The organism is Pseudoalteromonas sp. CO109Y (genome assembly GCF_004208935.1).
GTDB classification, from domain to species: domain Bacteria; phylum Pseudomonadota; class Gammaproteobacteria; order Enterobacterales; family Alteromonadaceae; genus Pseudoalteromonas; species Pseudoalteromonas shioyasakiensis.
The window spans coordinates 230,687-288,357 of sequence record NZ_SGPD01000017.1 but is presented as its reverse complement, the minus strand read 5'-3'; the positions used below and the strand labels follow the sequence as shown (position 1 = coordinate 288,357).

Here is a 57,671-nt window from a genome sequence, read left to right as displayed (position 1 = left end):
ACAATCGTGATGTAATAGCTAACATCAACATCAGCGGTATCAAAATAAAAAACACTGTAATGCTCAGAAAACACATGCTCTTTTTTATCTCTGGCTAAAATATACGATTGCTGTGCTTCTTCACTGAGCACATCTGTGCTGAGCTCTTTACCATCAAGGCCTCTGTAACAACCGACACTAGTAAGAACTTTTGGGTGTTTATCAACGTGCTTTTCATTGCCAACGCATAATACGCCGCCTCCCTTAGATAGATGCAAAATTTTACCTATTTCATCTAGCACCGCATGAGAAAATGCACGTATGTCGTGTTTACTATTAATGCTTCTTGCCGCATCAAGTACTAACTGCAGTCCTTGTTTGGCATTTGAGATTTGCGAAATATATTGATACGTACGAAGATGGCTACTAACGATAGATTTAAGCTTATCTACCGTCATATCTGACTTATTCCAATATTCGTCAATATCAAGCGATTGCATTACTTGCGGTTCAGGGGCAAAGCTTGGCTGCCCTGTTAAAAGCACTATGCGTATATCATTGTTGCCTAATACGTGGCGAATAGTATTCACAAGTCGTAGGCCTGAATCATCTTCTTCCATTACCACATCAAGAAATACAATAGCGATGTCTTTGTGACGCGATAACACAGACGATGCCTCTGACACTGAATTTGCCGTTAATACCTCAAGAGACTCATTGTTATCTAGAGATATGGCATTAAAACTGTTTAGTAATGCTTGTTGGTAGTTTAAGTCATCTTCAACCGTTAAAACTTTCCATGTTTTTTGGGCATACGATTGTTCAGAAGCATCTTCTTTAAACTCGAAAGGCACATTAGAATCACGCATGACTTCTCCTTTTAACAACTTATGATTCTATTTTACGAATGTTAATAGCAACCTAGGTCAAAGGTAGTGCAAGATTTTAAAAGGTACAAATTATTTACTAAAACAATAAATGAATAAGTATTAGAAAAGTAATGAAAATTAGTTAATTTGAATAGGGGTAAAACCCACTAAATTTGGCAAGATAAATGAACTAGAGCGCCAAACAGGCGCTCTGATTTAATATATTATGCAGGCACACCGCTGTGAAATTTAAAGTCTTCATCTGGGGTTGAAATAAGCTCAGCTTCAAGTTGACCAAAAAATTCAACACGCTCAGTAATATCAAACTCACTGATTTCTTGCGCAAGAGTTAAATAATCTTGGTAATGACGCGCTTCAGAGCGCAGTAGTGAGATATAAAAATCACCTAAGCGTTTATCAACATGTGGGGCTAATTTAGCAAAGCGCTCACATGAACGAGCTTCGATGTAAGCACCGATAATTAACTTATCTACCAAGGCATCTGGCTCGTAAGTTTTTACGTGGCGCAGCATCCCTTTGGCATAACGACATGGGGTAATGCTTTTATATTCAATGCCGTATTCATCCATGATCTCAAGAACTTGATAAAAGTGATGTAGTTCTTCTTTAATAAGCATCACCATTTTATCGATAAGGTCTTGCCCATAAGGTGAGTTCGATTTTGGGATCATTGATTTAGTCAGCTTGTTTTTATCTGCAAGCTCACGCCAATCCCCTTCTCGCTTATAAATAAGTGTTTCAAATGGTTTTAACCACTCAAGCAACGCATCACTGCTTTCTTTATCAACCGCGTACTTACGAATTAAAAACATGGCAGACTGAGCTGCTTTTAATTCACAGATAAGATGGTCGATTAAAACCACATCTAAGTTTTCTTTTTTGGTTGCCGCAGCAATCCACTCATCAGGCGTTTCGCACTTTAAAAAAGAATGAATGGGCGCTAATAAATCAGAATAAGGCACTGAATAACTTCTCATCAAAAATCTTAATTGGATTTTATCACATAAATTAGCCCACGTTCCATGACCCACATCAGTGCAAAGTAATTTTCTATATGCACTAAAGAGTTACATTTAATCGGCTATAACGATTATTTCAGCTTCTTGACAAGACTTAATTACTGAACCATAACTTAATCAAAGCTGTACAAAAATAAAACAGCTCATATTCCTTTTTTACAGGGGCAATGATTATGATTCTAAACCACTTATGGGGCTTATACGCTCACCCACTCGAAGAATGGCAAACAATTGATAACCGTCACGAAAGCTTGCGCTATAGCTTATCGCACATTTTATTAATCGCCTGTATTCCTTCATTAATGGGCTACTATTCATCAGTTTATTTGGGCTGGAGTATTGGCGCAGGTGAGGCTGTATATTTAACCCATGATAGTGCATTACTTATCGCGGTTGCGATGTACTTTGCACTAATTGCGGGCGTTTTTGCACTGGCATACTTAGCTCATTGGATGGCAGTGACCTTTGGTGCAAAACCCACCTTTACACAAACCCTAGAGCTTGCAGCTTACACAGCAACGCCAGTATTTATGTCTTCATTTGCGGCATTTTTACCTGAGCTGTGGTTTGTGGTGTGCGTAGGCCTTGTAGCACTAGCCTACTCAGTTTACTTACTCTACACAGGGGTGCCAATTTTAATGCACATTCCTGAAGAGCGAGGTTTTATCTATGCCAGTTCAGTAGTCACTTGTGGGCTGATCTTACTGGTAATTATTTTAGCTGCGACAGCTATTTTATGGACTAACGGAATTGTCCACCCTATGTTTACTTAAGTTCATTGTTATTTTCCTTTCTTTCCATAAACAAAAAAGGAGCTGTGAAGCTCCTTTTTTATACCAATCAAATCAAGGCTGATTAATCAGCGCTGTTTTCTTCTTGGTTATGTAACTCTAAACTTGCTGACATCGCATTTTCACGAGTTGATTTCGCTGAATCATTACGTAAACGGTCAATGTGGTTTAGGTAATCTTGGTCGATATCACCTGTGATGTATTGACCATCAAATACTGATGTTTCAAAACGGGTGATTTCTGGGTTTTCTTGGCTTACTGCTGAGATTAAGTCATCTAGCGATTGATAGATAAGACCATCTGCACCAATACTTGCGTTGATATCTTCAACTTCACGGCCATGCGCAATTAGCTCAGCTGCCGATGGCATATCAATACCGTAAACGTTCGGGAAGCGAATCTCAGGCGCTGCTGATGCGAAGTAAACGTTCTTCGCACCTGACTCACGAGCCATTTCTACGATTTGCGCTGACGTTGTACCACGCACAATTGAGTCATCAACAAGTAATACGTTTTTACCTTTGAACTCACGGTCAATGGCATTCAGTTTTTGACGAACTGACTTCTTACGCATTTCTTGACCTGGCATGATAAACGTACGGCCAATGTAGCGGTTTTTAACAAAACCTTGGCGGTATGGCAGGTTAAGGGCTGATGCAATCTCTAGTGCTACGTCACATGATGTTTCTGGGATTGGAATAACCACGTCGATGTCTTTGTCAGCCCATTCACGTGCGATTTTCTCACCTAACTTAGTACCCATGTTTACACGTGTTGCATAAACAGACATACGGTCAATTGTTGAGTCTGGGCGCGCAAAGTAAACAAACTCAAAGATACACGGCGAGTAAGTTGCTTTTTCAGCACACGCTTGCGAGAAAAGTTGACCATCTTCAGTTACGTAAATTGCTTCACCTGGTGCAACGTCACGAACAAACTCAAAGCCATCTGTTTTTAAAGCAACGCTTTCTGATGCAAACATGTACTCAGTACCATTTGCAGTTTCACGCTTACCAAATACTAATGGGCGAATACCGTTCGGATCACGAAACGCAACAATACCGTGACCAATGATCATTGCAATTGTTGCATAACCACCGGTTACTTTATTATTCACTTCAGTTACCGCTGTGAAGATATCTTCAGCATCAAGTTTTAGCTTGTTCGATTTACTTAATTCATGCGCCATGATGTTAAGTAAAATTTCAGAGTCAGATGTTGTATTAACATGACGGCGAGCTTCTGAAAATAATTGCTGCTTTAATGCTTCTGCGTTTGTTAAGTTACCATTGTGCGCAAGTGCGATACCAAATGGCGAGTTAACATAGAAAGGTTGCGCTTCAGACGAGCTAGAAGAACCAGCTGTCGGGTAGCGAACATGGCCAATACCAATTGTACCTTGCAGACGTTTCATATGACGGGTATGAAATACATCTTTTACAAGGCCATTGGCTTTACGTAAGCTAAACGTGTTGTTTTCAATGGTAATGATGCCAGCTGCATCTTGACCGCGGTGTTGCAAAACAGTTAAGCCGTCATATAACGCCTGATTAACAGGAGAAGTTCCGACTATGCCAACGATACCACACATTAAATTTATCCTCGCCGATTAACGGTTTACAGAATTTAAAAAGCTCGAGTTGTTTTCGAGGTACGAGAAGAACCACTCAACAACAAAGCCAAATTCTGGAATCAAAATAGAGTTGCCCCACCAATGCGTATTAGGTGCACCGGTAAAAGCATCAAGAAAGAAGAGTAACGCGCTTACGACCAACACGCCACGAAGAGCACCAAACACTATGCCGAAAACACGGTCTGTGCCAGATAAACCAGTACGTTGTACAAGTTCACCTAAAATATAGTTTAGTAACCCACCCAACAGGAGTGTCGCAAAAAATAATATGGCTATTGCGGCTGCATTTCTTAAAAGGGGTTCTGAAATACTTGTTAGGAAGGATGCTAAATATTGGTAAAACAAACTAGAGATGATAAATGCGCCAGCCCATACAGCTAATGACATTGCTTCTTTTACAAAGCCACGTATTAAGCCGATGATAGTGGATAGTGCAATAATGCCAAGTATGGCGTAATCAACCCAGATCATAAGAACCAACTAGTCGTTAATTTGGGGCGCATTCTATACCCAAACCACCTGTGGATGCAAGAATTCAGCATGAGATAAAACGCATTTAGGCAAGGCATTGATTGTAGGGAATGGTGTCCCCTTGTCAAAATCAATAACGCAGAATAAATGCGTTTTAGCCATGCCCTTCGGGCGCTTCACGGGGCTTCCACTACTGTGTTGTGGCAATTTGAAAGGTACCTACATTCCTGCATCGCCACGCCTTGTATTGAAAACCCTGTGATAGCGCTGAATCATGGATCTACAGGTGGTTTGGGTATTTGGAATTGCCAGATCATTTTGTAATTTCAAACTGAGTAACTTTGCCGTTTAACTTGGTTAACTGCTTTAACTCAGGAAGCTTACTTTCTAACTCTTTCTTGCTAAGTGAAGGACCTACAAAGACTTTTGTCAGTGTGCCGTTCGGGGTTTTGATTGGGCGAGTGAAGGTTTTGAAACCATTCGCTTTTAATTTTTCTTGTAGTGATTTCACATTAGGTGCGTGAGAAAAACTGCCCAGTTGAATAACATAAGCCATTTGTGTGAGGTTCTCTTCTGGCTTACGGGTTGGCTCAGGCGTTTTAGCAGCTGGCTTGGCTGGCTCTTGCACTGCAACTTTCGGCTCAGCTTTGTTAATTACTGGCTCATCAGTTGAAGCTTCAACCATTTGCGGTGCAGTATCAATTTGCTGGGTTTCATTTGCGACAAGATCAGCATCGTTTGCTTGCGTATCTTCAACCGGGATTTGCGAAGGTTGCTCGGCAGAGGCGACTTTATTATCAATCACCTCTTGCAAGTCTATCGTAGTGAACTCAGGGCGTTCAGGAATAGCTTTAAAGCCTTCTTTATAATGAACCTTCTCACCATCCAAAATGTTTGGAATGAAGACAATAGCCGCCACAACCACAATCGTGGTGCCTACTAAGCGATTAATAAACCCTGCGTTCACCGATTTCCTCTCTATTTTTTAAAGTAATTGATGGCTGCAGCCACAGTTATAAACGAACCGAACACAATCACTAACGTGTTTTCATCAACATTTGGTAATAACGTATCTAGCGCAGTTTCAACACTCTCATAGTGCGTACTAGGCGCTGTTGATGTGGTTTCGGCTAGTGCTTTAGCAAGATTCTCAACTTTGTCGCCACGAAAACAATCTAAGCTTGCTAACGACCACTGGTCAACAACATTTGCCACGGCAGACATTGCAGCCACTTTATCTTTATCTGCAAGCATAGCGACTAATGCATGAATTTTAAACCCTTGATCTTTATACACGCTTAATTTGCGTGCCAAATATCGAGCTGACTCAGGATTATGTGCAACATCGGTAAAAACAAGCGGCTGCTGACTTAACTGCTGAAAGCGCCCTTCTACAGTTAGATTCGCCAAGCAATCACGCACTTGTTGCTCGCTTGGCAATAGCTCAAGCTTTGCAAGTAAGGTCAACGCGGTTGCTGCATTTTGACAAGGGATAGCAGGCTTAGCTAAGCGCCAATCGTTATCTTGGTACTGCCAGTTAAAGCCTTCACTGTCTTCTGTGAATATGAAGTCTTGGCCTGATAGCACCATATCAGCGTTAATTTCATTACCATAATCAGTCACTGTATGCGGAATAGCTAAATCGCCAACAATAGCCGGTGTATTGGTACGGAAAATACCGGCTTTATCATACCCAACAAGTTCACGAGTATCACCTAGGTATTCTTTATGGTCTAAATCTATGGTGGTGATCACACAAGCATGCGGATTCACGATATTAGTCGCATCAAAACGGCCACCCAGCCCCACTTCTAGCAGCACATAATCAACGGCGTGACGTTTGAAAATAGCCAGTGCGCCTAAGGTACCGTACTCAAAATAAGTAAGCTGCGTGTCACCACGGCCTTTTTCAAGCATATCGAAAGCATCAACATGGAATTGATCGTCAAGCTCTTGGCCATTAATACGTACGCGCTCGTTATAACGAATAAGATGCGGCGAAGCATAAGTACCCACACTGTAACCCTGTGCAAGTAATAAACTTTCTAGGCAACGGGCTGTAGTCCCTTTACCGTTGGTGCCTGCAATTAGGATTATTTTGCTTGATGTATCGAGTAAGCCGACTTGGTTTGCCACGCGTTCTACGCGCTCTAAACCCATTTCGATATTAGCAGGATGGACACTTTCTAAATAACAAAGCCAATCATCAAGGCTTGATGATTGGCTAGGAAGGATTTCTGTCATAGCGTTTAATCAGTTAAGCTGAAATTTACGCTACTCTATGCTCTTGTTCAGTAGAAGGCAAGTTCATAAATTTCGCTAAGATACGTGCAAGGGTGTCACGCATTTCACGACGGTCTACAATCATGTCGATTGCACCATGCTCTAGCAAGAATTCACTGCGTTGGAAACCTTCAGGAAGCGTTTCACGTACTGTTTGCTCAATTACGCGAGGACCTGCAAAACCGATAAGCGCTTTAGGTTCAGCAACGTTTACATCACCAAGCATTGCCAGTGATGCAGATACACCACCCATTGTTGGATCAGTTAATACTGAAATAAACGGTAAGCCTTTTTCGCTCATTTTTGCAAGTGCAGCACTTGTTTTAGCCATTTGCATTAATGACATAAGTGCTTCTTGCATACGTGCACCACCTGATGCAGAGAAACAAATAAGTGGCATGTCGTGCTCTAAACATTGATCTACAGCTTCAACAAAACGAGCACCTACTACTGACGCCATTGAACCACCCATAAACGAGAACTCAAAAGCAACAGCAGCAACAGGAATGCCTTTTAGGCGGCCTTTCATTGCTACAAGTGCGTCTTTCTCGCCACTTGCTTTTTGTGCTTGGGTAATACGGTCAGAGTATTTTTTAGAATCTTTAAACTTTAATACGTCTTTTGGTTCGTGCTCTGCACCAATTTCTTGGCGGTCAGCATCATCTAAAAAGTTTTCAAGACGTTTACGGCCACTTAAACGCATGTGGTGATCACACTTAGGACACACGTTGAGTGCTTTTTCTAATTCTGCTTTATATAAAATTGAATCACAGTCTGTACACTTAGCCCAAACCCCTTCAGGGATTTCTTTACGACCTGACGATTTAGTCGTTTTAGGTAAGATTTTTTCTAACCAACTCATTTGCAACTCTCTTAATGCTGTTCTGTGTCGCAGTCTGTTTAATTGGAAACACTCACTTGTGTTTCTGATAACAAATAAACAGACAGATTTTTTCAATTAAAACATGAATTACCCGCAGACGATATAAAAAACTGGTCTTAGTAGTCGTGGACTTAAGACTAACTGTCTGAATCAGGTAAAAACAAAGGCCCTAATGGTGTTTTAGGAATGCCAAAATGTTCTGGGTAATCCACGTCAACTAAGTAAAGGCCAGCGGCTTTTGCTGTTGCACTTGCCTTAGCGCGCTCTTTTAAATCGAGTAATTCTTTTAACCACACAGGTTCATGCTTATGAAGACCAATGTCCATCAAACACCCGGTGATGTTTCGTACCATGTGATGTAAAAACGCATTGGCTTTAATATCAATGATCACATAATCACCTTGGCGTTTTACCGATAAATGGTGAATAGTACGATTTGCTGTATTTGCTTGGCAGTGTAGTGCTCTAAACGAAGTAAAATCATGCTCACCTATTAAATACTGACAGGCTTCTTGCATTTTAGTTTCGTCTAATGGGTGATGAAAATGGGTCACCCCTTCACTCATGATAGCGCCGCGATAGGTGTAATTATAAATCACATAACGATAGCGACGTGCTGTGGCACTAAAACGAGCATGAAAGTCTTCGCTTACAGGCTTGGCAAAACGAATAGCAATATCTTTTGGCAGTAAGGTATTCATACCCATCGTAAACGCGACCATTTCACGCTCAGCGTGAGTATCAAAATGGATCACCTGCCCGGTGCCATGTACACCCGCATCGGTGCGGCCTGCACAAACTATTTCGACTGGATGATTACAAATACGCGACAACGCCGTTTCTACTTCTTGTTGTACGCTATTGACGTGTGATTGACGTTGCCAACCACTGTAACGCGCGCCGTTGTACTCTACTCCAAGTGCTACTCGCATAATGCTCTATTTACCTACTGTACTAAATGACGGGGCATTTTATGCGATCTACGAGCGCAATAAAAGCCACAGTAGTAGATCACATTGTTCTGGTTACTCAGATATCACACCAATTCGCTTAACTATTATTGCGAGAAGGTATTAATCTTCTTCGATGTTATCGAGGCCCTTAGTGCCATCTTTAGCACGAAGCTTGTGGTGGATGGCTGATTTGATCAGCATATAGCCGCTAATAGGTGCGGTGATCAGTAAGAAAATCGAAATCAAAATTTCTTTCACACTGATGCCATCGTGGGTGTAGCTAAAATACACCATGGCAGCAATTAACAATGATGCCATGCCAAGCGTTGTTGCTTTAGTTGGACCGTGCAGGCGCATAAAAAAGTCAGGCATTTTCACAAGTCCGATTGAACCTATAAGAATAAAGCAACCACCAATTAATAATAAGATTGATACAATCCATTCACTCATCATTCGTTACCTTATTCAATAATATCGCCACGCAGCAGATATTTACATACAGCTACAGTGCTCACAAAGCCAAGCATGGCGATTAATAATGCGGCTTCAAAATATAAATCGGTGCCCATGCTCATGCCATACAGAATAATTAAAGCAATGGTATTTATGAACATAGTATCTAAAGCCAATATACGATCAGGTACCGACGGCCCAACAATTAAACGCCATAGGTTTAACAATAAAGATATGGCTATCATTGCAAAAACAATTAGAAAAACGGTATCTAGCATCGAAAAATCTCCTTAAGCGGTGCTTCGTAGCGCTGCTTAATAGTATTAATTAACGCTTGTTCATCAGCTAAATCGAGTACATGGATCAATAAGTAGCGCTGCTGAATTTCTTCGTCCTCTTCGAGTGACTCAGGAATAGGATAAACCTCTGCGCTCACTGTACCCGGTGTTAAAGATACTGTGCTGGCCAAAATAGTGATTGGCATTTCATGACTTAAATCCAATGGTACTTTGATAAAACCTGGGCGTAACTTTTTCGTTGGCCCAAGGATCAACAGGGCAACTTGTAAGTTGGCAGTGACAATATCGTACAGCACTAACAATAAGTGCCTAAACGCAAGACCCGGCCTTACAATAAGAGGCTGTGGATCACGAAATGGGAATGTAATCCACGGAATAGTAATAGCAAAAAATGCAGCTAAAAATAGGTGTCCTGGCGACACACTATTATTTAACAACAGCCATACAATGAATAATAAAACACTGCGAAATGGTGTTGGCAACCAACGAAAGCGAGCTTCTAAACGCATTATTGGCCTCCTTGTAATACAGCGTTGATGCTAGTGTTGATATCAAACAACTGCTCTGACGTTGCTAACATATAGTCTGAAATCGGTCCTGCAAATACAACCATTAATGGTGAACACGCAAGTAATGCAACTACAGCTATCACTTTAACAGGGTGTGCTTTAGTGCCTTCAATTGCTTCACTGTCTTTATGGGTGTGATCCCAAAATAAGCTGGTACCAGCTCGTGAAACAGCCACTAATAACGCTAAACTCGAAACTAGATAGATTGGCCAAAACAACATGGCTTTTTCGCTATCTAGCGTGCTCTTTAAAATCCATACTTTGCCGACAAAGCCAGATAACGGTGGCATACCAACAACAGCAAGCGCAGCCACTACAAAAAAAGTACCAAGTAAATATGGCTGTGCAACGGCGCGTCCTGCGACTAATCGGTCGGCAACTTTACCACGTTGCTGAGCAATTAAATCCGCAATTAAGAATAGTGCAGCGCAAATAATGGTTGAATGCACTAAGTAGTAAAGTAATGCCGCGGTTGCAGCAACATTTTGAATCGCAACCAATGCCACTAAAGTACCTACAGAAACAACCACCAGATTCGCAATAAGCTTTCTAAAATCTTGGCTTGCTAACACACCAATACCACCCATCACTATGGTCGCTAGTGCTAAGCCCCATAACCAAGGCTGTGCCATGTGAGCGAGTTCGCCAGCATTATCACCAAATATTACGGTATACACGCGCAACATGGCATACACACCGACCTTGGTCATAATCGCGAATAATGCAGCAACTAATGGCATTGCACTGGCGTAGGTATTCGGTAGCCATAAATGTAACGGTAATAACGCGCCTTTTAACGCAAATACCACGATTAACAGCAAGCCACCAATTTTAGCAAGGTAAACATCATCACCCGTCAGCTGTGGTACTTTTTGCGCTAAATCAGCAATGTTCAATGTGCCTAACACACCATAAAGTACACCCAGCGCAATTAAAAATACGCTTGAACCAATCAGGTTTAAAATGACGTACTGCAGTGCAGCTCGGGTACTATGTTTGTTGCCGGCATGCATCAATAATGAATACGAAGCAATCAACAGCACTTCAAAAAATACGAACAGGTTAAATACATCGCCAGTTAAAAATGCGCCATTTACACCTAACACTAAAAAGTGCACTAACGGATGGAAAAAGCTCCCTTTTTTATCATCGCCTGCACAGCTATAAAGCACCACAACTGCACCAAGGAAACTGGTAAGTAGCACCAGTAGCGTTGCTAGCCTATCGGCAACCAGCACAATACCAAATGGTGCAGACCAATCACCAATTGCGTAAACAAGCGGTGCGGTACTATTTACGTAAAATAATAAATAAGCACTGACCAATAGTGTGACAATCGACAAAATAACCGACGAAACACGACGAATATGTAAGTTTTTTCCACATGGCGGCATGAGTAAAATAACCCCTGCCAACATCGGAATTAAAATTGGTAAAGAAGCTAAATGCTGAATCATTTTTGCTCCTTCGATGACTTAACAAGATGGCCATCAACATGGTCATTACCCAAGTCAGCACGACCACGAATCGCTAAAATAACCACAAAAGCGGTCATCGCAAAGCCAATTACAATGGCTGTTAAAACCAGCGCTTGAGGGAGTGGATCGGCATACTCACTGCCTGTACCAAGTACAGCCGCTTTGTTAATAGTTAAACGACCTGAAGAGAATAAAAACAGGTTAACTGCATACGACAACATAGTCAGGCCGAGTACCACCGGGAAGGTACGAGCCCGCAATATTAAGTAAATTCCGCATGCAACCAGCACGCCGACGCATGATGCGTACAATACTTCCATTAAATATTTACCTCTTGCTTGGGTGTATCAGCAGTTAATTTACCTAAACTTGCTAAAATCATCAGCGTTGCACCTACAACAGTTAAATACACACCTAAATCAAATACGATAGCACTAGCAAGTTCTGTCTTGCCGACTAGCGGAATATCAAAATAATCAAACCAGGTTGTTAGGAATGGACGTTCGAAGAACCAACTTCCAAGACCTGTAAACAAAGCAATAGCAATACCTGACGCAATAATCTTACGATAATTCACGTCAAATCTGTCTGCAATCCAGTGCGAACCATTAGCCATATATTGCAAAATAAATGCAATCGCGGTAACTAGTCCTGCAATAAAACCACCACCTGGTAAGTTATGACCACGTAAGAAAATATACGCAGACACAAGTAATGCCAGTGGTAACAAGCTTTGTGAAATACTCGATAATAGAATTGGGTAACGCTCTCTTGCCCATGGGCGTCCTTCACTATCACTTGCTGGCATAAACAGCGGCAAGTTAATAAGAAGCTTATAAATACCTAATGCAGCAATACCTAGTACGGTAATTTCACCTAAGGTATCAAAACCCCTAAAGTCAACGAGGATAACGTTTACAACGTTAGTACCACCACCGCCAGTTTTTGCATTAGCAACAAAGAAGTCAGAAATTGACTCAAGTGGTCTTGTCAGAAGCGCATAACAAATACTTGCCACAACCACACCTATTGCCGATGAGATACCCAAGTCACGCAGAATACGCAGTGAGCTTGATTCTTTCGGAGTACGCTGTGGTAAAAAGAACAGTGCAAGCATCAGTAGCATTACGGTAACAACTTCAACGGTTAACTGAGTCAGCGCTAAATCTGGCGCAGAGAATCGAGTAAATGCAACAGATACCATCAGGCCTACGATTGAAATCATAATCAAAGATATCATTCGTGAGCGGTGCCAAATAACCGTTGCCAGCGCACCAATTATTAGTAAGCCAGCACCAATAGCATTATGGAAATCAATTGGGGTTAACTCACTTGCTCCTGCTAACTGGCGCATTTCAAATAAAGGCCAGCCCGCACACATAAGCACCACAGCAATCATTACAAAGGCATAGCGCTGTAACGAGCCATTTTCGATTCGTTTAATCTTTTCTTGTGACCATTTAATTAAGCTATATAAGCCACGCTCAAAGCCTTTTTTAGCATTTAAAGTTGGCAATGACGCTTGGAAGTGGAACAGGTGCTTACGCTGCACATAAATCATCACACCCACGCTTGTTGCAATAAAGCTCATTAACAGAGGTAAGTTAAAGCCATGCCATACAGATAGCTTATAATCTGGGGCTGCATCGCCAAGCACTGCATAAGACGCCGAAGCTAAAATATCACTTACTGCAAAGTGCGGGAACATACCGACGAGTAAACACAGCACAACCAAAATTTCGATTGGTACACGCATATAGCGTGGTGGCTCATGAGGCTGTTTTGGCAAATCGATTGGGTCGCCGTTAAAAAACACGTCGTGAATAAAGCGTGCTGAATACGCGACAGAGAGTGCACCAGCAATAGTCGCTAACACTGGAATTAACCAAGACATAGAGCCAAGCACTTGCTGATGCAGTGTTTCGGCAAAGAACATTTCTTTCGACAAGAAACCATTTAACAGTGGCACGCCCGCCATGGCTGCCGCTGCTACCATAGCAAGTGTGGCGGTATACGGCATAAATCGCCACATACCATTAAGTTTACGCATATCACGGGTGCCAGTTTCATGGTCAATGATACCCGTTGCCATAAATAACGACGCTTTAAAGGTTGCGTGGTTAATGATGTGGAAGATAGCAGCCACTGTAGCAAGCTCAGTGTCTAAACCAAGCAGTAAGGTAATTAAACCTAAATGGCTGATTGTTGAATAAGCCAGCAAGCCTTTTAAATCATGCTTAAATAACGCGATATAAGCGCCAACCAATAAAGTCGCCAGACCCGTCATTGCCACTAAGATAAACCAAGTATCTGTGCCTGATAGCGCTGGATAAAAACGCGCTAATAAAAAGATGCCTGCTTTAACCATGGTTGCGGAGTGCAAGTAGGCACTGACTGGTGTCGGTGCTGCCATGGCATGTGGTAACCAAAAATGAAATGGAAATTGTGCAGATTTGGTAAATGCACCTAAAAGCACTAATACCAGCGCAGCTTCATAAAGTGCATGAGATTGAATAAGCGCTTTGCTTGCTAAAATCACATCAAGATTATAGCTACCAACAATATCACCAATTAGTAATAAACCTGCTAGTAACGCAAGACCACCGGCACCTGTAATAGCAAGTGCCATACGCGCGCCTTTGCGAGCTTCTGACTTATGCCACCAATAGCTAATCAATAAGAACGAGCTAATACTTGTGAGCTCCCAGAAAAACCACAGCTGGATCACATTATTCGACATCACGATGCCGACCATTGCGGTCATAAATAGCATTAAATAGCAGTATAGCTTTGGCATTGAGTCGCTACTACTCAAGTAATAACGCGCATAAAAAATCACCAGGGTACCGATACCCAAGATCATATATAGAAAAAGTAACGTTAAACCATCAAGTCGAAACGAGACTTGCATGTTTAAAAGAGGGATCCACTCAGCAGTGTAGCGAATTGTTTCACCAGAAAAGACTGCAGGGGTATACGAAAATACAATTCCAAGGGCAATCAAAGGCGCTAACATGGTCAAAGCAGTGCTTTGGTTACGTGTTAGTTTTGAAGTGCAGGATGAAATAACACTGCCGATTAAGGATAACAGGGGTATCCAGAGCAAAGTCATAATTAGGAGCCTTTTAGTGTCATAAGAATATCAATACCGCTCTAGTTTTAATTAGTTGCGTACTGTTCATTTGGATGGTTAAAAGTTGGCTTCAAAAAAAGCTTACAATGCGTATAGTTATACTGATCAGGTGCTATTTTGTCTATAGGAGACACACCTATTTGCACAACATTTAACCGCTTTGCATACTAAAATAGCAATAAATAGACGATTAGTCAGAAAATTTCTGCTCTTTGGAAGCTGTTGTAAACACTGGCTTTAAGCCTAAAAAGGCAAAATATTCAGAAAACCGAATCGGCTTTGTTAAGGGCTGGTTAATTTGTTTTTGCCAAAGCTCACGGTATTGCTCAGACAGGCTCATAGTTTGGTATTGCATTATTGACCAATTAGGGCTTGGTTTATAGGCTAACTGATTGCTACAAGCGATACTTTTTTGCCAGCCTTTTGGTGGGGAAACCTTATTTGCAATAAACAGATTTGGCGCAACCAGCCCCTGTTGCTTACACAGCCACTGTTGTTTTTGCTCTGCTAAAACATACTCATCTTCAAAGCCATTGAAATGCATTAGCTCATGTAAAAATACCGCATAAGATTGCGATGAATTGATATGCATAATCCCGCCAAGCACATTAGCAGCCCCTTGCTTTGACATCATCACAATAAAGTCAAAACCTTCAGGCCACGGATGTGCTGCCGCATTTTGCCAGTTACACTTAAGCGCCCCACTACTATCATCGCAACTAAACTTATCAGCAACATAAACAACGTCAGTAAAACAAAAGCTGCCTTTTGCAGGCTCAGGCGCTTTACTGTATTGCTGCTTATACAGCTTTAAAGTATCAATGCCCTTGTAATGATCTGTCATCATTAAAACATTAAATTGGCACTGACTGCTTGCTTGTATACTTGATGTTGATAAGGCTAATTGCTGTTGCTGCGCATAAGCTGGGTCAATTTGAGCTGGCGGCATTTGTTGTTGCAACAGCCAAGCTTGCTTGGCATTTCCCTCAGGTAACTTGCCAGCTTTACCTAGGTAACTTATATCGAGCCACTGGTTTGCTCTGACTAGCTGCTCCGCTAAGGTTTGTTGCTGAGCTGAATTGAATGTAGCAAAGTAAGGCTGCCACCATAATTTTGCTGCAGTGTAATCATGTTGCAGCAAAAATCTGAGCGCAAGTTGATACGCAGCATTACTATCATTAAGCCTTGCTAACTGACGAAGCTGTGAGTTACTCAGCACTAAATACTGCAAATTAATGGCACTGGGTGCTAAATAATAGATAGCTGTTGCTTGTGAAGGAGTAGTATTTGCGTAATAAGCATAAGCGGGAATATAACGAGACACTGAGCTTGGTACGGAACCCAAGCTCAGTAATAGAATAGCAGTAAAAGAAACCTTAGCTTGCGTTTTCACCAGCCATTAACTCAAGCTCTAAGCGGGCATATTTGTATTCAACAAACTCATGCACATTGGTGGCAAGGGCAAGTCTAAAGTAATCGGCAGCAAGATAGTTATCACCCGCCGCTTGATGCATCTTCGCTAGGTAGAAATAAGCTTCGCATAAGCGATGCGCATACTCTTGCTCTGAAGTTACACCTTCAATAATTCCAGATAAAAACTCGAACTCACTGATGTCACCTAAATAAAGTGCCAACAGTTGGTAACCCCATTGAGACTCATCAACACCCTGCGAGTTAGCTTTTAAATCAACTAAGGCCTGCGCTTTATTAGCTTCTGATTGAGCTAAATAAAGCCATAGCACACGGTAAGGGTCGCTTGGCGAACGATTTAAAAACTGCTGTAAGTCATCTTGTGCAAGTGATGGACGGTCACCATAGTAAAGGGCAATACCACGATTTAAATAGGCATACTCGTGTTGCTCGTTAAGCTCAAGTGCCGAATCAAAGAACTCATAAGCTTGTTCATACTGCTGCATTAGTGTGTGATGAATGCCTAAGAAGTTATACACCTCTGCTAGGTCTGGTTTGAGCTTAATCGCACGGTTAAAGTCAATACGCGCTAAAGTCGACATACCTAAGCTGTCAAATAATACACCGCGATCGTAATAAAGTTTGGCTTGTTGCTCGGCACTTAAATCAGCACGGTTTAGTAGTTCAGAATAGCGAGCAATCGTAATTTCGTTACGAAAATCAGGCGCTAATGGTGCAGTAAAAGGCACATTAACAATAGGGACTGACTCAGGTTGTGAAGTTGTTTGACATGCACTTAAAGAAAAAATAGCCACAGCGGTCAATGCTAAGTGTTTAAAAATCATTAAATTCCTTAATACCTGAATTCTCTGTAGACAAAGGCGAAGCGGATAGGTTTCATTAAAGCATAAAAAAAGGGGCTAAACAGCCCCTTTTTCTTATATCCAGCAAATAACTGGTTATTCAATCATCATTAAGCGTCTTTAGACTCTTCTGCTTTTTCTTCAGCAGCTGGTTCCATTGCTTCTTTGATGCTTAGACGTACACGACCTTGGCGATCTACTTCAAGAACTTTAACTTTAACTTCTTGGCCTTCGCTTAGGTGGTCAGTTACGTTGTTAACACGCTCTGTGCTGATTTGTGAAATGTGCACTAGACCGTCTTTACCCGGAAGGATATTAACGAACGCACCAAAATCAACGATACGTACAACTTTACCAGTGTAGATAGTACCTACTTCTAGCTCAGCAGTTAATTGCTCGATACGCTTGATTGCATCGTTTGCGCTGATGCCATCAGTTGCAGCGATCTTGATTGTACCGTCATCTTCGATTTCGATCGTTGTGCCAGTTTCTTCAGTAAGTTGACGGATAGTTGCGCCACCTTTACCGATAACTTCAGCAATTTTCTTCGCAGGGATTTGCATTGTGTAGATGCGTGGTGCGAATTGAGATAACTCTTCAGAAGGTGCTGCAATCGCTTCGTCCATAACACCTAAGATGTGTAGACGTGCTGCTTTCGCTTGTTTAAGAGCGATTTGCATGATTTCTTTAGTGATACCTTCGATCTTGATATCCATTTGTAGTGCAGTGATACCGTTTGAAGTACCCGCTACTTTAAAGTCCATGTCACCTAAGTGATCTTCATCACCTAAGATATCTGAAAGAACAACGAAATCGTCGCCTTCTTTAACTAGACCCATCGCGATACCAGCAACAGATGCTTTAATTGGAACACCTGCGTTCATAAGTGCTAGTGACGTACCACATACTGATGCCATAGACGATGAACCGTTTGATTCAGTGATTTCTGAAACAACACGGATTGAGTATGGGAAGTCAGTAAGTGTAGGTAGTACCGCAGCAATACCACGCTTAGCTAGGTTACCGTGACCAATTTCACGACGCTTAGGAGAGCCTACAAAACCTGTTTCACCTACACAGAACGGAGGGAAGTTGTAGTGAAGCATGAAGTGATGCTTGTTAGTACCTGTTAAGTCGTCAATTAACTGTGAATCACGCTCAGTACCAAGCGTTGCAGTTACAAGTGCTTGCGTCTCACCACGCGTGAAGATTGCAGAACCGTGAGTACGAGGTAAAACACCCGTCATTACGTCTAGTGCACGAACCATATCTGGTTCACGACCATCGATACGTTTTTCACCAGCGATGATACGGCCACGAACGATTTCTTTTTCTAAAGAACCGAATAGTTTGCCAACTTCTTGCGTATCTAGCTCTTCGCCTTCAGCAAGTTCAGCTGTTAATGTAGCAACAACTTCTTCTTTCGCTGCACCTAGTGCTTCTTTACGCGCTACTTTGTCAGTGATGCGGTATGCTTCACCTACTTTATCAGCAGCAATTGCAGAGATTTTCTCAGCAAGTGTTACGTTTTTCTCTGGTGCAGTCCAATCCCAAGCTGGTTTACCCGCTTCAGCTTTGAACTCGTTGATTGCGTTGATGATAGCTTGAGATTGCTCATGACCATAAACAACCGCACCTAACATTACGTCTTCAGATAGTGTTTCAGCTTCTGATTCAACCATAAGTACTGCGTTATCAGTACCAGCAACAACTAGGTCTAATTGGCTTTCTTCAAGCTCAGCTAGTGTTGGGTTAAGTACGTATTCACCGTTGATGAAACCAACACGTGATGCACCGATAGGACCATTGAATGGAATACCAGAGATAGCAAGTGCTGCTGAAGTACCAATCATAGCAACCATGTCAGGTTGGATTTCTGGGTTAACAGAAACAACTGTCGCGATTACTTGTACTTCGTTTACGAAACCATCTGGGAAAAGTGGACGAATTGGACGGTCGATTAGACGAGCGATAAGTGTTTCGCCATCGTTAGGACGACCTTCACGCTTAAGGAAACCACCAGGGATACGACCTGCAGCGTACATACGCTCTTGATAGTTTACTGTTAGTGGGAAGAAGTCTTGACCTGGTTGTGCATCACGCTTACCAACAACAGTAACTAATACTGAAGTATCGCCAATGCTTGCTAGTACTGCGCCGTCAGCTTGACGAGCGATAGCACCAGTTTCTAGAGTCACAGTGTGTTGACCTAGTTGAAATTCTTTAATAATTGCTTGCACTTAAAAATGTCCTTTAAATGTAAAAGCAACTCAGAGCTGTGCTCCGAATTGGTAAAAAATAGTCCATCAAAGTACCAATTACAGTACTTAATTGTGCTTATGAAAACACGATTAAGTACTACAATTGGCAATGATGTTTTTTGATATCTAAGCAGTATCCACTACCTAGGTGTGCGCTAGTATACCTTTCATGCGCGCACAAAAAAAGGGGCTAAATAGCCCCTTTTCTCGTAATCTAGTTCTTAGCGACGTAGGCCAAGCTCTTGGATTAACGCAGTGTAACGTGCAATGTCTTTACCTTTAAGGTAGTCAAGCAGTTTACGGCGTTGGCTTACTTTGCGAAGAAGACCACGACGTGAGTGGAAGTCGTGCTTGTGGCTAGCAAAGTGACCTTGAAGCTTGTTGATATCGAAAGTTAGAAGTGCAACTTGTACTTCAGGTGAACCAGTGTCGCCTTCAGCGCGTGCAAATTTAGCGATGATTTCAACTTTTTCTTGATTGCTTAGTGACATAGTAACTCCAAAAATTAATTTAAATTGTGTTTTAGCCGATCACTAATTCAGCCAAAACGATTGAGCGGGGCGTATTCTACCCAGCTTTGCTAATAACTACAAGGTAATCTTTACTCAGGCAGTTGATTTGATAAGCCACGCTTTGATTTTAAATGACCGTCTTTATGACGCTCACCAGTGCCAATGAACACCCCATCAGCCATTACCTTTACCACACCATCTGGTACAGGCTTACCAATCACGACTGTTTGACCATGACTAAATGCCACGCCCTGCTCTTGAGTAATCTCAATCACAGGTAAATCAACCAAAGCAGTATCCATTGGCAGTAATAGCTCATCGAGGTAGCTTGAAGGCGCAACATCGTCTGCTTTTGCTTGCTGTAGCTTTTCTTCAAGTTGCTCAAGAGTGACCATTTTCTCACTTGGATAATGGCCAACTGCACTGCGATGCAACATGATGACATGCGCACCACAGCCAAGCTTTTCACCTAAGTCGTCAACAATAGTACGAATATAAGTGCCTTTAGACACATGTGCCGTCATTTGTACTTCATTATTAGCTTCATCAAACTCATCAAGCGTTAAACTAAATACATTAATTTTTCGACACTTACGCGGCACTTCGATACCTTCGCGAGCATATTTATACAAAGGCTGACCTTGGTATTTTAGCGCAGAGTACATCGAAGGGTATTGATCCGACTCACCTAAGAAACTGGCAATTTGCTCAGCTAATTGTTCACGGGTGACCGATACGTCGCGCGTTTCAACCACTTCACCATCTGAATCAGAGGTAGTGGTTCGCTCACCAAGTTTGGCGCGTACAACATAGGTTTTGTCAGTATCAAGCAAGAACTGGGTAAACTTAGTCGCTTCACCAAAACAAATAGGCAGCATACCCGTCGCGAGCGGATCAAGCGCACCGGTGTGGCCTGCTTTTTGAGCAAAGTAAATTCCCTTTGCTTGCTGCAATGCTTTGTTTGATGAAATACCTTGCGGCTTATTAAGTAATAAGATGCCGTCAATAGCACGACCTTTACTGCGTCTAGCCATTAGTCTTTAGTGCCTTCTTCGCTGTCATCTTCGTCTACATGCTTGGCATTGTCTTCACGAATAACTGAATCAACCAAGTTTGAAATACGCATACCTTCCATAAGCGAGTTATCGATCACAAAACGTAACTCAGGCATGATGCGCGCACGAATACGTTTACCTAATAAAGAACGAATATAACCCGTTGCTTCATTTAATATTTTAGCGCTTTGCTTGGCTTTATCTTCATCATCAGTATTAAACACTGTGATAAATACTTTTGCGTAAGATAAGTCGCGAGATACCTCAACCGCAGACACTGTCACCATGCCTAAGCGTGGATCTTTAATTTCGCGTTGCAGAATAACAGCAATCTCTTTTTGAATTTGCTGTGCAACACGATCAGTGCGAGAAAATTCTCTCATTTCATTTCACTCTAAAATAATAACTTATTGATGTTAAAGAATAAGTTAATTTAATTACGAATACACAAATGGGGGCTAGGCCCCCATTTAAAGCAATAACTTAAACGAAATTAAAGTGAACGTTGTACTTCAACCGTCTCGAATACCTCGATTTGGTCGCCAACTTTAACATCGTTGTAGTTCTTAACGCCGATACCACATTCCATACCGTTACGTACTTCTTGAACGTCATCTTTAAAGCGACGTAGTGACTCAAGTTCACCTTCATAGATAACCACGTTATCACGAAGTACACGGATAGGCGCGCTACGCTTAACGATACCTTCAGTAACCATACAACCTGCGATTGCACCAATCTTAGGTGACTTGAACACGTCACGAACTTCAGCAAGACCAATGATCTCTTGCTTGAATTCTGGTGCAAGCATACCTGACATCGCTTGTTTAACTTCTTCAATCAGGCTGTAGATTACGCTGTAGTAACGTAAGTCTAGGTTTTCTGACTCAATTACTTTACGAGCTGATGCATCAGCACGTACGTTAAAGCCAACAACGATTGCGTTTGACGCCGCTGCAAGAGTTGCATCAGTTTCAGTGATACCACCTACACCTGAACCAACAATCTTCACTTTAACTTCATCAGTAGAAAGCTTAGTTAATGAATCAGCGATTGCTTCAATTGAACCTTGTACGTCAGCTTTAAGAACGATGTTAACTTCTGATACATCGCCTTCAGCCATGTTCGTAAACATGTTTTCAAGCTTCGCTTTTTGTTGACGAGCAAGCTTCACTTCACGGAACTTACCTTGACGGTAAAGTGCTACTTCACGCGCTTTACGCTCATCTTTAACTACTGTTGCTTCATCACCGGCTGCAGGGATACCAGATAGACCTAAAATCTCAACTGGGATAGATGGACCCGCAGACTTGATGTCTTTACCGTTCTCATCTTTCATCGCACGTACACGGCCATATTCAAGACCACAAAGTACGATATCACCTTGGTTAAGTGTACCAGACTGAACTAGGATTGACGCAACTGGACCACGGCCTTTATCAAGACGCGATTCAATTACAACACCTGCAGCCATACCTTCAGCTGGTGCAGTTAGCTCTAGGATTTCAGCTTGCATTAATACCGCTTCAAGTAGGTCATCAATACCTAAACCTGTTTTTGCTGAGATATGAACGAATTGCGTGTCACCACCCCACTCTTCTGGGATAACGTCTAATTGTGCTAGTTCGTTCTTAACGCGATCTGGGTCGATGCCTTCTTTATCCATCTTGTTTACTGCGATGATTAAAGGAACGCCTGCAGCACGGGCGTGCTGAACCGCTTCTTTAGTTTGTGGCATTACACCATCATCCGCAGCAACGACTAGGATTACGATATCCGTTGCTTTAGCACCACGTGCACGCATTGATGTAAACGCGGCGTGGCCCGGAGTATCTAAGAACGTGATCATGTGACCATTTGTTTCAACGTGGTATGCACCAATGTGCTGTGTAATACCACCTGCCTCACCTGAAGCAACTTTTGCTGAACGAATGTAGTCAAGTGTTGACGTTTTACCGTGGTCAACGTGACCCATTACTGTTACAACCGGCGCACGAGGAATCGCTTTACCTTCTTCGCTACGGTCGCTTAGTACTTTCTCTTCTAATTCGTTTTCTTTAACGATGATAACCTTGTGACCCATTTCTTCAGCTACAAGTTGTGCTGTTTCTTGGTCAATCACTTGGTTGATGGTAACCATGTCACCCATCTTCATCATCGTTTTAACAACTTCAGCACCTTTAACAGCCATACGTGATGCAAGCTCAGCAACAGTGATTGTTTCACTGATACGAACTTCGTTTTTCACGTCTGCTGTTGGTTTTTGGAAACCATGTTGTAAAGACGTTGGTGCTTTCAGCTTACCTTTCTTGCCTTTAGGACCAGTAGACTGTTTCTCTTTTTGAGGTCCTTTTTTCTTTTTCTTACGACGAGCGCTTTGCTCTTCACGTGCATCAGATTCATCTTCTGCTTCACGTGCGTAAGTAGAAGTCGTAAGGTGGTGATCAGCATTTTCTTCACGCTGCTTACGCTCTTCTTCTTCCTTTTTCCAGCGAGCTTCATTTTCTTCAGCTAGCTTTCTTGCCTCTTCTGCTTGACGTTTCGCTTCTTCTTCAGCTTTTCTCAATGCGGCCTCTTCTGCTTCTTTTTGCAGACGCTCAGCTTCGGCGCGATCTTGTTCAGACTTAGCACTTTGCTCTGGGGTCATCTGCTTCTGTTTCGCTTTACGCTCAGCTTCAGCTTTACGTTTAGCCTCTTCTTTGGCTTTACGCTCAGCTTCTTCTTTCGCTTTGCGCTCTGCCTCTTGTTTCGCTTTAAGCTCCTCAGCTTCTTGCTGGGCTTTAAGCTCTGCTGCTTTACGTGCAGCTTCTTCTGCAGCTAAACGCTCTTCTTCTTGCTGTTGCTCAATGGCGCTTTTCTTAACGTAAGTACGTGTTTTACGTACTTCAACTTGCACAGACTTCGCTTTACCTGTAGAGCCAGTTACGCTTAGCGTACTTTTGCTTTTACGTTGCAAAGTCATGCGAGCTGGGCCTTCTGAGCCCGTGCCGCCGTGCTGCTTGCTCAAGTGATCTAGTAACGTCGACTTTTCAGACTCAGTTATCATATCACCTGCTTTTTTAGAAATACCGGCTTGTTCTAGCTGCTGTAGTAGTTTATCAACAGTTGTACCAATATCTCCGGCTAGTTTTTCAACATTTACTTCTGCCATAGTGTGTAATACCTCCGTTAATAAATTACTCGTCTGCGAACCAACAAATGTTACGCGCAGCCATAATCAGCTTGCCAGCTTCTTCTTCTGAAAGTTCAGTGATGTCTACTAACTCATCAATGCCTTGCTCAGCTAAGTCTTCAAGTGTTACTACACCTTTACTTGCCATAACAAATGCAAGGTGACGCTCTAAGCCTTCAAGCGCTAGTAGGTCTTCTGCAGGTTCTGCACCTTCTAGGCTTTCTTCAGTTTTAAGTGCTTTCGTTGTTAATGCGTCTTTTGCACGTGAACGTAAGATATCAACTGTTTCTTCATCTAAACCGTCAATTTCTAAGAATTCTGATGCCGGTACGTAAGCCACTTCTTCAAGTGTTGAGAAACCTTCGTTGATAAGTAAAGTTGCAAACTCATCATCGATATCTAAGTATTCAGTGAATAAGTTGATTAGCTTATCTGATTCAGCTTCGTTCTTCGCACGCATGTCATCAACTGTCATTACGTTTAATTCCCAACCAGTTAACTGGCTAGCAAGACGAACGTTTTGACCATTACGACCGATTGCTTGTGCTAGGTTATCGGCTTCAACAGCGATATCCATTGAATGTGTATCTTCGTCCATTACGATTGACGCAACTTCTGCTGGTGCCATTGCATTGATAACGAATTGCGCTGGGTTGTCATCGTAAAGAACGATATCAACACGCTCACCACCAAGCTCAGTTGAAACTGCTTGTACACGTGCACCACGCATACCAACACACGCACCTACTGGGTCGATACGTTTGTCGTTAGATTTTACCGCGATTTTTGCACGAGAACCTGGATCACGTGCAGCTGCACGTAGTTCAATCATCTCTTCGCCAATCTCTGGCACCTCAATGCGGAAAAGTTCCATTAGCATTTCTGGCTTAGAACGCGTTACAAATAACTGCGCGCCACGTGCTTCTGGCTTAACTTCGTAAAGAAGACCACGGATACGGTCACCTGGACGGAAGTTTTCACGCGGTAACATATCATCACGGTAGATAACCGCTTCAGCATTGTTACCAAGGTCAAGTACGATAGCATCACGGGTTGCTTTTTTAACAACACCTGTTACTAATTCGCCTTGTTGATCTTTGTATTCTTCAACCACTAATGCACGCTCAGCTTCACGTACTTTTTGTACGATAACTTGCTTAGCCATTTGTGTTGTAATACGGTCAAACTTGATTGACTCAATTTGTTCTTCAACGTAATCACCTAATTGTAGGCTTTCGTCTTCAACCTGAGCCGCTTCAAGTGTGATTTCGCTGTAAGGGTTTTCTAAAGAACCATCTTCAAGAACTTCAGCAATCTTCCAACGACGGAATGTGTCGTAATCACCTGTTTTACGGTCGATTGATACGCGAACTTCAATTTCGCCATCGTGTTTTTTCTTTGTTGCAGTCGCTAATGCGAACTCTAACGCTTCAAAAATCTTTTCTTTTGGAACCGCTTTCTCATTGGAGACGGCTTCAGCAACCAATAATATTTCTTTTGCCATGGGTTATGCCTCGCTTGCCCTATTCCTTCGCACTCGAATTAAAACTTTGCGATGATGTTCGCACGTTCAATGTTACTAAGCATAATCATATGCTCAGCGCCATCTGCTGAAAGTGTGATCATATCACTGCTAACTGATACTAAATCGCCTTTAAAGTTACGACGACCATCTTGCGGAAGCTTTGTACGCACGCGTACTTCTTCTCCTTGCGCCTTCTCGTAGTGATCTTGTTTGAATAATGGACGATCAACACCAGGAGACGAAACTTCCAAATCATATTCATTTGTAATTGGGTCTTCGACATCTAAAACTGCGCTAACTTGACGACTAACGTCGGCACAATTGTCAACCGTAATCCCTGCATCGTGATCGATATAAACACGTAATGTAGAGTGGCGACCAGCTTGCACAAACTCAAGACCATGTAACTCAAAGCCTAACATTTCAACGGCCGGTGAGAGCATGGCTACTAAATCTTGCTCAAGTTTTGTCACGAAAATCCTCCATACAAACAAAAAAAGGGCATATAGCCCTGAAATACTGAGTTTAATAATGATTTAAAATCACCGCCAAGCAGATACAACAACGCCCCGAACCAAGCGGGGCGTCACACCTAAAGCATAAAACTGTGTGGCCTAGGGCCAAGCTTGGTTGCGAGTCAGTCACCTGACTAAATTAAACTAGATAGCCTAAACGCAAAACGCGCATTACCAGAATGCGCGACTTCATACAGTAAAAATTACTGTGCATACTAAGTACACTTACAATGCCTTAGCATGTATTTGGTTGCGGGAGCCGGATTTGAACCGACGACCTTCGGGTTATGAGCCCGACGAGCTACCAGGCTGCTCCATCCCGCGCCAATAGATATTAAAAGTAACTTAATATCATTTAATCGAGTGCTAAACACCTCAATTCAATGGCGGCTATTATAAGCATGTAGCGCTCAATTAGCAACCTTCCTACATGAATTAGTTAGACTATTTTTTGCCTAAAATTTTTATGACAGCCTTGTCATAAAATTTCCCATAACTGAAAATTCTCGTCTATATTTAGTCATATAATAAGAACAACCTATAGCTTTGGCTATTAAGCGATTTACTATGAGTCTATCTTCATTTCAAAAAAGACTGTTACTACAAGATATTGAATTGCTAAAACCGGATTTTCATCAGTTTACAAGCGCATATCATCGCAGTCTTAGTGCTCGTCAATTAACCATGACAGTGCCTGAGCAAGAAAGCATAACTAAGCGCAGCTATATTCTTTACTGTGCGCTCAACAAAGTAGTAAGCCACCTCGATGACTTACAGCAAGTCACGCCGTTTATTCATTATTTAGCGAATAACTTGAGCTTTTTAAACGTGTCATTTGAGGATATCGATACCCTTTGCGAAGCCTTTATTGATACGCGCAAGTCGTATATTCATCACATTAGTACGCAATTACATCAAGCTTGGCTGCAAGCTACGAGAATATTTGCCAACATCGTAAAAAGTTACTTGTTTGCTTATTCAAATGTGGTGTCGTTTAGCGCTTATTGCCCAGCACGCTTAAGCTCATAGCTTGGTCAATTCGCTGTTGAGCCTATCTATTTGTTTTTGTTCTATGGCGATTAAGGTGTTAAAACGACTCGTTAAAGCTGTCATTTTGTCAGCTAGTGCGTTATCGCTATTCGCATCAGCTAAATTACGTGGGCGGCTACTTAGTTGTTGCTCAAGCTCTGACATTTGCATGTTTAACTCACTTTGATAAGTATCTATTTTATTTTCATGCTCTGAAATTTTACGCATAATTTGTTTTGAGCGAATAAAACTAGCAACCTCATTATTAGCAACCGTATTTGCAGCTGAAGTTAACGTGTATTTTTCAGCCGTGAGTCTATCAATACTGCGCTGCTCACTGTCGATAAGCACGCCGTAACGCTCAGATACCGCGGTCATTTGTTTGGCGATTGCAGCTTGTTTTTTAGCCCCCACTAAGTTACGTAGCTGAGCATCTGATTGCTCAGTTAAAGCCACTATTTCCCTGTCCATTTTGAGCTTGAACGTATCAATTTTATTGTTATGTTCTGCTATTTGCGCATCGATTTGCTTTAAGCGGATATAACGGTCGACCTCTGCGGTATCTCTACCTGCTGATGCTTGTACAGCATTATCTGACGCGCCCGAAAGGTGTGGATTTTGTTCTTTAATGGTAATCAACTTGGCATCTTTGCCACAGGGCTGTTGGCTAAATTCAGCAACACCGTTTTTCTCACAGTGATAAACAGTGCTGTGGGCCAAAGGGCAAACTAACAGGCTTATAAATAGTAAATGTAAGTTAATTTTCATCTCGACCCTTCCTTAGTAATGACTCATTAAAAATGTCACTAATGTACCTTTTATAGACTATATTTATCGATCTATCTTTGTGATTGCTTCGTAGTTACCTAGATTACTTGCTGTAAAGGCTATTAGAAGTGCAATACACCACCTTAAGATTTATTTTTGGCGATCAACTTAATGCAAGCCACAGCTGGTTTAAAGAAAAATCACAACCAGACACGCTTTATGTCATCGCCGAATTAAAACAAGAAACCAACTACGTAAAGCACCACCTGCAAAAAGTGGTCGCCTTCTTTGCTGCAATGGAAAACTTTGCTAATGCACTAACAAAAGCGAATTTAAACTGCCTGCATCTGACACTCGATGACACACAAGATGATGACTCACTACCAGAGCTACTGACCCGATTAGCTAAGCATTATCAATGCCAGAATATTGAGTACCAATACCCAGACGAATATCGCCTTAAAAAGCAACTTGCAGACTTTTCACAGCAGAGCGAATTTAATGTCAATGCAGTTGATTCGGAACACTTTCTACTACCTTTTAATGATATTGACCAGCACTTTAAGCCAAATAAGCCGGTAAAAATGGAGTTTTTTTATCGTGCTATGCGCAAACGTTTTAATATTTTAATGGACGATGATAATCAACCTCGTGGTGGCAAATGGAATTTTGATCAGCAAAATAGAAACAAGTTAAAACCGAACGATCTTAAAGAAATCCCAGAACCTTTGTGTTTCGGTCACGATGTTAGCCACATTCTTAAACGAATAAAAAAGCACAAAGTAAACACCTTTGGTGAATGCAGCGAAACGTTAATTTGGCCAACCACACGCGCTGAAGCAAAGCAGTTACTCGAATTTTTTTGCGACCATTTACTGGTTCATTTTGGTCAGTTTCAAGACGCCATGACATGCCAGTCCCAGTACCAATGGTCTTTGTATCACAGCCGTTTATCGTTTGCCCTTAATACTAAAATGCTGCACCCGATGCAGGTCATCGAGCAAGTGTTAACTAGCTTTGATAAGCAAACTATTGATATTGCGCAAGTTGAAGGTTTTATCAGGCAAATTCTCGGTTGGCGCGAGTATGTACGTGGTATTTATTGGCAAAATATGCCTGATTACGCCAGCAAAAATGCCTTAAATGCAAAGCGTGCCCTACCCGATTATTTTTGGCATGGCAAAACAAACATGAATTGTATGCACCATGCCATTACACAAAGCCTGCAGACAGCTTATGCACACCACATACAACGTTTGATGATCACGGGTAACTTTTGCTTATTAACCGCTATTGAGCCAAGTGAAGTAGATGAATGGTATTTAGGTATTTATATCGACGCCATAGAATGGGTAGAAATGCCCAACACTCGGGGAATGAGCCAATTTGCTGACGGGGGATTAATTGCCACTAAGCCCTATGCAGCCAGTGGAAATTACATCAACAAAATGAGTGATTACTGCAAACATTGTAGCTACAACATTAAAGAAAAAGCCACTGAGGATGCTTGCCCATTCAACAGCCTATATTGGCATTTTATGTTAGAGCACGAACAACAGCTATCACAAAACCCACGTATCGGTATGATTTATAAAAACTGGTATAAACAGGATGAATCTGTACAGCAAGCCACTCTCAAGCGTGCTAACTGGTGCTTGGATAATTTAGAAAAGCTTTAACTACAAAAAAGCCGCCTCAAATGAGGCGGCAAAACTAACTAGGGGAAAACAATGCTGTTGGTAATTACTTGTTTTCGAGTAATTTACCGTTACCGATTTCGATTTTACGTGGTTTTAAAGCTTCTGGAATTTCACGCTCTAAATCGATACTTAGTAAACCATTTTCAAGGTCAGCGCCAAGCACTTTAACGTGGTCACCTAATTGGAACTTACGCTCAAAGTTACGCTCTGCAATGCCTTGGTGAATGAACTTACGTTCAGCATTATCTTGTTTATCAGCTTTAGTACCGCTGACTTTCAATGTGTTGTTTTCTGACTCAATGGTCAATTCACTGTCACTAAAACCTGCTACAGCCATAGTGATACGATATTTGTCTTTATCGAGTGCTTCGATGTTGTACGGAGGAAAACTTGGCTGCTTGTCTGTGCGAGCTGCCGCATCCATTAATGATGCTAAATGATCGAAACCGATGAATGAACGATAAAGTGGTGATAAGTCTACTGTACGCATAATTATATCCTCATATTTAAGCGATATTTTGTTAGTACTCTTCTATTGAACCAGTGCTAACAAAGTTAAATTAATACTATATATTTCAATTACTTTAGTTTGTTTGGGACCCATCAGGCGTCCTCACTAAACTATTTATGGGCGGGTAAAATCTTTTCAAGATTTTTAGCAAAAAAAATTGTAATTTTTTAAATCAATTGAAATTTTAACCCCCTCAAACAGGTCTGAATTAGTTGATTTTAAAGGGCTAACAACGTACAAAATAACAATGAAAAAAAATCCAACTTTTTTAAAAAAATTTATCAGTGTGCTAAAAAATGTCGTGTTAATGGCAGTCGTTGTGTATGCCGTGACTGCATTTCAGCAACGTAATTTACTCTCAACTGATAAAACTCCTGCCCCCTATTTTAATTTAGCCACGCTAAAAAACCCGACAGAGCGGATGACCATTGCACAATTACAAGGAAAGCAAACAGTGGTGTATTTCTTTGCGCCTTGGTGCTCAATTTGTCGTTACAGTATGCCAAATTTAGAAAAGGCTCATCAGCAAGGTAAGTTAAATGCCATAGCAATTGCCCTCGATTACCAAAACATTGCTGAAGTTAAACAGTTTACTGATTCACTCGAATTAACAATGCCGGTGTTACTTGGCAGTAAAAGTACAGGCCAAGATTATAAAATCAGTGCCTACCCAACTTATTATGTTATTGATGAGCAGTTGGCAATTACTGCGCATTCTATGGGTTACTCAACAGAACTTGGCCTTAGGATGCGCACACTTGATTAGCTCAATCGCTAACAATGAGAAAAAACAGAACAGAGCAATCGATTTTATGCACTGTTTTTATTCATTTAATTCGTTAAGATGATAACCAGATAAACACATTCACATCGAGGAGAGCGATATGTTAACTGTAATTTTTGGCCGTGAAGGCTGCCCATACTGTGTTCGTGCAAAAGACGTTGCTGAAAAACTAGCAAATGAGCGTGACGATTTTAAATACCGTTATATCGACATCATTAAAGAAGGCATCAGCAAAGCAGATTTAGAACAGTCTGCAGGCAAACCTTGCCCAACCGTACCACAGATTTTTATTGACCAAGCCCACATTGGTGGCTTCACTGAATTCGAAGCATACGCTAAAGAAAATTTAGGGTTATATCAATAAATTGTAAACGTGGTTGATTTTGGCAATTTTAAACTGATTAAATTATGACCAACATCAACCACATACAAATTAGTTGTAATTTATACAAGCAATTGCATTGTATTTCCTATACAATGCGCGCCTCTTTAAATTCGTTGAGGCGTATTAATGTCAGAACCAGTCACGTTTGAATCTCTAAATCTTTCTCCTGCAATCCTTAAAGCAGTTGAAGAGTTGGGTTACAAGACTCCATCTGAAATCCAAGCTCAATGTATACCGTTATTGCTAGAAAGAAAGGACGTACTGGGACTAGCGCAAACGGGTACAGGTAAAACAGCAGCATTTGCACTGCCGTTACTAAATAATATTGACCCGTCTGTGAAGCAGCCACAGATCCTTGTTTTAACGCCTACGCGTGAACTTGCGATCCAAGTAGCTGAGGCATTCGAACAATATGCTAAGCATACTCGTGGTGTTGTAGTTTTAGCCCTTTATGGTGGCCAAAGCTATAGCATCCAACTAAGTGCACTTCGTCGTGGCGCGCAAATCATTGTTGCAACGCCAGGTCGCTTAATTGACCACATTAACCGTGGCACAATCAAGTTTGAGAGCTTACAAGCCCTTGTTCTTGATGAAGCAGACGAAATGTTACGCATGGGCTTCATTGATGATGTAGAAAGCATCATGGAGAAAACGCCACGTGAAAAGCAAACATGTCTTTTCTCGGCGACCATGCCTAAGCAAATTCAAAATATCAGCAGCAAGTACATGAATGAGCCTGAGCAAGTTCATATTTCTGCGCGTAACTCAACTGTATCAACGGTTGAGCAAGTATTTTGGAATGCACACGTACACAAAAACAAAGCAATCGTTCGCTTCTTAGAAGCAGAACAATACGATGGTGCAATTGTTTTCGTACGTACACGTAACGACACGGTACAGTTAGCTGAATTACTTGAGCGCGAAGGTTTCTCTGCGGCACCACTTAATGGTGACATGAACCAACAAGCACGTGAACGTACAGTAGATCGTTTGAAAAACGGCCTAGTTGATATCGTTATTGCAACAGACGTTGCTGCACGTGGTCTTGATGTAGACCGTTTAAGCTTAGTAATTAACTACGATATTCCACAAGATTCAGAAGCCTACGTTCACCGTATTGGCCGTACTGGTCGTGCGGGTCGTCAAGGTAAAGCGATTCTTTTCGTAAAACATAACGAGCGTTATTTACTTAAAAATATCATTCGTCATACGAAATCTGATATCGCACAAGTTGATTTACCAACAGCTAAAGTTGTTGAAGAAAAGCGTATTAAAGCGCTTCAAGACAAGCTTACAATTGCTCTTGAAAACAAAGACATCACTTTCTTTAATCAAGTTGCTGCTAACATGGCAGAAAAACTTGAGCTAAGTACTGAAGATTTAGCAGGTGCATTACTTTGTTTAGCGCAGCAACAATCACCAATCAAGGTTGAAGAAGTTAAAGTTCAACCACGTGGCGAACGCAACGAGCGTCGTCGCAATGAACGTGGTGATCGTGGCGACCGCCAAGGACGCGAGCGTAAACCTCGTGAGCCGCGTGAGCGCAACAGCCGTAACATGGGTCCTATGGATACTTACCGTATCGAAGTAGGTCGTGAGCACGGTGTACAAGTTAAAAATATCGTTGGTGCGATTGCTAACGAAGCTGATATCTCAAGCAAGTTCATTGGTGATATTCGCTTACATGACAATCACAGTACGGTACAGTTACCACAGAACATGCCAAAAGATGTGCTTGATCACTTCCAAAAGGTATTTATCTGTAAACGTCCGATGAATATGACGCTAACGCAAGACCAAGGTCCTGCGGCTCCTCGCTCTGAGCGCCCAAGTGGTGATCGTGGTGATAAGAAGCGTAACTTCAAAGACCGTGGCGAAAAACGTGGTGGCCCTCGTAAAGAGCGTCGTCCAGTGAGCTTCACTGCGAACTAAACGAAGCTGTAAGCTGTAAGCTGTAAGCAATAAAAAACCTTGTCATGAGAGTGACAAGGTTTTTTTGTGTCTGTAGTAAAGCTGTCAGCCGTCAGCTATCAGCCTTCAGTTTTTTAAAGCCTCACACTGGATTGCTGAGGCTTTGTTAGTTTAATCCTTATGAGCCGATGGCTGGGTATGCGTAGCTTGATTGTAAGCCAAGAGGGATACCTAAGCCCCAGTATGCGAGTAAGAAGATACTCCAACCGATTAAGAAGGCGATTGAATACGGTAACATCATCGCGATTAAAGTGCCGATACCGGTGCCTTTTACATACTTTTGGCAGTACACAACAACCAGTGGGAAGTATGGCATTAGTGGCGTGATGATATTCGAGCTTGAGTCACCTACACGGTACGCTGCTTGTGTTAAATCAGGTGAAATACCCAGTTGCATCAGCATGGGTACAAAGATTGGCCCTAATAGCGCCCATTTTGCTGAGCTTGAGCCGACAAATAGGTTCACGAACGCCGTTAAGAAAATAATACCTACCACAGTGACTGAGCTTGGCAGAGCCATTGCTTTTAATAATTGCGCACCTTCAATTGCAAGTAATGCACCTAGGTTTGATTTACTAAATGCAGCAATAAATAACGCACAGAAGAACGCCATAACAATATAGTAAGCCATGCCGCTCATCGCTTTACTCATTGCATCTATCATATCTTTAGAGCTTTTGAAGGTACCCACGGCAAAACCGTAGACGGCACCAGGGATCCAAAACAGTAAGAAGATAAGTGGCACAATTGATTGCATTAATGGCGAGCGGAAATTAGTTAACGAGCCATCACTGCTACGCATTGCTGAGTCGGCTGGCGCTGAGACAAACCAAAGTAGAGCAAGGCCTGCAATCATCACAGTGCTTGCAATATAAAACGCACGCTTTTCATCACTGCGTGCTTCATCAAAGGCAGGTAGGTCTTCGGTATCTCCATCAAGTGGCGTGTTTTGTAAACGTGGCTCGATGATTTTATCTGTGATATACCAACCTAATAAGATAATAAATAAGCTCGAAGCTGAGGTGAAAAACCAGTTATTAAGCGGGTTAATCGCCATATCTGGGTTAATAATTTGCGCCGCACTTTGGGTAAAGCTTTGCAGTAACGGGTCAATCCCTGACGGAATAAAGTTTGCGCTAAAGCCACCACTTACCCCGGCAAACGCAGCTGCAATACCAGCTAGCGGATGGCGCCCCATCGCATAAAAGATAACTCCAGCAAGTGGGATAACTAGTACGTAACCGGCATCAGTTGCGGTATGACTAACAATCGCCACTAAAATAATAGACGGTGTTAAAAGCTGCTTAGGCGTTACTTTTAACATTAATTTAAGGCCGGTATTGATAAAGCCTGAATGCTCAGCAACACCAACACCTAACATAGCAACCAGCACCACACCAAGCGGTGCAAAGCCAGTGAAGGTTTTTACCATTGAAGATAAGAAGGTGGCAAGTGAGTCCCCTGCTAATAGGTTATTTACAACGATGGCTTCGCCAGTGCGTGGGTCGATTGCATCAAATGTAGTGCCCGAGAAAAACCAAGATAAAAACCAAATAAGTAGCATTGCGACTAAAAAGATAATCGCCGGATCAGGCAGCTTGTTACCTACCCTTTCTATGGTATTTAGAAAACGTGCGATTGCACCACTTGGTGCCTGCACATCATTATTGTTATTCATTTTCAAATTCCCTGGAAAAATATCTCGTTAACCTTAACGTATCTAACTACTAAGGTAAATTTTAAGTTAATGGAATTACCTGATAAAGGTAAAGTGATAATGTAAAAAAGCGACACAGGTCGCTTTACAGAATTTTATTTAATTAGATTAGGCTGCAAGAGCTTTAACTTCATCCCATAAGCGCACAACAAGCTCTTTATCTTCTTCGTTTAACTCACCGTTGCGATAAGCTTTAACTAGGCTAGATTCAACTTGATTATTTAACTCATCAATCGATAAGTTTAATTCTTCTACTTGTGCATAGCCTACAGCTAAGTCAAAGTGACCACGTAAATAGCCACCAGCAAATAGCTCGTCGTCAGTTGCTTTATCGACTAAATCATCAAAATATTGCTGCGCTGCATCAATATAACTTACTAAACTCATTGTTACTTCTCCTCTGGGTGCAGCCCATCTTGATGACCCACTGCATACATAATATGGTCATTGAAACCTGTGGTTACGCGAATATAACCACTTAATTCATCGTCTAACTCACTATCACCCGTATCGGCAATCAGTGGTCGGCCATTTAAGGCCTGTAATTTAGTTTTAGTAGCCACCACAATAATATTGTCGCGACCAATGGCACGAATAAGTGCAGGGCTTAATTGCTGATTACCTCGGCCGAAGATATGGCCTTGGCCACCAATTAAGGTGATCACCAATTTGGTCTCTTTACCTTGTGTGAGTTCAAGTAATTGCTGAGCAGTTAAATCCTGCGCGATAAGCTCTTGGTCTGCCACTAAGTCTACACCCAGCAAGGTATTTTCAAGACCCATTTCTTCCATAATTGCCGCGACTGTAGAACCACTGCCCATCACATATAAGCAGTCTTCATCCATTTCACTAACAACATAGGCAGCGATATCGGCAAGCACTAATTCATCGGTTTCTTTACCGCCATTTTTAACCGCCTGTACATAACGTACTTCACTCGGCACTTGCATTTCACCATAGCGCTTAGCTTTTACCGTGCCTTCGCGAAATGCTTCTTCGTCGATATCCATTACATCAGCATCACCAAGGCTGACAAGTTCACCTTTAACTAGCATCTCAACAACACGCCCAGCTGCTTTTGGGGTAATAGCATAAACCCCAGAATGAATTTTACAGCCTGCAGGAATACCTAATACAGGAGTGCTATCGCCAACCGCATGGCAAATATTACGGGCAGTACCATCGCCACCCGCAAATAAAATAAGGTCGACACCTTGCTCAACTAATAGCTTGGCAGCCTGCTCTGTGTCATCTGGGGTGGTGATATCGTTTGTTTGGTAAATAACTTGGCTTTGAAAGCCTAGTTGCTTTGCCGTTTGCTCGCCCATTTCACCGTTTACAGTGTAAATGATTAAGTCATCTTGATGGGCAAGCAGCACTTCAAGTGCCGCTCGAGTGCGTAAGTTTGCTTTTGGCTCAGCACCAAGTTGCATTGCTTTTGCAGCGGTATCTGCGCCATCACTGCCCTTTAGTGCGACACTGCCACCTAAGCCGGCAACCGGATTTACAATCAAACCTAATTTAAACTGCATCAGATAAAGCTCCTGGGTTGCCATGAAAATCGCGCTGCCACGTAAACTGAGCAGCCGTTAGTGGCCATGGGGTTTTATAGAAATCACTCAATGCTTTAAGAAGTGCTGTCGTGCGCTGATTAAAGCCAGATGCTAAAAAGCTCAACACTTGCTGGTGAACTCGCGCTTGAAAATCGAATCGACAGGTTTGCTCGCCATTTAAATTATCAACCGATACATTAAAATCAAAACCTGCTGCAGTACTGAGCGCCCATTCGATAGCTTGGGGCTTTACTTCAACTGCTTCAAATTCAGCTTGCTGGTGCTTATCACGACCATCTGGGCAATACCAATAGCCATAATCTTCTTTTAACCGACGTGCCTCACCTGCCACCAGCCAATGGGCAATTTCGTGTAAAGCACTGGCATAAAAACCGTGGGCAAACACAATTTGGTGATAAGGCGTTTGCTCATCAGCTGGCAGGTAAATAGGTTCATCATCACCTTTGATCAAACGCGTGTTATGGCTTTGATAAAAGGTGCTTTCAAAAATAGCGATTAAGTCAGCAATCTGATGCATACGGCTTGAATTCATCTCGTTAAAAGCGTCACTAAAAACGAGGCGAATTGTACGGACTTTTCACTCTAAAGTAAAAGCAACCGCCCTCAGTTACAGGTATTTTGCGATATCAACATCATCGATTTGTTCTGGGTTTAAATAGCGTTTTGCATATTCAAGGTAAATACCTGAAGTTAAGAACAATTTAAACACATCTTCATCAACATGCTGATCGGCTACCATCTTGGCTAAAATATCAATGGCAACACTGAGTGGCTTGGCTTTTTTATAAGGTCTATCGGCTGCGGTTAATGCTTCAAAGATATCAGCTAGCACCAGCACACGCTCAGGTATCGATAAATCATCTGCAGATAACTTACGCGGATACCCCGTGCCTTTTAGAGTTTCGTGATGGGTCGAGGCATAACGTGGCACCCGTGCTAACTCTTCAGGGAACGGCACATTATCGAGCATTCGAATAGTGCTGATAATATGCTCATTAATTTTAAAGCGGTCTTCGTTTGTTAACGTACCGCGCTGAATTTGCAAGTTATACAGCTCACCAAGATTATACTTGTATTCAGGAATGCTTACTTTAATGCCTAAGCGCTCGTCATACTCAATAGGTTTATCATGGGTGATCAGATGTTCAGGCTTATCTGAAAGTAGCTTTTCAGTAACAGGCAACTGCTCATCGCTGCTGTGAACTCGCAGCTCTTCAACTGGAGAAAGGCCTACCTTATCGTTAAAATGTCGCTGCCACGTTATGTTACTTAGCGCCTCTAAACGCTTAAGACTTGCTTCATCCATAAATTCGCCACCCACATTGCAAGCTGCGATAAACGAAAAATCACTGCGTAATTGTGCTTGGCGTTTGCCAAGCTCAGCCTCGAGCTCAGGTTGCTTTTCTGGTGAACTTTGCAATGCTTTTAAATAAGCGATTTCTGCATCTCGCCACAGTACTTCAAAACGTGTACGCACTTCATGAATACGGTTATAAATGGTTTCTAACTTAGTGCCTTTGTCGACGATATGCTCTGGGGTGGTGATTTTACCGCAGTCATGTAGCCAAGCCGCGAGGCTAAACTCTCTTAACTCGTCTTTATTTTTAAAGGCAAACTCTTTAAAAGCGTGTTCATTGGAACTTGAAGCCGCTTTGGCCAGCATAATGCCCAGCTCTGGTACACGCTCGCAGTGCCCTGCTGTATAAGGCGATTTATCATCGATGGCCTGCGCAATAAGCTCAATAAATGATTCCATTAAGGCTTTTTGATTTTGCTCATGCTGCTGAATAGATTGACTCATTTGCACCATAGAGGTGGCCAGGTTATTGATTTCTTTAATATTGCTTTTTAACGTTGAAACTTGGTCAAACTGACGGCGCTTTATCTTTAAGTTTTCGCCCTCTAAGGTTTTAATAGGTGCAACAATGGGTGAGGCAAAAAACCACGACACCGGCAATACCATAATTAAGCATGCGGCAGTGATAAAAATAGAGAGCTTAATTTTCTCACGGGTAGAGCTTAGTACCCCCTCTTTCGGCACCACTATCGCTAAGTAATCGCTATTAATGCCCCCTTCTGAAAGCGGAGTGATATACACGTACTTTTCAATGCCATTTAGGGTCATCAAACGTAAATAGGCAAAGTTTGTTTCATCTGTAATTAAAGTTAGAAACTCAGGATATGGCACAGTGCCAATAACTTGTGTTTGCTGACTGGCATCGCTCCCTAACCATTTTCGCTCGAGTGCAGCAATGTACGAATTTGGCAACTGAGTGATTGCCATATCGATTAAGTCTTTAAGCGCTTCATCCTCTGGATGAAACAATAAATGCAGGGTATCGGGTAGTAGATCGTGGCTATAACTATCAAGCTGATTGTACTGAATACCATCAATAAAAAACTGCTTTTGGGTGTACTTGAATACCGCCTCGTTGTCTAAACCAGCATAGACGCGCCCTTGGCTTACTGCATCAAGCACCGCTTTAGTACTAGGTAGCTCAACAATATCGATGTCGGGAAAGTGCTCTTTGATCACGTTAATCACCGACCAGCCCTCGCCAATTGCCAACTGTTTGCCCGCTAACTGCTTCATAGTAACAACGGGTGTGGAACCTTTTGCTGTAATGATACTGAACGGTAAGGTCGCCATAGTTTGACTCATAAGACCAAGCGGCTCATTGGCAGGCGTTTTAAAAATAGGCTGAATAATGTCTATTTCATCTTTTGCAAATTGGCTTAAAAACTCAGCCCAGGTAAAGCCATTAATAAAAGTCACCTTAATTCCAAGTAACTCAGCCAAACCATTAATATAATCAATACTATAGCCTTTTGGGTTTCCGCCAACACTAAAGTCCATTGGTGGCCAATTGGTTTCGTTAGAAACACTTAAATAAGGGTACTTCGCCAATACACTTTGCTGATCTTCAGTAAGAGCTAGCTTTTCAAGCCTTGGCAATAGTAAGCTATTTTTTTGTTGGTTAGAGGCAACAATTTCACCTTCTTTGTTGTAAATATACAGCTCACTTAAATACTGGCTGCTCATTTTACTTTGCTGTTTACTTAAATACTCAGAGATGCTCGATAGGCTCACGTCTAACGCCAATACACTATTTTCTCTTGCCGACTTTATCGAATAGGTTTGCCCGGGAGCTTGCAAGTGAGTGAAAAAATACGGCTTGGTTTTATTGACTCGGGTCGAGTTTGCTTGCTTAAACCACAAACGCTCTCGCGGATCATAGCTGGTACTCTTTGTTTGAGAGATACGCAAATTAAATTGCTGATCAAAGTAATGAGTGTGCTGAATACGCTCTGCACCTTCACCGCTAATATGGATCACTACCCAACGATCCGCTTCGATGGCTTGCAACTGCTGGCGAACAATTTCACTACTTTCTAAATTAATTAACTCATAAAAGTCACCATTTTCATAGCCGACATATAAGGCATAAAACAATGGATTGAGCTGCATGATTTCGCTCATGACATCTCTCAGTTCACTTTTATCTACGCTGTCGGCGCTGATAAGGCTGCTGTTTTGTACCATCACACTTAATGTGTTTTCTGACTTTTCATTCACCCCAGTAAGGTAATCAGCAACGGAGCCGGTAGCTAAATTAAAGTTTTTAACACTGGCTTCTAAAGCCATTTTTTCACTGAAATAATATTGCAGGCTAATTGCAATCAGAGCTGTTAATGAGGTGGCTAATACGAACACCGCGACAACGGTAAGACGAATCGAAAAACGAATTTTTTGTTTAAGTTTTTGAAAAGCAGATACCAGCACTTATGCATCTCCTTGCAATGCTTTGTTCGTAAATAATATTAGCTTGTATAATCTTTATACACCAATAACTTTGTATTACAAACAAAAACACTGCAATATTAGCCTAAAGCATAAGCAAATAATTATCTTAGATATTTTTGAATATCGACCGAATCGATTTGCGACTCATGTAAAAACTGTTTTGCATATTTTAGGTATATACCTGAAGTTAAAAAGAGCTCAAATACGTCAGGGTCAATGTGATCGTCATCGACCATTTTCGCTAAAATATCAATAGCAACACTCAGAGGTTTCGCTTTTTTATAAGGTCTATCTGCCGCGGTTAATGCTTCGAAGATGTCAGCAAGTACTAACACACGTTCAGGTATTGATAACTGCTCAGCGGTTAATTTTCGTGGATAACCGGTGCCTTTTAAGGTTTCGTGATGGGTTGACGCATAACGCGGAACTTTCGCTAATTCTTTAGGGAATGGCACACTACCAAGCATACGAATTGTGCTGATCACATGCTCATTGATCTTAAATCGATCTTCCGCTGTTAACGTGCCCCGCGCAACCGACAAGTTATACACTTCGCCAAGGTTATATTTATACTCAGGAATGACCATATTAATGCCCAAACTCTCTGGGTACTCAACGGCTTTTTCGTGTGGAATTAAATCACTTGGCTTATCGCTTAGCAGTGACTCTTCGACAGGTAAATGCTGACTCTTCAAATCAGCCATACGCATTTCTTCAAGGGGTGATAAACCTAAACTTGCGTCAAAATGGCGCTGCCACTTAATGCTAGCAACCTCATGTAAACGAGACAGCTGCGCTTCATCCATAAACTCACCACCAACATTACAGGCAGCAATAAAGCTAAAGTCTGCGTGTAACTTTTCAGTTTGTTGCTCAAGCTTTTGCTCAAGCACAGATTGCTGCTCTGGGTGCGCTAATAGTTGTTCATAGTAAGCAATTTTTGCATCACGCAGCAGCACTTCAAATCGGGTGCGTACTTCATGAATACGGTTATAAATGGTTTCGAGCTTAGTGCCTTTATCAACAATATGCTCTGGTGTGGTGATTTTACCGCAATCGTGCAACCAAGCTGCTAAACGAAACTCGCGTCGCTCATCAGGGGTTTTAAAGCTGAACTTAGAAAACGCCTCATCTGTTGAACCTGATGCTGCATCAGCAAGCCAAATACCCAGCTCTGGCACCCGCTCACAATGCCCTGCCGTATAGGGAGATTTATCATCAATGGCTTGCGCAATAAGCTCAACAAAGGATTCCATCAACGCTTTTTGTGAATTTTCATGTTGCTCAATGGAACGACTCATATCGACCATCGAACTAGCTAAATAATGAATTTCTAAAATATGGCTCGAAAGTGTTGAGACCTCATTGTAATCGCGCTGTTGAATTTTTTTGTTCTCACCCACTAGTTTAAGTATTGGGTTAACGATTGAAGAGGCAAAAAACCATGAAACGGGCAGCAGCAAAAGTAAAAATAAACCCGTGACTAAAATTGAAATTCGTATTTTTTCTTTAATTACCGCTAACACGTCACCTTTAGATACCAGTACGGTGAAATAATCCACTTCATCAGATTGCATATCGCTACTGAGCGGCAGAGGCAGCACAAACATGTACTTTTCTATGCCCTTTTCTTGCACGCTTAGCATTTTACCAAATTGATGCGCTTTATTAGCAAGCCCAGATTGCTGCTCATCTAATTTAACTAACTGGGATAAATCAGCAAAACTATGCTGATGGCTTTGATTTTTACTACTCGCAATAATCTCGCCATCACCCCGATAAACATACATTTCACTTTCAACCAAGTGCTTCATTTTAGTTTGTTGCGCGGTTAAAAAATGATTCAAACTTGCACTGGCAATATCAATCGCTAATACATCGCCTGTTTGCGCTGATTTAATTGCATAGGTATAACCTGGTACCTCAAATACGTTAAACACATACTGCTCAGTTTTCGTCACCGAAGTACTGGTTGCATCCTGAAACCAAACACGGGTGCGCGGGTCGTAATCTGTCGCTTGCGTATCTCTTTTACGAACGTTGAGCGACTTATCTAAATACGTGGTTACTTGCTTACGATCGCTGCCCTGCCCTGTAATTTGATACACCAGCCAATGATCGTCTTCATCAAGTTGAAACGATGAAGGAAGCTTGGCATAGCCTTTTAAATTAATAACCTGTAATAAGTCGCCATTAGCATGACCAAGAATAAGCGAATAAAAGTCTGGATGGCGCGTTAAAATTTCGAGCAATACATGCTGTAAAATCTCTTTATTATCTTGGCTATTCGAAAGTAATCGCGTGTCGTGGATCATCACGCTTAAGGTATTGTCGGCACGATGGTTGATTCGGGTGATGTGATCGGCTATTTGCTGGCTAGTTTGTTTAAATTGTTCTGATTTAGTTTGCAGTATCAGCTTTTCACTAAAGTAATAATGCAAACTAATCGCCACCACGCCTGTGAGTAAACTTGCAAGGGCAAATACCAGCAAGACACTGGCTCTAATTGAAATTTTATACCCTTTATCGTGGCGTGTTAGCATTCGCGACTCCTTGCTTGCTAATATAAGAAAATAATATGATTAAAGATTATACCGAAATGACTATAAGGTACATGTTTTAACGCATAATTAAGCTATTAAAGTTTAATAACTAATTGATTACGTCCTGCATCTTTAGCCTGATAAAGTGCAGCATCAGCTCTTGATATAACTGATTTTTGCTCCTCTTCTCTCATCACAGTTAAACCAAAACTGGCGCGAATTGGTAAAGATAACTCACCAACTTCGCACATTTCACTGTTCAACCTTGAGATCATACTATTAATAATAACCGTTGCATCTGGCACAGAGCATAGTGGTAGTACAATTACAAACTCCTCTCCGCCAAAGCGATACACATCATCAGAAGTACGTAGTGAGTGAGTTAAAAAAGCAGAAAAACGTTGTAATACAACATCCCCCACCTCGTGGCCATGGGTATCATTCACACGTTTAAAATAATCAATATCAGCCAAAATAACACAGACCTGTTTTGACTCACCTTGTTGCTGCTGAGTGAGCCTTTGGTACTCTGGGAAAGCATTATCAAAAGCGCGGCGGTTAGGCAGTTGAGTGAGTGAGTCTTTGAGTGCTTGGGTTTTCATTTCGTGAGCAAGTTGCGCAAGCTGAGTATTCCTTACAAACAGCTCCCTACGGATAATATGCTCATGAGCAGCCATAATCATGCCTGCTAAGTTGGCCGCAACATGCGCTAAAATAACCATATAAAGGGAGTGGCTAGAGATGTCTTTATTAAAATAGATAACAGAGATAGCAAGGGCACTATATGAAATACTTAAAAATACCGATAACTTAATTGATACTAGGGTCGAAAAATAAAATGTGATCAAAATGATCACATCAAAAAACATATGAAGAATGTAAAAACGTTCATAAGTAATAGCCATAAACTGCATATTCAAAAATAAGAAAAGCATAAATACAGATATTACCAATCGAAATAACTGGATTGTTTTAATATAACTCAGACCAAATGCACTCAAAACACATACTGAAACCATAATTGTTCGGCCTGTTAGAGCAATATCTGGCCAATATGAAGCTTGAATAATCATCTTATCGAAGAAGGTTACAAGCGTGGTAACTAATGCAATTATGCAGCACAAAAACTGCGCTATCTTTTTATCTTGCGCGAATTTACTTTGTAAAAATATTTGCTCTACCTGCAGCGACTTAAATTGACAGGCATAGCGCTCAATCGACATATCTTCGTTTAATAATTTTGCTGCAAAAGCGCCCATAAATAAATGCCTACTACGAAAGGAAGTGAGGGGTGTTCGATTAAAGAGCAACTACTCTAGTATAGAGTGTATGCTCACTAATTAAACTAGTATTTTTGTATAAAAATACGACAAAAAACCCCAAATAAAAGTATAGTAGACAATAATTTAAATAGGAAAATATTCTAAATTTCAGTTATTTAATTTCTTCACCTGCTTCATCACAGTCTACAATATCGGTTTCTTTTAGGGCTTCGCAGATCCAACTTTGCATTACCGGGCAACTAAGTACGTGCTGGCAATAAACTTGTGCAGCATGCGAAAGCTCCACCTGATACGTTTTGAAGCGCAGCACCACAGGTGCAAACATCGCATCAACAATAGAGAACTCTCCAAATAACCAGGTATTAGGGTAACTTTGCTGCTGAGTAGAGAATATCTCATCGATACGTGCAATGTCTTTTTTAGCTTGCTCTGATAATTCAACATGCCTTTTAGCGCGGATATTCATTGGCATTTCATTACGAAGTGCAGCAAAACCAGAGTGCATCTCAGCCGCTAGACTGCGCGCTCTTGCTCTTTGAGCTATTTCACTAGGCCAAGCAGCACCATTTAGATAAGCATCATTGATGTATTCACAAATAGCGAGTGAATCCCATACGGTTAACTCAGCATCAATAAGAGCCGGCACTTTTTGCACTGGAAACTTACTTTTTAATGCTTCATAAAATTCAGGCGTATCTAATATTAATTGTTGCTCTGTAAAAGAGATATTGAATTTACTCAGTAAATACCAGGCCCGCAATGACCAAGTTGAGTAATTTTTATTACCAATAAATAATTGCATTGTGCTTCCTTTAACGTTTAGATTAGGCTCACTATAAAACAGCAATTGGGTAATTACTCGCCAATTGTTTTTATGCTACCCATAAGAAAAGCTGATACATTATGGATATTGATGCCCTTAGAACTTTTTGTGCCTTTGTTGATACAGGCAGTTTCACCCGCGCTGCAGCACAAATTTGCAGAACCCAATCTGCGGTAAGTATGCAAATGAAAAAGCTTGAACAAGACCTTGCAAGTCCGCTATTTGAAAAGCAAGGTCGTCAACTGGTGCTAACCCATCAAGGCCACCAGCTAGCAAGCTATGCTAAGCAATTGATAACGCTTCATGATGAAGCCTTTAAGCAATTAAAAGCAGGCACTGGCAATTTACGTGTGCGCATTGGCTGCCCTGACGACTATGCCGACTCTTTACTGCCACAGCTGGTTGATGCCTTACACCAACAATTTAATGCGCTGGATGTACAAATAAGCTGCGCCCCAAGTACTGAGCTTAGAGCCAAGCTAGACCAAGGTATGCTCGATTTGGTGATTGCCACTCGCTCGCCAGACAGTGAAGAAGGCTACTTATTGCAATCAAGCCAAGGCGTGTGGGTGAAAAGCCCTGCTTTTGAGATTAACGATTCAACCCCACTTCCTATCGCCTTGTTTCAACGAGACTGTAAGTTTCACCAAGCCAGTATTGAGGGTCTATTAAAAGCCGAGCGTCGTTTTAATATTATTGCCTGTTGTGGCTCAGCGGGAGCGTTACATGGCTTGATTAGACAAGGACTGGCAATTGGCAGTATGGCGCGAATAAGCATGCAATCGGGTGTGGAAGAGATCAGCGGTACCTCACTTCCGGTACTGCCTGTTATTGATATCGTCCTGCTATACGGTAATCACGCCCACAACCCTCTCAGTCATGAGCAGCTTAAACAGCTTGTGGAGTTGATTAAGACGTAAAAAACATATCAAGCTAAAGAAGCTTTACTAACTTACGAGTTCTATTAGGCTCTGTAAGGTATAAAAACTCTGTTAAATCATGGGCACTGTTGATCAGCATATGTTGCTTAGGTTGAGTTAATTGCCAACTTTCTGTTGCAGCGGTTGCCAAATCAATACGTTGGAAGTTAATAGTATCAGCATGCTCCATAGTGACCGCTAATTGCTGGTTACTTACAGATATACCAATGATGTCATTGTTAGCAGCTCGCCAAACAGTCTCAGTATCTCCTCGGCTATTAACTCGAAACACTTCGTTGCTATTTGAAAAATAGATCTGGTCTTGCTCATCTAAATCCATGCCATAGCAACTTAAACGTTTCCCTGAGCCTGTGAAAGGTGTCAAAGTTAGGCTTGTTAAATCGAATTTTGCAGGGTGAAATGTCTGTCCATCCTCTGCTCGATATGAAACTAAAATCGCGTCTTCATTGTGATACATTTCTCGCAAGTAAAAAGAGTGATTTCCGTGAGGTATTGTTTCGTAAGTACCACTGTTTAAATCAATTTTAAATAATGAATCTTTACTAGCAGTGTAAACCTGTCGTGCGTCCTGGCTCCAAACAATGCCAAATAACTCATGATTATCAGGGTTAGCAAAAATGCGCGTTTGCTTGCCATTATCGTATAAAAATAATTGCTTTAATCCAAAACGATGAGACTCAAAAACAAATTTAGTTGAGTCTGGCGAAAACACGGGTAGAAAGTCGATTGATGAGGTATCTACGAGTTTAGTCAGATTGTCAGGGTTAGCCCGTGTTTGGCTAACAATATCTACATCAACATTCACTAGCTCCATCAAAATCGCTTCAGCGTCTGGTGTGTACTGGGCATCACGGATTATTTGATAATTATTAAATGAAATTAACTGCTGCTCACCATCAAGATCCAGATTAACAAGCTGATTTCGTTGGCTAATCAATAGTGCTTGATTATTCGGGTGCCAACTTAACCCTTGAATACCGTTTTCTATAATGGCAATAGTTTGTATTTTTTTACTGGCCAGGTCGAGTACATCAATACGGTATTTGTTTTGCCCCGCTTCAATCCCCATTGCGACTATACGGCCGTCTTTCGATAACGCATTAACAAGTAACCAATCTTGCTGTGAAGCGGCTAGTAAATGTGCCTTTTGTTTAGATTCTAAGTTAAGTGAAACGAGTCGAGTATCGTTGTTTAGTTTATCTTTTTCTATGTAATAGAGCTTATCAGCATGCCAATCGATGTGGTGACTGGTTACAACGGTGTCATTTAAAACACTCACCGTCGCTTGTTCTAATGGCTGAAATTTCGATAAATCAATGCTTAATGTGTTCAGATGTTGTTTCTGCTCTGCGCTTTTCACAAACGCAATCGCATGATCGGAGGTCGACCACCCCAAAGCGTAGTAGCTTGCTGCGTCTTCAGTAAGCCTCACCTCTCGCTCAGTCGCAAGCTCTTTAATCCAAATCTGCTGACTTCCTTTATTACCTCTAACAAAAGCGAGGTACTTACCACTATGTGAAAGTGACAAATTAGCTTCATTTAGTTCACTCGAAGTGAGTGGCATCAGTTGGGTAAAGTGAGCATTATCTTGTTGCTTAGGGACTAGTTGCCACGCAATAGCGATAAGGCTTACTAGTAAAACAAACAGCAACCCAAGATGTTGCGATTTTAGTTTTTTGCTCTGCCCCGGTGTTACTTTTTCAAGGCTATAACCGCGCTTAGGGTGTGTAATTATATACTGCGGATTTTTGGCATCTTCTTGGAGTGCTTTTCGTAGTAATGCGATACAACGCTGTACCGAACTTGGGTTATAGGTAGCATTAGGCCATACTTTTGCAAAGATTACTTCTTGGCTTACAACTTCACCTTTATTTAAATAAAGGGTATGTAATACATCCATGACCTTTGGCTCGACTATTTGCTCATAATCTTGCGATGAAATTAAACATCGACTCTCATCAATTGCAAATTTACCGATTCGATAACGCGCCACTTACTTCTCCAATAAATATTTACGAATCAAAGATTAAGGTTTTCTTAAGAGAAACTCAAGGGTTACTCCATTGTCACTTTGCTCTGGCTATTGGATTGTTTTTGCTATCTCAAAATAGGTAATAAAAACAATGTATAAATATTTATCAACGCTCACTATTTTCATCAGTGCTTTTTTAATTTTTCAAATTCAGCCGATGCTTTCAAAGCAACTTCTACCGCAATTTGGTGGCGGTGCCTCTATCTGGTCAGCAAGTTTAGTGTTTTATCAAGTCATGTTACTTATTGGCTATTTCTATGCGCATGGTATGGGTCGCTTTCATATTAAGTTACAGGTAGTCACCCATATAGTTTTAGTCACCTTTGCCACACTCATCGTTGTAACAGAATTTGCAGCTCCAACTCTCACAAATTGGCCGCCTACGCTTGCGGTGTTTGTGAATTTATTTATAGAAATTGGTCCAATATTTATTCTACTGAGCGCTACTAGCGTACTTTTACAAAGATGGTATGTGCAAACTGCTTCAGCACAGGTGCCTTACCATTGGTATTCCATCTCAAACTTGGGTTCTTTACTGGCATTAATGAGCTACCCGCTCGTTTATGAATTACTATTTTCTTTAGAGCAGCAAACTACATACTGGCTATTTGGACTTATCAGCTACTGCTTGTTATTAGCACTTCTAGTAATATTTTTACTAAAAAAAACACCCGATTTATCAAGAGCGTCTATGCAAACTAGGCCTGTCACGCTTTTAAAAGGTAAAGGTCAATGGCTGTTATTAAGTGCCTTAAGCTCAGCCATGTTGGTATCTACCACGCATATGATCAGCACTAATATTCCACCCATGCCATTACTTTGGTCGTTACCTCTTGTAATTTACTTGCTCACCTTTAGTTATACGTTTGCCAATAAAGTAAATTATCATCGTCATGTGTGGGCATATGTGTTTATATTTTCGGCTTTTGCAGGTCTGTTAATGTTTTATTTTGGCAGCTTATTCAATGCCCTAGCCCAGCTTATAATTTACAGCCTGATTCTATTAACCGCCGGTATGATCTGTCATGGTGAACTGAGAAACAAAGCCCCTGAAAACGAGCAATTTACCATTTTTTATTTTTATATCGCCCTTGGCGGTGTGTTAGGTTCGCTTTTCAGTACGCTCATTGCCCCATTGCTATTTGTCCAGATTGACGAGTATTTACTTACATTAGCGGTTATTTTTAGTTCTGTGTGTTACTACCAATTAAAAGCTAGAACAAAAACAAAACAGCTCAAATTCGCTCTCGCAACCAGCTCAGTTACTTGGTTAGCATGCTATTGTTTTTTAGCGGTAAACTTTAACCAATATAACGTTGCCACTAGCCGCAACTTTTATGGCTATTTAGCGGTTAAAGATATAAACACTCAATCAATAAATGAAAGGCGCTTAATTGACGGCACCACGATTCATGGCTCAGAGCCACTAAATCCAAACCAACAGTTTGAGCAAAGTTATTACCATCAGCATACTGGTGTCGCTAAATCACTTGCCATACTAAAGCAACACAGCGCACTAAACATTGGCGTCATTGGTTTGGGTGCAGGCGTTTTAGCGCGGTTTGCAGACCAACAGGATAGTATTCACTTTTTTGAGTTAAACCCTGCTGTGGTCAAGATGGCAAAGCGCTATTTCTCATATTTAGAAAACAGTGAAGCCAAGCTCACAGTCAGCTTAGGGGATGGTCGTATTGCGTTAAAAAATAATGCGAACGAAATATTTGATGTTTTAATTATTGATGCATTTTCAAGTGATGTAATTCCTGCGCATTTGCTAACCCAAGAAGCAATGTCACTTTATTGGCAGAGGCTCAATGAGAATGGCGTATTGATTGTGCATATTTCAAATAATCATATCGACTTACTGCCTGTATTACAGGCACATAGCCAACATTTTAATAAGGCAATGTTAAAGTTTAGCTATCAAGGCCATAGCCCATCAGACATAGGCTCAGACTGGGTGGTGCTAACTGATAATCAGGCTTTTTTAAATCGTGTATCTATCAGTGATTTGTCGCCTATTAAACGCTACCCACATAGCGAGCTGGCACTGTGGACTGATAGCAAACACAGCCTACTCCCCTTATTAAAATTCTAACAGGCATAAAAAAGCGCGATGATAATCATCGCGCTCATTAACTGCGTTTACTTTATTTAAAGTCGCGCTTAAATTGAACCTTTGATTGGTCCATGTTCGTGGCTCACATGTGGGTTTTGACCACGTTGGCGCAATAAGTGATCCATTAAGGTAATCGCCATCATCGCCTCAGCAATAGGAATTGCACGAATACCTACACATGGGTCATGACGTCCTTTGGTGATCATCTCTACCGCTTCGTTGCTGGTATTAATGCTGTTACCCGGTATGGTAATGCTTGAAGTTGGCTTAAGTGCGATAGAGGCAATGATATCTTGCCCTGTCGAGATACCTGCAAGTACACCGCCCGCGTGATTAGATGTGAAACCATCAGGAGTTAACTCATCACGGTGTTCAGAGCCTTTTTGCTCAACCACATCAAAGCCATCACCAATCTCAACGCCTTTTACCGCATTAATGCTCATTAATGAGTGTGCTAGCTCTGCATCTAGGCGATCAAATACTGGCTCGCCAAGACCAACAGGCACATTTTTAGCAACCACTTTAACTTTAGCGCCTACCGAATCACCTTGTTTTTTTAGGTCGCGCATGTATTCATCAAGCGCGTCTAATTTACTCGGATCAGGGAAGAAAAATGCATTGTTTTCCACTTCATCCCAGTTGTAATCTTCTGCTTTAATTGGCCCAAGTTGGCTCAAACAAGCACGTACTTCAATACCATGAAATTGTTTTAGGTATTTTTTTGCAATTGCACCCGCCGCTACACGAATCGCTGTTTCACGGGCAGAAGAGCGACCACCACCTCGGTAATCACGGATACCGTACTTATGCCAATAGGTATAATCACCATGACCTGGGCGAAATACATCGGCAATTTTGCCGTAATCTTTTGAACGTTGATCGGTGTTTTCAATCAGTAAACCAATGCTAGTACCTGTGGTTTTACCTTCGAATACACCAGAAAGAATTTTTACTTCGTCACTTTCGCGGCGCTGTGTTGTATATCGACTTTGCCCCGGCTTACGACGGTCTAAATCTATTTGTAAATCGGCCTCGCTAATTTCAAGACCTGCTGGTGTGCCATCAACAACGCCGCCTAATGCAACGCCGTGGCTCTCACCAAAGGTGGACACTTTAAATAGTTGCCCGATGCTATTACCTGCCATTAATTTTCCTCATTCCTAATGACTACTGAGACCGAGCCCTCAGGCTCGGCTTTTAAAATCTGCTGTTAATCTGCGAAATATTTAACAAGTTGCTGTTTGCTGATCACAAACACGCCAAGACCACCTTGTTCAAATTCAACCCACTCAAATGGTGCGCCTGGGTACAGCTCTTCCATATGTACCATAGAGTTGCCAACTTCGACAAATAACAAACCGTTATCTGTTAGATGCTCTGCGGCTTCAGCTAAGATGGTACGAGTAACATCAAGACCATCATGACCCGATGCTAAACCAAGCTCTGGCTCGTGATGGAATTCACGAGGTAAATCAGCCATATCTTCTGCGTCAACATACGGTGGGTTAGCTACGATCAGGTCATATTTTTGACCCGGAACACCACTAAACACATCTGACTGAATTGGCAGTACACGGTCATTTAGCATGTAATCGCTAATATTAATATCTGCAACTTCGAGCGCTTCATATGAAATATCAACCGCATCAACCTGTGCCTCTTCAAATGCTTGTGCAAGTGCAATAGCGATACATGCAGAGCCGGTACATAAATCAAGAATGCGCGTTACTGAGCTTGGCTCTTCTAACCAAGGTGCAAAGCGATTATTAATTAACTCTGCAAATGGCGAACGTGGAATTAACACGCGCTCATCAACATAAAAAGGCATACCTGCAAACCACGCGGTGTTGGTCAGGTACGGTACTGGCGTACAATCATTAATACGCTCTGCAATTAGTTCAGCTAAACGATTTTTCTCGGTGCTGGTTAAACGCGCATGCATTAACTCTTTTGGCGCGTCGATTGGCAAGCTTAATGCGGGTAATAGTAAGCTAACTGCTTCATCCCACGCGTTATCTGTACCGTGCCCAAAGAAAATACCACTGCTGGCAAATTGACTGGTTGTCCAACGTAACCAATCATGCAACGTTGAAAGTTCTGCAATTGCCTCGTCTAAAATTGCGTCTTCTATCTGGAAATGGTTCATGTATGTTCCTTAACTTTCAAAGTCTGTTCTGACGCGTATTGTACCGTCTTTTCAGTTGGTTTTTACTCGATTTTTAGCGTTTTTTTGTTTAGACTGCCGCCATGAAAAAAGATCCCCACGCCAACAACCACATTAGCACTGACGATATTGACTTATTTCGTCAGAGTATCAGTGGTGCCAAAGCATTTAAACAAGACACTATTCGATTCACCAATAAGCCTAAAGTGTCACAAGCGAAGCAATTTTCCCAGCAAAAAAAGCAGCATCAGGCAGAATTTTTCTTTTCTGATGAATATGTACCAGACATCGACACTCATGGCACCGTAAGTTATGTCAAACCAGGTCACGATAGCTTTTTAGCAAAACAACTTCGCCGTGGAGATTACTCACCAGATTTAACCCTTGATTTACATGGCTTAAATAAAGAATTAGCCAAAGATGAGCTAGCAGGTTTAATTCATGAGTGTAAAAAACAGCATTACTATTGCGCTTGTGTTGTGCATGGCATTGGTGAGCGCATACTTAAACACAAGGTACCGCAATATTTAGTACAACACCCTGATGTGATTGCGATGCACCAAGCACCTCTTGAATTTGGTGGTAAAGGTGCGGTACTTATTTTAATTAATCTTCCACAAAGTGATGAGTTCAGACGCTAACGTCTTCTTGTCATAAGGCCTAAAGTGCATATTTTTTCGATTATCTTTCCACTGATTTTTATCGTGTTAAGTGGTTACATCAGCTCGCGAAGCACGTTTTTATCGAAAGAGCATATAGCAGGTTTAAGTAAGTTTACTTTTTATATCAGTGTGCCTGCTTTTCTATTTTTAAATATGGCCCAAGCCGATTTACAAAATAGTGTGTCTATTGCAGGCTTTTTGAGCTTTTACATTCCAGTATTGGCCATTTACGCCCTCGGATATGTTCTTGACCGCTACCTTATAAGCAAGCAATCTGCGCCGTCACGTCATGCTGTATTTGCTCTTGGCAGTAGTTACTCAAATACAGTACTGGTAGGTTTACCTATTATTATTGCTGCACTTGGCCAACAGATGGTCGGCATTGTGTTTATGATCATCACTTTTCATAGCGCACTTTTGTTTACCCTTACCTTTTTGCTCAGTGCTAAGTCGCAGCAAACATTCTCTTGGCGAGCATTTGCTAAAAACATGCTGCTTAATCCAGTCGTGTTAAGCATCAGTAGCGGCTTGGCTGTTAACCTACTTGGCTTTACACTTTTTGATAATTTAGCAAATGGCCTGAGTCTACTTGCCAAACCTGCCATTGCCTGTGCGTTATTTGTATTAGGGGCGAACCTTGCGTTTTATAAAGTGGCCGACAACTTACAAGCCTCAATCATCGCAACCATCATCAAGCTTGTTGTGTTACCGTGCGGGGTCTACTTTTTTGCAGGCAGCGTATTCAATCTAGAGCAATCATTACTGAACGTGTTAGTACTTTTAAGCGCCTCTCCTTTAGGGGTCAACGCTTATCTAATCGCCAATCAAATTAAGCAACACCAAGCGACACTGGCAAGTAGCGTCGTGCTTTCAACAGTATTGAGTGTGGTGAGCTTTAGCATCTGGTTAAGTATTTTACTTTAAACATCCTCGCACTTGTTTTTGCTGAACATTTAATGGCGAAATAAAGTTATCTTCACGCTGTTTTTGCGTTAAGCAGTTGCGTCTTTTTGGCAATGCATTTTTCGCAGCATCATTAATTTCACGACTCAATGCGGGTAAACTAAACAGCTTACCTTGATTAGCTAATATAATTAAGCGGTCAGCATGCTCATCAAACGCTATTTTTTGCTGTTGATAATCATCAACCTGATAAAACAGCTGACCCGTGTCAAGATGATAAATACTAGGCTTACCTTGGTTAATTATTAAATATTCTGCTGATGCTGATAAGCTTAAATCCCCAGCTTCTTCAGTGGTGTTAAATCGATAAAGTTCTTGCAAGCTAACAGTGTCAACAACCACAACAGCTTTGTCTTTTAATCCAATAACCAGCTCACTCCCCTTAACAAGTAGGTCTGCAATATCAGACTGGAAGGTCAGTTGTTTTAAAACCTCACCGGTTTGCAAATCCAAGATACCCACTTTACGCTTGGCTGCTTTTATTACCAAACGGTTTGCTTGTGACACAAAGTAGGCATCAAGAACTCGGGCTATTTTAGTTGTATTAAACTGCGGCTTTTTCGCTTGTAAATCATAAAGCATCACCCCTTTTTTATTATTACCTAGCAATAAATAACGCCCCTCAGCACTCAGCCTAGGCTCGGTCATTATGGTATCTTCACTGAGGGGGATTTCGGCGATGCTTTGTTCGCTCATCAAGTCAACTAAGTAAAGCGCTTTTTTGTTCCAAGAATCTTCAATGAATAAAACAAAATGCTGTGCTTCATTTAATAACACGACCGAAGACGAATCATATTTGTCACCAAACTCAAGTAAGCGGTTCTTTTCTAGATCAAATACTTGGTGATTGCCATAACCACATTCCACACTTATAAAGCGTTTTGCATTGGCTACATCGGCGATATTAACACGATGTCGTTCACACAAATCTATGCGTCGAACAAGCTCACCACTCAAGCTATTAAACATATAAAGCTGGTTTTTATTATCAAGGCTCTGTGCTGCCAGAGTGTGCCCGTCAGTGCTAAATTCAGCGCCCCATAAATTAATTTTTTCGCTAAGTGCTATGCTTGGGCTATTTTTCAGTAATGACCAAATTGAAATACTTTTGTCATCACTCGAGGCATTAACCAACTCACTATTTGTTAAAACAAGCTTTGTGCGCTGATTAATTTTAAAGTTATTAACTTCAATACCAGTTGCGACATCCCACACTCGCACATTTTTATACGCTAATGTGATCAAAAGCTTACCGTCTGGTGTAAATGCGCCATCTTCAACATTTGAAAAATGGCTAAGCTGACTACCTTGATTTGTTTTGATATTCCAAAGTGTCGGAGCCTTTTCTAAACTACGAATAAAATCAGCATTTTCGGTTGTCGATTGCACTTGGTTAACAGTGGCCATTGCATAAACGTATTCTCCATTTTTACTCATCAAGGTATGAATATGCGGAGTAACTCCTTGTTGCTCGCCACTTTCAACTGCTTCAACACGGGTACCATTTAGATCGTAAATAACTAAGCCTTGGCTATCATTGGTAAAGCCTGTTTGTCGAGCTAAGCTATTTTTAGCTGTAAAATCATAAGCTAAATCCAATGAGCGTATTTCATTTCCATTTTGAGCGTTGAAGAGTTTAAGTGGCCCCACGAGCTCAGGAGTCGTTAAAATATAGTGACCATTTGGGCTAATTTGAATGTCTGCCAAGCCGTATTGTTGAGAATGTTTAACATCGTATAAAAGCGCATTATTAGTGACATCCCAAGCAATGAGCCGGTCAAAATGACTGCTCATATAAAGGATTTTGTTATCAGGACTAAATACTAGGTTTTTTATCTCGGCTTTAATTTCGGTGCTTTGTTGTTTGGTTAAGGTATCACTATCCCAAACACTGACTTCGCCCTCACGAGTCGCTATAGCAAGTTGTTTGTTATCACGGCTTAGACTAAAGCCTTGAACAAACTGTTCAGTTTTAAGCAGTTTATCTTCGTCACTGTCTGTTATTGATAAACGCTTAACTTTGCCATTTGAAAGTACAAATAGCTGTTCATTTTCAACATATTGGTACTGTTCAATTTTTTCTTGTGCTTGATAATAAAAGTGTTTGTTATTGGCATAAATCGCCCGACGCAATTGCCCTATTCCACCGGGCATTGGACGCTCTCCGCCATATAAACCGGGTAGTGCATTGAGGCCTAATAGCAACGCAGTATCATGCTCTCCATCATCGTTTGCTTGACGGGCTCTATCAAGCAAAAAGCGACTTTGATTTAACAATGAAGCATCACGCTGCTCAGTTGCTATTTTAGTTTGCTGTTGTGCAAGCTGTTCATTTTTAATGGCTTGTTGCTGTTTAATATAAGCAAAAACACCCGCAACCACTGCAATAACAGCTAGCATAGCGACGGCACTTAACCATTGGCGCAAACGCTTTGCCTTTTGCTTAGCAAGTTCTAATTGATAAGCTTGATCGCGCTTAGTTAATGCTCCGAGTGGCACACCTAAAATGCCTGCGATAATTTTTAACAGCATCAATTTTTGTTGAGCTTGGTATTGCTCAACATATCGAGCTAAATCTTGGCTTGAAAATTCAGTGCGCGATTTTAAATACTGTTTATATGCTTCAATTGAGGTCCAGCCTTGTTCAAGCTTGCCATCATGATTAACCCGAAAATCAGCCGCTAGAGGCTCAGCTAATTGTGTTGTTGGGTTGCCCTGTGCGTCGTAAGCATATTGTAAGGGCTTTGGAAAACATTCCTCCTCTGGCGCAACCCCTTGCGATTGCTTTGTTTTATCCCAGCTTGCATTTGGTTCACCGTCGATCATCGCGGCAATAATTTGATCGCTTCGGCCTAACTTTTTGAAGTAATCGATTTCATCTGCAACATAAGTAGATGCCACTGCGTTAGGTGAACATAACACAATAAGCAGTTGAGTATTATCTAGTGCTCGTGTAATTGCATTGCCAAGATCAGCATCGGCTGGGAGCTCTTCTTCATCTCGAAAAATGGGGAAAATACGCTCTGGGATCAACTCGCCACGGGCATTTTTTTGACCCACTAAATCTTTCGGGATTTCATAGGTTTCGATTGCTTGGTGCAACCAAGTTGCCCACTGGCGACCGGTTTGCTTATTATCAGCGTGACGATATGAGATAAACGCCAAGTATTGATGCTTAACTAATTCCTCGTTCATTAGCTAATCTCTCTTAAAGTCTACAATACGCACTTCAGCTTTAAGTCCCTTACTAGTAAACGGGTAATGGCGCTTAAACTGTTCAGGCACACCATGCTGCCACCAATTTACAACATCAGCTGTACCGCCAACTCCTCTGCTAGGTTGAGAATCCCACACTGCGATTAGCTCGTCGGCCATAGCAACCAAGTGCGCTGCTAAAGAGGCATATTGCAAAGCACGAGACTCATTAGCTGTATCTTCCATCTCGGCTAAACTTCGATAAACAGGGGGAATTTCTGCAAACCACTGTGCTTTGGCAAGCAACTGTTCAAACTCACTATCTTGTTTACTAAAATCCAATTTATACAGTTCGTAAGCCATAGGCAGTAGAGCAATAAAACTAGCTTCTAAACGGGTTAGCGCTCGCTCTATCACTAATCTATCAGCTCCTTCAGCAAGACCAGAAACAAACTGAAAATGACAATTTGGATGAGCCTGCTTAAGCGCATCTAACTGCTGATCAATGTCTCGAACCAACGTGTCATGTTGCTGGCTTTCAAGGTTTGTAAAGCG

Annotated in this window: 48 protein-coding genes and 1 tRNA gene (2 of these 49 running past the window's edge); 10 read left to right on the top strand and 39 right to left on the bottom strand. The window is 41.6% G+C overall.

Annotated elements, in window-relative coordinates; translation table 11 throughout:
* Positions 1 to 848, bottom strand: partial view of an EAL domain-containing protein gene (locus tag EXT43_RS07500; protein ID WP_062566858.1) — the start only. 1,375 nt of this gene lie to the left of the window's left edge; the window shows 848 of its 2,223 coding nt (coding positions 1-848); its start codon is at positions 846 to 848; its stop codon lies off the left edge, out of view.
* A gap of 224 nt (positions 849 to 1,072) precedes the next feature.
* A complete protein-coding gene (gene miaE, locus EXT43_RS07495) occupies positions 1,073 to 1,831 on the bottom strand; it encodes a tRNA isopentenyl-2-thiomethyl-A-37 hydroxylase MiaE (RefSeq protein WP_058586359.1) in 759 nt (252 codons plus the stop codon).
* A gap of 230 nt (positions 1,832 to 2,061) precedes the next feature.
* On the opposite strand from miaE, the gene EXT43_RS07490 reads away from it, so the two are divergent.
* A complete protein-coding gene (locus EXT43_RS07490; RefSeq protein WP_054553157.1) occupies positions 2,062 to 2,661 on the top strand; it encodes a Yip1 family protein in 600 nt (199 codons plus the stop codon).
* An 82-nt stretch (positions 2,662 to 2,743) separates the two neighbouring features.
* Here EXT43_RS07490 and purF read toward each other — a convergent pair whose 3' ends face one another.
* The 22 genes from purF to EXT43_RS07380 form a co-directional block, all read right to left on the bottom strand.
* Positions 2,744 to 4,270 (bottom strand): amidophosphoribosyltransferase, encoded by a 1,527-nt coding sequence (purF, locus tag EXT43_RS07485; protein WP_054562087.1) that lies wholly within the window; start codon positions 4,268 to 4,270, stop codon positions 2,744 to 2,746.
* A gap of 18 nt (positions 4,271 to 4,288) precedes the next feature.
* Positions 4,289 to 4,783, bottom strand: coding sequence for a CvpA family protein (locus EXT43_RS07480; protein ID WP_036969851.1), 495 nt, complete (start codon positions 4,781 to 4,783; stop codon positions 4,289 to 4,291).
* Positions 4,784 to 5,096: 313 nt separating this feature from the next.
* The gene (locus EXT43_RS07475) at positions 5,097 to 5,750 is read right to left on the bottom strand and encodes an SPOR domain-containing protein (RefSeq protein ID WP_054562088.1); all 654 of its coding nucleotides are present in this window, start codon (positions 5,748 to 5,750) and stop codon (positions 5,097 to 5,099) included.
* 11 nt (positions 5,751 to 5,761) lie between these two features.
* Positions 5,762 to 7,027 carry a bifunctional tetrahydrofolate synthase/dihydrofolate synthase gene (folC, locus tag EXT43_RS07470; protein WP_062566857.1) on the bottom strand — a complete coding sequence of 422 codons (1,266 nt, stop codon included), beginning with the start codon at positions 7,025 to 7,027 and terminating at the stop codon, positions 5,762 to 5,764.
* Positions 7,028 to 7,052: 25 nt separating this feature from the next.
* A complete protein-coding gene (gene accD / locus EXT43_RS07465; RefSeq protein WP_055021719.1) occupies positions 7,053 to 7,928 on the bottom strand; it encodes an acetyl-CoA carboxylase, carboxyltransferase subunit beta in 876 nt (291 codons plus the stop codon).
* 158 nt (positions 7,929 to 8,086) lie between these two features.
* Positions 8,087 to 8,881, bottom strand: coding sequence for a tRNA pseudouridine(38-40) synthase TruA (gene truA / locus EXT43_RS07460; RefSeq protein ID WP_054553162.1), 795 nt, complete (start codon positions 8,879 to 8,881; stop codon positions 8,087 to 8,089).
* Positions 8,882 to 9,022: 141 nt separating this feature from the next.
* Complete coding sequence (locus EXT43_RS07455; protein ID WP_054553163.1) at positions 9,023 to 9,355, bottom strand: Na+/H+ antiporter subunit G; 333 nt, start codon at positions 9,353 to 9,355, stop codon at positions 9,023 to 9,025.
* Positions 9,356 to 9,363: 8 nt separating this feature from the next.
* The gene (locus EXT43_RS07450) at positions 9,364 to 9,633 is read right to left on the bottom strand and encodes a K+/H+ antiporter subunit F (protein WP_054553164.1); all 270 of its coding nucleotides are present in this window, start codon (positions 9,631 to 9,633) and stop codon (positions 9,364 to 9,366) included.
* Positions 9,627 to 10,163, bottom strand: coding sequence for a Na+/H+ antiporter subunit E (locus EXT43_RS07445; protein WP_062566856.1), 537 nt, complete (start codon positions 10,161 to 10,163; stop codon positions 9,627 to 9,629). The genes EXT43_RS07450 and EXT43_RS07445 overlap by 7 nt, the downstream gene beginning before the upstream one ends.
* A complete protein-coding gene (locus EXT43_RS07440; RefSeq protein WP_062566855.1) occupies positions 10,163 to 11,680 on the bottom strand; it encodes a monovalent cation/H+ antiporter subunit D in 1,518 nt (505 codons plus the stop codon). The genes EXT43_RS07445 and EXT43_RS07440 overlap by 1 nt, the downstream gene beginning before the upstream one ends.
* Positions 11,677 to 12,021, bottom strand: coding sequence for a Na+/H+ antiporter subunit C (locus EXT43_RS07435; protein ID WP_054553167.1), 345 nt, complete (start codon positions 12,019 to 12,021; stop codon positions 11,677 to 11,679). The genes EXT43_RS07440 and EXT43_RS07435 overlap by 4 nt, the downstream gene beginning before the upstream one ends.
* Complete coding sequence (locus EXT43_RS07430; RefSeq protein WP_062566854.1) at positions 12,021 to 14,813, bottom strand: monovalent cation/H+ antiporter subunit A; 2,793 nt, start codon at positions 14,811 to 14,813, stop codon at positions 12,021 to 12,023. The genes EXT43_RS07435 and EXT43_RS07430 overlap by 1 nt, the downstream gene beginning before the upstream one ends.
* Before the next feature lie 211 nt (positions 14,814 to 15,024).
* A complete protein-coding gene (locus tag EXT43_RS07425; RefSeq protein ID WP_130166698.1) occupies positions 15,025 to 16,227 on the bottom strand; it encodes a hypothetical protein in 1,203 nt (400 codons plus the stop codon).
* A complete protein-coding gene (gene nlpI / locus EXT43_RS07420; RefSeq protein ID WP_062566852.1) occupies positions 16,211 to 17,089 on the bottom strand; it encodes a lipoprotein NlpI in 879 nt (292 codons plus the stop codon). The genes EXT43_RS07425 and nlpI overlap by 17 nt, the downstream gene beginning before the upstream one ends.
* Before the next feature lie 128 nt (positions 17,090 to 17,217).
* Positions 17,218 to 19,347 (bottom strand): polyribonucleotide nucleotidyltransferase, encoded by a 2,130-nt coding sequence (pnp, locus tag EXT43_RS07415; protein WP_054562096.1) that lies wholly within the window; start codon positions 19,345 to 19,347, stop codon positions 17,218 to 17,220.
* Between the two features lie 242 nt (positions 19,348 to 19,589).
* Positions 19,590 to 19,859, bottom strand: a complete 270-nt coding sequence (gene rpsO / locus EXT43_RS07410; RefSeq protein WP_054553172.1) for a 30S ribosomal protein S15 — start codon at positions 19,857 to 19,859, stop codon at positions 19,590 to 19,592.
* 110 nt (positions 19,860 to 19,969) lie between these two features.
* Complete coding sequence (truB, locus tag EXT43_RS07405; RefSeq protein ID WP_054553173.1) at positions 19,970 to 20,914, bottom strand: tRNA pseudouridine(55) synthase TruB; 945 nt, start codon at positions 20,912 to 20,914, stop codon at positions 19,970 to 19,972.
* Entirely contained in the window at positions 20,914 to 21,318 is a 405-nt protein-coding gene (gene rbfA, locus EXT43_RS07400; protein WP_054553174.1) for a 30S ribosome-binding factor RbfA, read from the bottom strand. The genes truB and rbfA overlap by 1 nt, the downstream gene beginning before the upstream one ends.
* 110 nt (positions 21,319 to 21,428) lie before the next feature.
* Positions 21,429 to 24,086, bottom strand: a complete 2,658-nt coding sequence (gene infB, locus EXT43_RS07395) for a translation initiation factor IF-2 (RefSeq protein WP_130166697.1) — start codon at positions 24,084 to 24,086, stop codon at positions 21,429 to 21,431.
* A gap of 25 nt (positions 24,087 to 24,111) precedes the next feature.
* The gene (gene nusA / locus EXT43_RS07390; protein WP_054553176.1) at positions 24,112 to 25,611 is read right to left on the bottom strand and encodes a transcription termination factor NusA; all 1,500 of its coding nucleotides are present in this window, start codon (positions 25,609 to 25,611) and stop codon (positions 24,112 to 24,114) included.
* Between the two features lie 38 nt (positions 25,612 to 25,649).
* Positions 25,650 to 26,105 carry a ribosome maturation factor RimP gene (rimP, locus tag EXT43_RS07385; RefSeq protein WP_130166696.1) on the bottom strand — a complete coding sequence of 152 codons (456 nt, stop codon included), beginning with the start codon at positions 26,103 to 26,105 and terminating at the stop codon, positions 25,650 to 25,652.
* Between the two features lie 289 nt (positions 26,106 to 26,394).
* Positions 26,395 to 26,471 (bottom strand) — tRNA-Met (locus EXT43_RS07380).
* Between the two features lie 243 nt (positions 26,472 to 26,714).
* Between EXT43_RS07380 and EXT43_RS07375 the strand changes: the two genes are divergently transcribed.
* Complete coding sequence (locus tag EXT43_RS07375; protein ID WP_058586320.1) at positions 26,715 to 27,176, top strand: globin; 462 nt, start codon at positions 26,715 to 26,717, stop codon at positions 27,174 to 27,176.
* Here EXT43_RS07375 and EXT43_RS07370 read toward each other — a convergent pair.
* Positions 27,171 to 27,944, bottom strand: coding sequence for a DUF4124 domain-containing protein (locus tag EXT43_RS07370; RefSeq protein ID WP_130166695.1), 774 nt, complete (start codon positions 27,942 to 27,944; stop codon positions 27,171 to 27,173). The genes EXT43_RS07375 and EXT43_RS07370 overlap by 6 nt on opposite strands.
* 128 nt (positions 27,945 to 28,072) lie before the next feature.
* Between EXT43_RS07370 and EXT43_RS07365 the strand changes: the two genes are divergently transcribed.
* Positions 28,073 to 29,623 (top strand): cryptochrome/photolyase family protein, encoded by a 1,551-nt coding sequence (locus EXT43_RS07365; RefSeq protein WP_130166694.1) that lies wholly within the window; start codon positions 28,073 to 28,075, stop codon positions 29,621 to 29,623.
* A 64-nt stretch (positions 29,624 to 29,687) separates the two neighbouring features.
* On the opposite strand, the gene EXT43_RS07360 is transcribed toward EXT43_RS07365, so the two are convergent.
* Positions 29,688 to 30,134 carry an Hsp20 family protein gene (locus tag EXT43_RS07360; protein ID WP_054562102.1) on the bottom strand — a complete coding sequence of 149 codons (447 nt, stop codon included), beginning with the start codon at positions 30,132 to 30,134 and terminating at the stop codon, positions 29,688 to 29,690.
* 328 nt (positions 30,135 to 30,462) lie between these two features.
* Here EXT43_RS07360 and EXT43_RS07355 point away from each other — a divergent pair, with 328 nt between their 5' ends.
* The 3 genes from EXT43_RS07355 (at position 30,463) to EXT43_RS07345 (ending at position 33,256) form a co-directional block, all read left to right on the top strand.
* On the top strand, positions 30,463 to 30,921 hold the full coding sequence (locus EXT43_RS07355; protein WP_240701477.1) for a TlpA disulfide reductase family protein: 459 nt from the start codon (positions 30,463 to 30,465) through the stop codon (positions 30,919 to 30,921).
* Positions 30,922 to 31,039: 118 nt separating this feature from the next.
* The gene (locus EXT43_RS07350) at positions 31,040 to 31,303 is read left to right on the top strand and encodes a GrxA family glutaredoxin (protein WP_054553185.1); all 264 of its coding nucleotides are present in this window, start codon (positions 31,040 to 31,042) and stop codon (positions 31,301 to 31,303) included.
* Positions 31,304 to 31,450: 147 nt separating this feature from the next.
* Complete coding sequence (locus tag EXT43_RS07345; RefSeq protein ID WP_130166692.1) at positions 31,451 to 33,256, top strand: DEAD/DEAH box helicase; 1,806 nt, start codon at positions 31,451 to 31,453, stop codon at positions 33,254 to 33,256.
* 157 nt (positions 33,257 to 33,413) lie between these two features.
* Here the strand turns inward: EXT43_RS07345 and EXT43_RS07340 are convergent, their stop codons facing one another.
* The 8 genes from EXT43_RS07340 to EXT43_RS07305 form a co-directional block, all read right to left on the bottom strand.
* The gene (locus tag EXT43_RS07340; RefSeq protein WP_130166691.1) at positions 33,414 to 34,973 is read right to left on the bottom strand and encodes an AbgT family transporter; all 1,560 of its coding nucleotides are present in this window, start codon (positions 34,971 to 34,973) and stop codon (positions 33,414 to 33,416) included.
* Positions 34,974 to 35,120: 147 nt separating this feature from the next.
* Entirely contained in the window at positions 35,121 to 35,399 is a 279-nt protein-coding gene (locus EXT43_RS07335; protein WP_054553188.1) for a YfcL family protein, read from the bottom strand.
* 2 nt (positions 35,400 to 35,401) lie between these two features.
* The gene (locus tag EXT43_RS07330; RefSeq protein WP_055198023.1) at positions 35,402 to 36,544 is read right to left on the bottom strand and encodes an ATP-NAD kinase family protein; all 1,143 of its coding nucleotides are present in this window, start codon (positions 36,542 to 36,544) and stop codon (positions 35,402 to 35,404) included.
* Positions 36,534 to 37,103, bottom strand: a complete 570-nt coding sequence (locus EXT43_RS07325; RefSeq protein ID WP_058586361.1) for an elongation factor P hydroxylase — start codon at positions 37,101 to 37,103, stop codon at positions 36,534 to 36,536. Before EXT43_RS07325 ends, EXT43_RS07330 begins: the two co-directional genes overlap by 11 nt.
* A gap of 90 nt (positions 37,104 to 37,193) precedes the next feature.
* Positions 37,194 to 40,370, bottom strand: a complete 3,177-nt coding sequence (locus EXT43_RS07320; RefSeq protein ID WP_130166690.1) for an HD domain-containing phosphohydrolase — start codon at positions 40,368 to 40,370, stop codon at positions 37,194 to 37,196.
* Positions 40,371 to 40,492: 122 nt separating this feature from the next.
* Positions 40,493 to 42,934 carry an HD domain-containing phosphohydrolase gene (locus EXT43_RS07315; protein WP_130166689.1) on the bottom strand — a complete coding sequence of 814 codons (2,442 nt, stop codon included), beginning with the start codon at positions 42,932 to 42,934 and terminating at the stop codon, positions 40,493 to 40,495.
* 95 nt (positions 42,935 to 43,029) lie between these two features.
* Complete coding sequence (locus tag EXT43_RS07310) at positions 43,030 to 44,193, bottom strand: GGDEF domain-containing protein (protein ID WP_130166688.1); 1,164 nt, start codon at positions 44,191 to 44,193, stop codon at positions 43,030 to 43,032.
* Positions 44,194 to 44,368: 175 nt separating this feature from the next.
* Positions 44,369 to 45,019 carry a glutathione S-transferase family protein gene (locus EXT43_RS07305; protein ID WP_130166687.1) on the bottom strand — a complete coding sequence of 217 codons (651 nt, stop codon included), beginning with the start codon at positions 45,017 to 45,019 and terminating at the stop codon, positions 44,369 to 44,371.
* Positions 45,020 to 45,120: 101 nt separating this feature from the next.
* On the opposite strand from EXT43_RS07305, the gene EXT43_RS07300 reads away from it, so the two are divergent.
* On the top strand, positions 45,121 to 45,960 hold the full coding sequence (locus EXT43_RS07300) for a LysR family transcriptional regulator (protein WP_130166686.1): 840 nt from the start codon (positions 45,121 to 45,123) through the stop codon (positions 45,958 to 45,960).
* A 13-nt stretch (positions 45,961 to 45,973) separates the two neighbouring features.
* Here EXT43_RS07300 and EXT43_RS07295 read toward each other — a convergent pair whose 3' ends face one another.
* A complete protein-coding gene (locus tag EXT43_RS07295; RefSeq protein WP_130166685.1) occupies positions 45,974 to 47,974 on the bottom strand; it encodes a winged helix-turn-helix domain-containing protein in 2,001 nt (666 codons plus the stop codon).
* A 130-nt stretch (positions 47,975 to 48,104) separates the two neighbouring features.
* Between EXT43_RS07295 and EXT43_RS07290 the strand changes: the two genes are divergently transcribed.
* Complete coding sequence (locus tag EXT43_RS07290) at positions 48,105 to 50,111, top strand: fused MFS/spermidine synthase (protein ID WP_130166684.1); 2,007 nt, start codon at positions 48,105 to 48,107, stop codon at positions 50,109 to 50,111.
* Between the two features lie 68 nt (positions 50,112 to 50,179).
* Here EXT43_RS07290 and aroC read toward each other — a convergent pair whose 3' ends face one another.
* Complete coding sequence (aroC, locus tag EXT43_RS07285) at positions 50,180 to 51,277, bottom strand: chorismate synthase (RefSeq protein WP_058586334.1); 1,098 nt, start codon at positions 51,275 to 51,277, stop codon at positions 50,180 to 50,182.
* 65 nt (positions 51,278 to 51,342) lie between these two features.
* Entirely contained in the window at positions 51,343 to 52,278 is a 936-nt protein-coding gene (gene prmB, locus EXT43_RS07280; protein ID WP_130166683.1) for a 50S ribosomal protein L3 N(5)-glutamine methyltransferase, read from the bottom strand.
* A 101-nt stretch (positions 52,279 to 52,379) separates the two neighbouring features.
* Here prmB and smrB point away from each other — a divergent pair, with 101 nt between their 5' ends.
* Together smrB and EXT43_RS07270 are read left to right on the top strand one after the other, a co-directional pair.
* Positions 52,380 to 52,937 (top strand): endonuclease SmrB, encoded by a 558-nt coding sequence (gene smrB, locus EXT43_RS07275; RefSeq protein ID WP_130166682.1) that lies wholly within the window; start codon positions 52,380 to 52,382, stop codon positions 52,935 to 52,937.
* 24 nt (positions 52,938 to 52,961) lie between these two features.
* Complete coding sequence (locus EXT43_RS07270; RefSeq protein WP_130166681.1) at positions 52,962 to 53,882, top strand: AEC family transporter; 921 nt, start codon at positions 52,962 to 52,964, stop codon at positions 53,880 to 53,882.
* On the opposite strand, the gene EXT43_RS07265 is transcribed toward EXT43_RS07270, so the two are convergent.
* Together EXT43_RS07265 and EXT43_RS07260 are read right to left on the bottom strand one after the other, a co-directional pair.
* Positions 53,874 to 57,116, bottom strand: coding sequence for a toll/interleukin-1 receptor domain-containing protein (locus tag EXT43_RS07265; RefSeq protein WP_130166680.1), 3,243 nt, complete (start codon positions 57,114 to 57,116; stop codon positions 53,874 to 53,876). The genes EXT43_RS07270 and EXT43_RS07265 overlap by 9 nt on opposite strands.
* Positions 57,117 to 57,119: 3 nt before the next feature.
* Positions 57,120 to 57,671: the 3' end of an NAD-binding protein gene (locus tag EXT43_RS07260; RefSeq protein WP_130166679.1), read on the bottom strand. 1,695 nt of this gene lie beyond the right edge of the window; 552 of the gene's 2,247 nt are visible here — the last part of the coding sequence; the start codon falls outside the window, past its right edge — the gene reads right to left on this strand; it ends in the stop codon at positions 57,120 to 57,122.

Bases quoted from the DNA above. Each gene is read 5' to 3' on its own strand.
- nlpI (WP_062566852.1), bottom strand. From the start codon at position 17,089: ATGATTTTTAAACACTTAGCATTGACCGCTGTGGCTATTTTTTCTTTA.
- truB (WP_054553173.1), bottom strand. From the start codon at position 20,914: ATGGCTAGACGCAGTAAAGGTCGTGCTATTGACGGCATCTTATTACTT.
- EXT43_RS07305 (WP_130166687.1), bottom strand. From the start codon at position 45,019: ATGCAATTATTTATTGGTAATAAAAATTACTCAACTTGGTCATTGCGG.
- EXT43_RS07345 (WP_130166692.1), top strand. From the start codon at position 31,451: ATGTCAGAACCAGTCACGTTTGAATCTCTAAATCTTTCTCCTGCAATC.
- nusA (WP_054553176.1), bottom strand. From the start codon at position 25,611: ATGGCAAAAGAAATATTATTGGTTGCTGAAGCCGTCTCCAATGAGAAA.
- EXT43_RS07265 (WP_130166680.1), bottom strand. From the start codon at position 57,116: ATGAACGAGGAATTAGTTAAGCATCAATACTTGGCGTTTATCTCATAT.
- EXT43_RS07360 (WP_054562102.1), bottom strand. From the start codon at position 30,134: ATGCGTACAGTAGACTTATCACCACTTTATCGTTCATTCATCGGTTTC.
- EXT43_RS07315 (WP_130166689.1), bottom strand. From the start codon at position 42,934: ATGCTAACACGCCACGATAAAGGGTATAAAATTTCAATTAGAGCCAGT.
- EXT43_RS07440 (WP_062566855.1), bottom strand. From the start codon at position 11,680: ATGATTCAGCATTTAGCTTCTTTACCAATTTTAATTCCGATGTTGGCA.
- EXT43_RS07310 (WP_130166688.1), bottom strand. From the start codon at position 44,193: ATGGGCGCTTTTGCAGCAAAATTATTAAACGAAGATATGTCGATTGAG.
- EXT43_RS07375 (WP_058586320.1), top strand. From the start codon at position 26,715: ATGAGTCTATCTTCATTTCAAAAAAGACTGTTACTACAAGATATTGAA.
- purF (WP_054562087.1), bottom strand. From the start codon at position 4,270: ATGTGTGGTATCGTTGGCATAGTCGGAACTTCTCCTGTTAATCAGGCG.
- EXT43_RS07450 (WP_054553164.1), bottom strand. From the start codon at position 9,633: ATGCTAGATACCGTTTTTCTAATTGTTTTTGCAATGATAGCCATATCT.
- infB (WP_130166697.1), bottom strand. From the start codon at position 24,086: ATGGCAGAAGTAAATGTTGAAAAACTAGCCGGAGATATTGGTACAACT.
- truA (WP_054553162.1), bottom strand. From the start codon at position 8,881: ATGCGAGTAGCACTTGGAGTAGAGTACAACGGCGCGCGTTACAGTGGT.
- EXT43_RS07370 (WP_130166695.1), bottom strand. From the start codon at position 27,944: ATGAAAATTAACTTACATTTACTATTTATAAGCCTGTTAGTTTGCCCT.
- rbfA (WP_054553174.1), bottom strand. From the start codon at position 21,318: ATGAGAGAATTTTCTCGCACTGATCGTGTTGCACAGCAAATTCAAAAA.
- prmB (WP_130166683.1), bottom strand. From the start codon at position 52,278: ATGAACCATTTCCAGATAGAAGACGCAATTTTAGACGAGGCAATTGCA.
- EXT43_RS07455 (WP_054553163.1), bottom strand. From the start codon at position 9,355: ATGATGAGTGAATGGATTGTATCAATCTTATTATTAATTGGTGGTTGC.
- EXT43_RS07335 (WP_054553188.1), bottom strand. From the start codon at position 35,399: ATGAGTTTAGTAAGTTATATTGATGCAGCGCAGCAATATTTTGATGAT.
- EXT43_RS07430 (WP_062566854.1), bottom strand. From the start codon at position 14,813: ATGACTTTGCTCTGGATACCCCTGTTATCCTTAATCGGCAGTGTTATT.
- accD (WP_055021719.1), bottom strand. From the start codon at position 7,928: ATGAGTTGGTTAGAAAAAATCTTACCTAAAACGACTAAATCGTCAGGT.
- EXT43_RS07435 (WP_054553167.1), bottom strand. From the start codon at position 12,021: ATGGAAGTATTGTACGCATCATGCGTCGGCGTGCTGGTTGCATGCGGA.
- EXT43_RS07445 (WP_062566856.1), bottom strand. From the start codon at position 10,163: ATGCGTTTAGAAGCTCGCTTTCGTTGGTTGCCAACACCATTTCGCAGT.
- EXT43_RS07480 (WP_036969851.1), bottom strand. From the start codon at position 4,783: ATGATCTGGGTTGATTACGCCATACTTGGCATTATTGCACTATCCACT.
- EXT43_RS07350 (WP_054553185.1), top strand. From the start codon at position 31,040: ATGTTAACTGTAATTTTTGGCCGTGAAGGCTGCCCATACTGTGTTCGT.
- folC (WP_062566857.1), bottom strand. From the start codon at position 7,027: ATGACAGAAATCCTTCCTAGCCAATCATCAAGCCTTGATGATTGGCTT.
- EXT43_RS07330 (WP_055198023.1), bottom strand. From the start codon at position 36,544: ATGCAGTTTAAATTAGGTTTGATTGTAAATCCGGTTGCCGGCTTAGGT.
- EXT43_RS07355 (WP_240701477.1), top strand. From the start codon at position 30,463: ATGGCAGTCGTTGTGTATGCCGTGACTGCATTTCAGCAACGTAATTTA.
- aroC (WP_058586334.1), bottom strand. From the start codon at position 51,277: ATGGCAGGTAATAGCATCGGGCAACTATTTAAAGTGTCCACCTTTGGT.
- rpsO (WP_054553172.1), bottom strand. From the start codon at position 19,859: ATGTCACTAAGCAATCAAGAAAAAGTTGAAATCATCGCTAAATTTGCA.
- EXT43_RS07300 (WP_130166686.1), top strand. From the start codon at position 45,121: ATGGATATTGATGCCCTTAGAACTTTTTGTGCCTTTGTTGATACAGGC.
- EXT43_RS07340 (WP_130166691.1), bottom strand. From the start codon at position 34,973: ATGAATAACAATAATGATGTGCAGGCACCAAGTGGTGCAATCGCACGT.
- EXT43_RS07490 (WP_054553157.1), top strand. From the start codon at position 2,062: ATGATTCTAAACCACTTATGGGGCTTATACGCTCACCCACTCGAAGAA.
- EXT43_RS07325 (WP_058586361.1), bottom strand. From the start codon at position 37,103: ATGCATCAGATTGCTGACTTAATCGCTATTTTTGAAAGCACCTTTTAT.
- smrB (WP_130166682.1), top strand. From the start codon at position 52,380: ATGAAAAAAGATCCCCACGCCAACAACCACATTAGCACTGACGATATT.
- EXT43_RS07290 (WP_130166684.1), top strand. From the start codon at position 48,105: ATGTATAAATATTTATCAACGCTCACTATTTTCATCAGTGCTTTTTTA.